The sequence below is a fragment of the Pseudoalteromonas sp. Z9A6 genome (genome assembly GCF_011378805.1).
In the GTDB taxonomy this organism is placed as follows: domain Bacteria; phylum Pseudomonadota; class Gammaproteobacteria; order Enterobacterales; family Alteromonadaceae; genus Pseudoalteromonas; species Pseudoalteromonas distincta.
The window spans coordinates 57,672-101,100 of the sequence record NZ_WTKZ01000011.1; the positions used below are offsets into that span (position 1 = coordinate 57,672).

General features: G+C 39.5%; 40 protein-coding genes and 1 pseudogene (1 of these 41 running past the window's edge). 18 read left to right on the top strand and 23 right to left on the bottom strand.

The window, feature by feature from the left end; genetic code table 11:
• Positions 1 to 928: the 3' portion of a bifunctional GNAT family N-acetyltransferase/carbon-nitrogen hydrolase family protein gene (locus tag GQR53_RS06605; RefSeq protein ID WP_024595458.1), read on the top strand. It extends 605 nt beyond the left edge of the window; the window shows 928 of its 1,533 coding nt (coding positions 606-1,533); its start codon lies beyond the left edge, outside the window; its stop codon occupies positions 926 to 928.
• The gene (locus tag GQR53_RS06610; RefSeq protein ID WP_002962354.1) at positions 928 to 1,245 is read left to right on the top strand and encodes a multidrug efflux SMR transporter; all 318 of its coding nucleotides are present in this window, start codon (positions 928 to 930) and stop codon (positions 1,243 to 1,245) included. The genes GQR53_RS06605 and GQR53_RS06610 overlap by 1 nt, the downstream gene beginning before the upstream one ends.
• Before the next feature lie 66 nt (positions 1,246 to 1,311).
• On the opposite strand, the gene GQR53_RS06615 is transcribed toward GQR53_RS06610, so the two are convergent.
• Positions 1,312 to 2,199, bottom strand: coding sequence for a DMT family transporter (locus GQR53_RS06615; protein ID WP_197098934.1), 888 nt, complete (start codon positions 2,197 to 2,199; stop codon positions 1,312 to 1,314).
• Between the two features lie 230 nt (positions 2,200 to 2,429).
• On the opposite strand from GQR53_RS06615, the gene GQR53_RS06620 reads away from it, so the two are divergent.
• Positions 2,430 to 2,813 (top strand): MAPEG family protein, encoded by a 384-nt coding sequence (locus GQR53_RS06620; protein ID WP_165743255.1) that lies wholly within the window; start codon positions 2,430 to 2,432, stop codon positions 2,811 to 2,813.
• 73 nt (positions 2,814 to 2,886) lie between these two features.
• Here the strand turns inward: GQR53_RS06620 and GQR53_RS06625 are convergent, their stop codons facing one another.
• The 3 genes from GQR53_RS06625 to GQR53_RS06635 all read right to left on the bottom strand — a co-directional run bounded on the left by GQR53_RS06625 (position 2,887) and on the right by GQR53_RS06635 (position 5,273).
• Positions 2,887 to 4,095 (bottom strand): TonB family protein, encoded by a 1,209-nt coding sequence (locus tag GQR53_RS06625; protein ID WP_165743256.1) that lies wholly within the window; start codon positions 4,093 to 4,095, stop codon positions 2,887 to 2,889.
• Positions 4,096 to 4,104: 9 nt separating this feature from the next.
• Entirely contained in the window at positions 4,105 to 4,479 is a 375-nt protein-coding gene (locus GQR53_RS06630; protein ID WP_007580531.1) for a BlaI/MecI/CopY family transcriptional regulator, read from the bottom strand.
• Positions 4,480 to 4,580: 101 nt separating this feature from the next.
• Complete coding sequence (locus tag GQR53_RS06635) at positions 4,581 to 5,273, bottom strand: pseudouridine synthase (protein WP_165743257.1); 693 nt, start codon at positions 5,271 to 5,273, stop codon at positions 4,581 to 4,583.
• A gap of 89 nt (positions 5,274 to 5,362) precedes the next feature.
• On the opposite strand from GQR53_RS06635, the gene GQR53_RS06640 reads away from it, so the two are divergent.
• Both GQR53_RS06640 and GQR53_RS06645 read left to right on the top strand, forming a co-directional pair.
• Complete coding sequence (locus GQR53_RS06640; protein ID WP_002961002.1) at positions 5,363 to 5,668, top strand: DUF6482 family protein; 306 nt, start codon at positions 5,363 to 5,365, stop codon at positions 5,666 to 5,668.
• Positions 5,669 to 5,708: 40 nt separating this feature from the next.
• A complete protein-coding gene (locus GQR53_RS06645; RefSeq protein WP_165743258.1) occupies positions 5,709 to 6,116 on the top strand; it encodes a GNAT family N-acetyltransferase in 408 nt (135 codons plus the stop codon).
• Positions 6,117 to 6,126: 10 nt separating this feature from the next.
• On the opposite strand, the gene GQR53_RS06650 is transcribed toward GQR53_RS06645, so the two are convergent.
• From GQR53_RS06650 to GQR53_RS06685, 8 genes are all read right to left on the bottom strand, one after another.
• Positions 6,127 to 6,483: a HopJ type III effector protein gene (locus GQR53_RS06650; RefSeq protein ID WP_002960998.1), complete on the bottom strand. Its 357-nt coding sequence runs from the start codon at positions 6,481 to 6,483 to the stop codon at positions 6,127 to 6,129.
• A 21-nt stretch (positions 6,484 to 6,504) separates the two neighbouring features.
• Entirely contained in the window at positions 6,505 to 7,608 is a 1,104-nt protein-coding gene (locus GQR53_RS06655; protein WP_165743259.1) for a retroviral-like aspartic protease family protein, read from the bottom strand.
• A gap of 28 nt (positions 7,609 to 7,636) precedes the next feature.
• On the bottom strand, positions 7,637 to 8,344 hold the full coding sequence (locus tag GQR53_RS06660) for an HAD-IA family hydrolase (RefSeq protein ID WP_165743260.1): 708 nt from the start codon (positions 8,342 to 8,344) through the stop codon (positions 7,637 to 7,639).
• Between the two features lie 10 nt (positions 8,345 to 8,354).
• Positions 8,355 to 9,299, bottom strand: coding sequence for a tyrosine recombinase XerC (locus tag GQR53_RS06665; RefSeq protein WP_024594613.1), 945 nt, complete (start codon positions 9,297 to 9,299; stop codon positions 8,355 to 8,357).
• On the bottom strand, positions 9,296 to 9,907 hold the full coding sequence (locus GQR53_RS06670; protein ID WP_149594657.1) for a DUF484 family protein: 612 nt from the start codon (positions 9,905 to 9,907) through the stop codon (positions 9,296 to 9,298). The genes GQR53_RS06665 and GQR53_RS06670 overlap by 4 nt, the downstream gene beginning before the upstream one ends.
• Positions 9,904 to 10,734, bottom strand: coding sequence for a diaminopimelate epimerase (dapF, locus tag GQR53_RS06675; RefSeq protein ID WP_165743261.1), 831 nt, complete (start codon positions 10,732 to 10,734; stop codon positions 9,904 to 9,906). The genes GQR53_RS06670 and dapF overlap by 4 nt, the downstream gene beginning before the upstream one ends.
• Positions 10,735 to 10,798: 64 nt before the next feature.
• Positions 10,799 to 12,052, bottom strand: coding sequence for a diaminopimelate decarboxylase (lysA, locus tag GQR53_RS06680; RefSeq protein ID WP_165743262.1), 1,254 nt, complete (start codon positions 12,050 to 12,052; stop codon positions 10,799 to 10,801).
• The gene (locus tag GQR53_RS06685; RefSeq protein WP_165743263.1) at positions 12,053 to 12,247 is read right to left on the bottom strand and encodes a lipoprotein; all 195 of its coding nucleotides are present in this window, start codon (positions 12,245 to 12,247) and stop codon (positions 12,053 to 12,055) included.
• 341 nt (positions 12,248 to 12,588) lie between these two features.
• Between GQR53_RS06685 and cyaY the strand changes: the two genes are divergently transcribed.
• The 8 genes from cyaY (at position 12,589) to add (ending at position 22,355) form a co-directional block, all read left to right on the top strand.
• A complete protein-coding gene (gene cyaY, locus GQR53_RS06690) occupies positions 12,589 to 12,912 on the top strand; it encodes an iron donor protein CyaY (RefSeq protein WP_002960979.1) in 324 nt (107 codons plus the stop codon).
• The gene (locus GQR53_RS06695) at positions 12,909 to 13,565 is read left to right on the top strand and encodes an alpha/beta fold hydrolase (RefSeq protein WP_002960978.1); all 657 of its coding nucleotides are present in this window, start codon (positions 12,909 to 12,911) and stop codon (positions 13,563 to 13,565) included. The genes cyaY and GQR53_RS06695 overlap by 4 nt, the downstream gene beginning before the upstream one ends.
• A 22-nt stretch (positions 13,566 to 13,587) precedes the next feature.
• Positions 13,588 to 14,565, top strand: a complete 978-nt coding sequence (locus tag GQR53_RS06700) for a DUF2914 domain-containing protein (RefSeq protein ID WP_165743264.1) — start codon at positions 13,588 to 13,590, stop codon at positions 14,563 to 14,565.
• 35 nt (positions 14,566 to 14,600) lie between these two features.
• On the top strand, positions 14,601 to 15,539 hold the full coding sequence (gene hemC, locus GQR53_RS06705; protein ID WP_024605933.1) for a hydroxymethylbilane synthase: 939 nt from the start codon (positions 14,601 to 14,603) through the stop codon (positions 15,537 to 15,539).
• Entirely contained in the window at positions 15,540 to 17,381 is a 1,842-nt protein-coding gene (locus GQR53_RS06710) for a uroporphyrinogen-III synthase (RefSeq protein ID WP_165743265.1), read from the top strand.
• Positions 17,378 to 18,487: a heme biosynthesis protein HemY gene (locus GQR53_RS06715; RefSeq protein ID WP_165743266.1), complete on the top strand. Its 1,110-nt coding sequence runs from the start codon at positions 17,378 to 17,380 to the stop codon at positions 18,485 to 18,487. Before GQR53_RS06710 ends, GQR53_RS06715 begins: the two co-directional genes overlap by 4 nt.
• A gap of 51 nt (positions 18,488 to 18,538) precedes the next feature.
• Positions 18,539 to 21,226, top strand: coding sequence for a CHASE domain-containing protein (locus GQR53_RS06720; protein ID WP_165743267.1), 2,688 nt, complete (start codon positions 18,539 to 18,541; stop codon positions 21,224 to 21,226).
• A 127-nt stretch (positions 21,227 to 21,353) separates the two neighbouring features.
• A complete protein-coding gene (gene add / locus GQR53_RS06725) occupies positions 21,354 to 22,355 on the top strand; it encodes an adenosine deaminase (RefSeq protein WP_165743268.1) in 1,002 nt (333 codons plus the stop codon).
• Between the two features lie 54 nt (positions 22,356 to 22,409).
• Here add and GQR53_RS06730 read toward each other — a convergent pair whose 3' ends face one another.
• The 5 genes from GQR53_RS06730 to GQR53_RS06750 all read right to left on the bottom strand — a co-directional run bounded on the left by GQR53_RS06730 (position 22,410) and on the right by GQR53_RS06750 (position 27,727).
• Positions 22,410 to 22,820, bottom strand: coding sequence for a CBS domain-containing protein (locus GQR53_RS06730; protein WP_165743269.1), 411 nt, complete (start codon positions 22,818 to 22,820; stop codon positions 22,410 to 22,412).
• A 167-nt stretch (positions 22,821 to 22,987) separates the two neighbouring features.
• On the bottom strand, positions 22,988 to 23,701 hold the full coding sequence (gene fre, locus GQR53_RS06735) for an NAD(P)H-flavin reductase (RefSeq protein ID WP_149594663.1): 714 nt from the start codon (positions 23,699 to 23,701) through the stop codon (positions 22,988 to 22,990).
• Between the two features lie 109 nt (positions 23,702 to 23,810).
• On the bottom strand, positions 23,811 to 25,277 hold the full coding sequence (ubiD, locus tag GQR53_RS06740) for a 4-hydroxy-3-polyprenylbenzoate decarboxylase (RefSeq protein ID WP_002960958.1): 1,467 nt from the start codon (positions 25,275 to 25,277) through the stop codon (positions 23,811 to 23,813).
• Positions 25,278 to 25,348: 71 nt separating this feature from the next.
• Complete coding sequence (locus tag GQR53_RS06745; protein ID WP_165743270.1) at positions 25,349 to 27,379, bottom strand: methyl-accepting chemotaxis protein; 2,031 nt, start codon at positions 27,377 to 27,379, stop codon at positions 25,349 to 25,351.
• A gap of 66 nt (positions 27,380 to 27,445) precedes the next feature.
• Positions 27,446 to 27,727, bottom strand: a complete 282-nt coding sequence (locus GQR53_RS06750) for an MliC family protein (protein ID WP_024605925.1) — start codon at positions 27,725 to 27,727, stop codon at positions 27,446 to 27,448.
• 145 nt (positions 27,728 to 27,872) lie between these two features.
• On the opposite strand from GQR53_RS06750, the gene GQR53_RS06755 reads away from it, so the two are divergent.
• Complete coding sequence (locus GQR53_RS06755) at positions 27,873 to 28,778, top strand: DUF808 domain-containing protein (protein ID WP_024605924.1); 906 nt, start codon at positions 27,873 to 27,875, stop codon at positions 28,776 to 28,778.
• Between the two features lie 44 nt (positions 28,779 to 28,822).
• On the opposite strand, the pseudogene GQR53_RS06760 reads toward GQR53_RS06755, so the two are convergent.
• From GQR53_RS06760 to GQR53_RS06770, 3 genes and pseudogenes are all read right to left on the bottom strand, one after another.
• Positions 28,823 to 29,764, bottom strand: a pseudogene (locus GQR53_RS06760) (sel1 repeat family protein).
• Positions 29,765 to 29,850: 86 nt separating this feature from the next.
• The gene (locus tag GQR53_RS06765) at positions 29,851 to 31,251 is read right to left on the bottom strand and encodes a M20/M25/M40 family metallo-hydrolase (protein WP_165743271.1); all 1,401 of its coding nucleotides are present in this window, start codon (positions 31,249 to 31,251) and stop codon (positions 29,851 to 29,853) included.
• A gap of 179 nt (positions 31,252 to 31,430) precedes the next feature.
• Positions 31,431 to 33,509 carry a TonB-dependent receptor gene (locus tag GQR53_RS06770; RefSeq protein ID WP_165743272.1) on the bottom strand — a complete coding sequence of 693 codons (2,079 nt, stop codon included), beginning with the start codon at positions 33,507 to 33,509 and terminating at the stop codon, positions 31,431 to 31,433.
• 189 nt (positions 33,510 to 33,698) lie between these two features.
• Here GQR53_RS06770 and dbpA point away from each other — a divergent pair, with 189 nt between their 5' ends.
• Positions 33,699 to 35,087: an ATP-dependent RNA helicase DbpA gene (gene dbpA / locus GQR53_RS06775; RefSeq protein WP_165743273.1), complete on the top strand. Its 1,389-nt coding sequence runs from the start codon at positions 33,699 to 33,701 to the stop codon at positions 35,085 to 35,087.
• Between the two features lie 22 nt (positions 35,088 to 35,109).
• On the opposite strand, the gene GQR53_RS06780 is transcribed toward dbpA, so the two are convergent.
• Complete coding sequence (locus GQR53_RS06780) at positions 35,110 to 35,682, bottom strand: DNA-J related domain-containing protein (RefSeq protein WP_165743274.1); 573 nt, start codon at positions 35,680 to 35,682, stop codon at positions 35,110 to 35,112.
• A 76-nt stretch (positions 35,683 to 35,758) separates the two neighbouring features.
• Between GQR53_RS06780 and GQR53_RS06785 the strand changes: the two genes are divergently transcribed.
• Positions 35,759 to 38,578, top strand: coding sequence for an ATP-binding protein (locus GQR53_RS06785; protein ID WP_165743275.1), 2,820 nt, complete (start codon positions 35,759 to 35,761; stop codon positions 38,576 to 38,578).
• A 63-nt stretch (positions 38,579 to 38,641) separates the two neighbouring features.
• Here the strand turns inward: GQR53_RS06785 and rho are convergent, their stop codons facing one another.
• Together rho and trxA are read right to left on the bottom strand one after the other, a co-directional pair.
• Entirely contained in the window at positions 38,642 to 39,901 is a 1,260-nt protein-coding gene (gene rho, locus GQR53_RS06790) for a transcription termination factor Rho (RefSeq protein WP_165743276.1), read from the bottom strand.
• A gap of 186 nt (positions 39,902 to 40,087) precedes the next feature.
• Positions 40,088 to 40,414 (bottom strand): thioredoxin TrxA, encoded by a 327-nt coding sequence (trxA, locus tag GQR53_RS06795; protein WP_002960942.1) that lies wholly within the window; start codon positions 40,412 to 40,414, stop codon positions 40,088 to 40,090.
• A gap of 91 nt (positions 40,415 to 40,505) precedes the next feature.
• Between trxA and rhlB the strand changes: the two genes are divergently transcribed.
• Both rhlB and gppA read left to right on the top strand, forming a co-directional pair.
• Complete coding sequence (gene rhlB / locus GQR53_RS06800) at positions 40,506 to 41,783, top strand: ATP-dependent RNA helicase RhlB (protein ID WP_002960940.1); 1,278 nt, start codon at positions 40,506 to 40,508, stop codon at positions 41,781 to 41,783.
• 43 nt (positions 41,784 to 41,826) lie between these two features.
• Positions 41,827 to 43,320: a guanosine-5'-triphosphate,3'-diphosphate diphosphatase gene (gene gppA, locus GQR53_RS06805; protein WP_165743277.1), complete on the top strand. Its 1,494-nt coding sequence runs from the start codon at positions 41,827 to 41,829 to the stop codon at positions 43,318 to 43,320.
• Positions 43,321 to 43,429: the final 109 nt, after the last annotated feature.

Genomic DNA, 43,429 nt, shown 5'->3' on the forward strand with positions numbered 1-43,429 from the left:
TGAGTGGAATAACATTATGTATGAGCCAACCGACACGGTACTTGAGTCAACTAAATCAATCGTGCGTGTAGGTGCTGTGCAATGGCAAATGCGTTGTGTTGAATCGGTTGAAGAAATGCTAAAGCAGGTTGAATACTTTGTAGATACCGTATCTGACTACAAAAGTGACTTTATACTATTCCCTGAGTTTTTTAATGCGCCACTAATGGGGCTAGGGAATCAAAGTAATCAAACAGAAGCGATTCGCTATCTAGCGGAATATACCGAAACGTTTAAAAACGCGATGTCGCGCATGGCAATAGAATACAACGCTAATATTATTACCGGCTCTATGCCACTTGCCGAAGATGATAAAATTTATAACGTAAGTTACCTGTGCCATCGTAGCGGTAAAATAGACGAGCAACGTAAAATACACATAACCCCGCATGAGCAAAACGATTGGGTTATTCAAGGCGGCGATAAAATTGCCGTGTTTGATACCGATGCCGGTCGTGTAGGTATTCAAATTTGTTACGATGTAGAGTTTCCAGAGCTTTCACGCATATTGGCCAAACAAGGGTTAGATATTCTGTTTGTGCCATTTTGGACTGATACTAAAAACAGTTATTTACGTGTGCGCCACTGTGCACAAGCGCGTGCAATAGAAAACGAATGTTATGTGGTTATTGCAGGCTCAGTAGGTAATTTACCAGAGGTAGAAAGCCTTGATGTGCAGTACTCACAATCGGCGGTATTAACGCCATCGGACTTTTCGTTCCCGCACGATGCAACACTTAACGAAGCCACACCAAACACCGAAATGCTGCTATTTAGTGACCTTGATATGGATAAGCTTAAAATACTTCACAGCGAAGGCACAGTGCGTAATTTAAAAGATCGCCGCGAAGATTTATACGAAGTGATTGTTAAAAAGAGAGACGTTTAATGGCGTGGGTGTACTTAATTATTGCTGGGTTACTTGAAATTGGCTGGCCGATTGGCTTAAAAATTTCGCAAAACGCTGATACACGCTGGCAAGGCATAGCAATAGCGGTGGTATTTTTAGTCGCTAGTGGTTTTATGTTGTGGCTTGCACAAAGGCAAATATCAATGGGTACCTCATACGCCGTATGGACAGGTATTGGCGCCGCCGGTACGTTTTTAGTGGGTATATTGTTTTATAACGATGCCGCTACGTTTGGTCGTATTGCGGGAGTACTGATGATTATTAGCGGTGTGATAACACTAAAAATAAGCTCTTAGAATCAGCTCTTAAAGCTATAAAAACTATAACAGCGCAGGTATAAAAGCCTGCGCTTTTTTATGCCCTTAATTCGGCAACATAACCAAAACAGCGGCAATGGCTATGAGTATTAAGCCTGCTGTATCTTGTTTCTTAAGTGGCTGCTTTAACCAAAGAACGGCAATTAGCATGGTAAAAAACACTTCAACCTGTCCAAGTGTTTTAACGTAAGCAACGTGGTGTAAGCTCATTGCACTAAACCAGCCAATAGAACCGACACAACTAAAAACACTAATTGCGGCTGTAGTACCTTTGTATTGCCACAGTTTACTAAGTGTTTGCGGCTCTTTTAATAATAAATAGCCCAGTAGTATTAGTGTTTGTAAGCTAATTACAAACAGCAAAACCCAAGCTGCTGAGTGAGGAAATAATAATCCTGAATTTAAGCTCGCTTCTCGTACCCACAGCGATGTAAGTGCAAAGCAAGTACCACAAGCCAGTCCTAGTAATGCTGTTTTAGCATTAAAGTGTTTAACGCTTGTTATGCCGCTGAGTAGCAATACGGCAATAGCGCCAAAAAACACACCAAGCCAACCGAGCAAAGAAAGTGCCGAGCCAAAAAATAATACACCTAAAATAGCAGCTACTAACGCCTCGCTTTTGGCAAGACCAGCACCTACAGCGTAATTATTCATTTTAAATAACTTAACCATTAAACCAGTGGCAAGTATTTGCATCACACTTGCGCCTACAATAAATCCCCAAAAGGCATTATTAAACGTAGGCATGGCGGTATCTTGATATTGATACAAACCATATAAATACACGCCAGCAATAGGGCTTGCAATAATAAAGCGAGAGAGTGTTACGCCAGCAACACTCACATCGTTACTTAATTTACTTTGCAGGGCATTACGCCATGCTTGCATGAAGGCGGCTAAAAAAGTGAAAAATATCCAGGTCATGGTCGTCATCGTTAAAATGTAAGGCAGTAAAGTTAACAAGCTTTGTGAAGTAAAGCGATGCATTAACTATGATGTTGAATATTCATCATCTGCGACATTATGTCGCATGGGTTTGAGGATAAATTTAGCTATAGTAGGTCTGATGTTATTGTTAGCCGCCAGAGTTTGTCATAAAACGTATCTGGCGGCTTTTTTATTACGCTTATGCTAAATTATCCGAAACATCAAAAGGGTAAATTATGACAACATTAGTTGTATGTGCATTACTTGCGGTATTAATGCCTTACTTTGCAAAAGTGCCGGTTGCTATAGCAATGGCAAAATTGGGTCGATACGACAATAAACACCCAAGGGCGCAACAAACAAAATTAACCGGCTTTGGTGCACGGGCGCTCGCTGCTCATCAAAACTGTTTTGAATCGCTTGCTGTTTTTGCTGTCGCTATTGCAGTTGTACTGGGCACTAACTCTGTAGGTGCAGTGACCGAAACGCTAGCGGTTACGCATATTGTGTCGCGTATTTTGTATTGCGTATTTTACTATATGAACCTAGATATAATTCGCTCATTAGTGTGGTTTATTGGTTTGGGTACAGCCATTGCCATGATTGTGCTGAGTTTGTAGGTTTATAGCGTAAAACCACAAAGCAAGCAGCCTAAAAGGGCGCTTGCTTTGTAGTCTTGAACAACTCGTGGCGTTAATGCGATACTTTAATTCGCTCAATTAAATCGGTAGGCGCCACTTCACTGTTAATCGCAAAATCTAGTTGTACAAGTACATCTTCAAAACCTGAATCTGATGCTTTATATTTCCATTTTGCTAGCGCTTCTTTCGCTGATTTATCAAAAGTATTTTTAGGTTTAGATTGAATAACACTAATGTTTTTTGTTTTACCGTTTGCTGCAATATCGTATTTTAATACAACAGAGCCGCTGATCCCTTGTTGAGCTGCTTGTATTGGGTAAGCAGGTTCAATGCGTATTGTTGGTGAAATGTGATCCTCTTTAGTCATTGCCTCTGGTTGCTTTGCAATCGCTAATCCGCTTAGCATACTTGCTGCTACAAGCAATAAGCCACCTTTAGCAAACTTTGAACGCTCCCCGCTGTGTTTTATATTAGTAAGTCGTTGTAACATGGTTTTTTTATCTCCGTAGTGTGAATAAGCCATAAGCCCTGTGGGCGCATTTGCCGCGCAGTTTATTAAGGCTTTGCTATATAAAATATGTTGTTGTGTGGTTTTATTGGCAAGTACCCGTTCATCACAAGTTAGCTCTTGTAGTCGGCGCATGCTTGCGTAACAAACCCAAGCTAGTGGGTTAAACCAAAGTAAAATAGTAGGTAGTAATATAAGTGTGTTTGTTAGGTTGTCTTTGCGTTTTATGTGTACGTTTTCGTGCTCTAAAATAAGCGCTAATGTGGCTTTATCAAACTGGGTATTGTAGTTACTCGGTAACACCAGCTTGCTGTTTAAAATACCGACCACCATTGGCGTGGCTACATGTTGGCTGGTATAGGCATTAACACCAGTGGCAAGAGTACCTTCAAATTGTGTTAACTCAGTTAACTGCAGGCTTTTAACAAAACGGGTATGTGTAATAAAACTAGCTATTAATAACCCTGCGGTAATAAGTACATACATGAGCGCCCAGCTAATACCCATTTCATGTGTAAAAGGCTGGTTAGGGGTGATTAAGTAACGGCTAATATTGCTATTTTGCAGTGGTTTAATCGCATTTGGTAAATTAGCAATCACCAATGCCGCAGGTAATAGCCATGCTAATTTATATACAAACCGCGAGCCAAGGGCTTTTAAAGCAAATCGCTCAAGTAAAATAAATCCACAAAACAAAATACTTAATAGTAATTGCTGCTCAATCAACCAATTAAAACCAGTTTGAATAACCATGTTAATCCCTTACTTTTGGTTTTTTTCCCAGTCATCTATAACTTTTTTAAGCTCGTTTATATCTTGCTGAGAAAGCTGCTCCGATTTAGCAAAACCGCTTACAAGTGGCGCAATACGTCCACTAAAAAAGCGCTCAATAAAGTTTTGGCTTTCTTTTAGGGTGTAGTCGGCGCGCTCCATACACGGCATATAAATATACTGGCGACCTTCTTTTTCAAATGTAAGTGCGCCTTTTTTTACTAGTCGGCCTAGTAGGGTTTTAATGGTTTTTTCGTGCCATTGCTTATCGTCGCTTAAGCGCTCAATTATTTGGCTCGCGGTGGCGGGGTAGTTAATCCAAAGTGCGTCGAGCACGTCAAACTCTGCTTTTGATAACTCAATCATGCTATTGCCTACAAATGTAATCTTTAATTTAAGACTACACCTGTAATCTATTTTTGCAAGTTTATTTTTAACTTTTTGAGATATAGTTAAGTGACTTGGTATTAGATTTTTGAAATATCGTTTTTATTAATTTGTATATATTGGTTTTCAGGTAGGTTTAGCTTTGAAAGGGTGAGGTCACTAAATTGCACTCTAAATAAGTCAATTACTTTGTATCCGCAGTAATGCGCCATTTTACGTATTTGTCTGTTTAGCCCTTGTTTTAAAACAATACTAAACTGATTACTGGCTATTTTATTTACCTCACAAGGCAGGGTTATGTGTTTATCAACGGGTACGCCTGCTGCCATTTTTTTACAAAAATCATCGTCTAAAGGCTTATTTACGATGACTAAATAATGTTTAGGCTGGTGGAAGTCAGGATGTATTAGTTGATTACAAAAATCCCCATCGTTGGTCAAAATAAGCAAACCGCGAGAGTCTTTATCTAATCGACCAATAGGGTAAACACGGGTGAGTGTGGGCAAATGGTGAATAAGGCTGGCAGGGTCATCAATATTTAATTTACAGTCAATACCTACTGGTTTGTGGTACGCAAAATAAACTAAATCGGCAGCACCTTTAATTTCTCTTTCGTTCACTATTATTGTGTCTTGCTCATCAACGTGATCTATATGATTTGCTGGGCGATTATTTACAGTCACCACACCTTCATCAATTAAACGCGATGCCTGTTTACGAGAGCAAATACCTGCATGGGCAATATATTTAGCGAGTCGAATTTTTGTGATCATAACGTGTGACGCCAGCGGCTAATAAAAATTTGATCGCGATTATAGCAAAGCTGCGTATCGATAATGCTAAATATAAAAAGGTAAACATGATGGGTATTAAATTTTCACAGTTAAAAAAGCACGAACCGCTACAAAAAGTTATTGTTCACTCGTTAGATATGGCGCTTTATCAAGTATCAGTGATGATTAATAACGTTGAATATTATGTAACAGAAGACAGCGGTGAGTTTTTAAGAGCACTCAGCCCACTGCATGTACAAAAACGTTTTGAAAAAATAGCGTACGCACAGATGATGTTAAGGCAAACAAGCGCTTACGACGAAATGTGCGGCCAGCCGGATAAAACCAGCAGCAATATGCTTGAAGTACCTTATGGTAAAAATAATCTTTATTGATTGAGCTAATTTGCTAGTATCTGCTTTTTAAGGGCGATAAATGTATCAATTAAAAGTAGATAATACCGATGCGTTAAACTCAGCGCTTCGCGCACAAATGGTTGAATTTAACGCCGAGCATTTTGATGTGCAAAGAGTGCCATTAGGCTATAAATTTACTGATGAGCAGGGCGAGCTTGTTGCCGGTATTAGTGGGTGTGTGTTTGGAAACTGGCTGATGATTAGTTGGCTTTGGTGTAGCGATAGTGCGCGAGGTAAAGGGCTTGCAGATAAACTGCTAACGGCACTTGAACCAGCAGCTATTGAGCTAGGTGCTACAACTGCTCAGCTTGATACACTTGATTTTCAAGCAAAACCCTTTTATGAAAAGCGCGGTTATAGTGTTAAGTATCAACTTAATAATTACCCACGCTCAGGTACGCGTTACTTTATGGAAAAAGCACTTTAATTTTTGCTGGCTATTTCGCTTTTAGTGGCTCGCCTTCAAAGGTAATACCTAAAAAAGGTGTTGCCTCTGGTGCTAACATAAACGTGCGAATGTTCATATGATCATCCCCTTTAGGGTTTTGCAGCACGTCTTCTCGGTAAAACTTACCAAAACAATCCAACGTATTTTGTTTACTTAAATCGTTTAATTTAGCAAACGCAAAAATTTTACACGAGCCGTTGTTCTCACTCGCAGCGCTAAGTAATCCATGGTTATTAAAGCCACATGCAGTAAAGTCGTAATTTGCTTCTATCACGGCCATTGTATCGGTAAATTGAATGCTTTTTGGGTTTTCAGCAAGTGCTTTTAAATAGTTATTTAGTGTCATGTGTTACCTTTGGGTTTTTAATTATTTAGCGCTCAACTCTAGCTCATCTGTTTGCTGATTTATATTGAATTTAAATCGCGATAAAAAGTTCATTCCTAGCAAACCTTGCCCACGGGTGTTTTCAATGCTTAGCACTTCAAAGCCGTAAATAATTTGCGAGCCCACTTTAAACGATTCAATTTGATAACGCTTTACAACAATTTGACCATTCGCTGTATTTACCGTTACATCGCCTAAATATAAAGGCTGTGGCGAAATTTTCTCAATAATATTTGTAGGTAGTGAGGTTACGCTTGCGCCTGTATCAATCATTAGTTCGGTTGATAGGTTATTATTTATTTCGGTGTTTATTAAGTAGTGCGCGCCGTAAGGCGTTAAAGCAACAAAGTCGTCTTGCGATTGTGCTTTATTGATCATCGCTTGCAGTGTTTGCACTTGGCTTTTTAGATTGTGCTGGTTTGGCATTCGATCAAGGGTTGCTTGTGCGCTAATTAAATCGCCTTGCTGATAGTAGGCATACGCAAGCGGATATAAAAACTGCGCGTTATCGCTTTTATAATCAAGCCAAATTTGTGTTTGCTCAATAATAGCTTGCCAATTTTGTTGCTCAGTTAATGTGTGTAATTCGTTTTGAGTGAGCGTATTTAAACGCGTATTTACATTACTTTGCTGATCAGCAGGTTGTAATGAATTAAGCTCAAATAAAGCAATAATGGCATTTTGTGTTTGCTCGCTATTTATTAAATACTCAACCTGTAAATTAAGTAACTCTACGTTATAAGGGCTGTTATTTAATAGCGCATTGAGAAATGATTCGCTGAGTAATAAATTGCTATTTAGCCATGTTTTAAGCTGCACTAGCCACGATGAATAAAGGTTTTTTGCGATTTCTGGATTGCTGTTTTTGAGTTGTTGATAGCTACTAAGTGCGGCTTCAAATTGGTGTTTTTTAAACTGCTGCTTTGCCGTATTTAATAGCGTATTTTGTTGTTTAGGCGATATGCTTTTTTCAGCACCTTGCGTTTTTTGTACTTTGGTTGGCGCGGGCTGCGGCCACAATAAATAAGCGTTAAGGCTAAGTGAGCCAATTAATAGCAAGGTAATTAGCTTGGTATAGTGGCTCATTGTGACCTCTTATTTAATGCAATTGGTATTATTTAATAAAGTGCGTTAAGGCATGAATATTGGCTATTTCAATATCAGCCAGCCCTTTATAAGCATAATTGGCGCCTTGATCGTTTAACCATACCGATTGGCAACCAGCATTATTTGCGCCTTGTACGTCGGTATCTAGGCTATCGCCAATGTGTAAAATTTCACTTTTAGCAACGTTTAAGTGCTCGGCGGCTTTATCAAATAAGGTGCTGTGAGGTTTTGCTTTACCGTGCATACCGGCTTGTAATACAAGCTCAAATTTATCGTGTAAGTTAAAGCGTTCAATTTCAACATTACCATTAGTTATAGCAACCAGCGTAAAGTGCTGGGCTAAGTTATCTAGCAGCTTTAGTACGTCGTCGGTTACCACTATTTTACTGCGCGCATTGGCAAAGGCGTTGTAGGCAGCATCGGCATGATGCTCTACCTCTTGCTCGTTCAAATCTAGTTTAGAGAGGGCTAAGCGCAGTGTATGTTGGCGCCATTTAGTGACGTTATCAGCAAGTTCAGGTAACTTTAATACGGCCTCATTGCGGCATTGTTGCCAGTATTTGGGGCCTTGGGCTAAGTAGCTAGGGAGCGTGTTTAAATAATCTTGCTGCGCTTTAACCGCTGCTTTTATAATGGGGTGATTGTTGTAAAGAGTGTCGTCTAAATCAAAGCTCATGACAGAAAATGGCTTAATAGCACGATTAAATCGGATCATTTTTATTTACCTAATCAGTTCGTTTTTTTGCACGAGGGTGAGTGTTGTCGTACACTTTGGCTAAATGTTGAAAATCTAAATGTGTATACACTTGTGTAGCCGACAAACTGCTGTGCCCTAGTAACTCTTGCACGGCGCGTAAATCACCAGATGATTCTAAAATATGTGACGCAAACGAGTGGCGTAGCTTATGCGGATGAACCTGCGAGCTAATGCCTTGTTTTATTCCCCACTCTTGCATGCGTAGGCGCACTTGGCGAATCGAAATACGGTTTTTTTGGCTACTTAAAAATACTGCTATTTCATCGGGCTTTGCAAACTGAGGGCGTATTGTGAGCCATTTTTTTAATGCGTCTAACGCTTTTTTGCCCACCGGAATTAATCGCTCTTTATTACCTTTACCACGCACTAAAATTTCACCATTGGCAGCGCTAATATCTTGCATATTAGCGCCAACTAACTCGCTTATACGCAGCCCTGATGAATACATTAACTCCATCATTGCTTTATCTCTAATTGCGAGAGGTTCGTCGTCGGGTATTTCGAGCAAGCGTGCCATTTGATCTACATCGAGATTTTTAGGTAGGGGCTTTGCAAACTTAGGGCCTTTTATACCTATAGCCGGATTATGGTAATGCGATTGCTCGGCAATATTTTTTGCTTTTAAAAACTTATACAAGCTGCGAATACAACTGAGCTTTAAGCTAATTGTACGGCCACTTAATTGCTTTGATCGCAGTGCCATACTGTAGCGGCGAATATGCTCTCCTTGTACGCCAAACCAGTCATCACATAGTTTACTAAAATATAGGGCTGCAAAGCCAAGTTGGCTTACGTATTGATTAACTGTGTGCGCTGAATATTGTTTTTCAAACTTTAAATAATCGCTAAATAGCGTTATGGGTGTACGCCAGTGGTCGCTTAGCGCGGTAATATTAGGCGCATCGTCACTCATGCTAGTTTTTGTAACCGCAGGTGTAATGCGTTTATAAAGTCGAGCACAAACAGGTTATCTTGCGCGGGCTCAAAATGGTTTACGTTATTGCTACCAAACGCCAAAATAGCGATAGGGTGCTTGGTGTCGCCAATTAAATAAATAGCGACGGATTGTGTATCTTCACTAAATAATTGTTCGCGCTCTTGTTTATTAATTCGCCCTAAATAATGCCCAGAATGGGTAAGGCGATGCGCAATAAGCTCGTCGTACTCGGGATTGTATTTTACTAATTTGCAGTCGTTAACATCTTCACTTGAGCAGATTATATTGCGTAGATTATTTGCAAGAGTGTCAAAATCGTCATGATTCCAAAGCTGGCGATGACATTGGCTAAACAAACGATATACGAGCTCGTTTTGAGTTGCATGCTTGCTCATAGCATCTATTTGGCTTTTTAAAAGCGTGTTGTGCTCGCGTAATTGACGTTGCTGAATATGTACTAGTGACGTTGCACCTTGAGCTTGCTGTTGCAGCTCAAGTTGTGCGAGTAGCTCAGGGTGATGAACTAAAAAGTCAGGATGTTGCTGTAAGTAATTAATAACCTGCTCTGTACTTAGCTCGCTCATAGTGCTACTTGTCCGTCGAAAACATGCTCTGCGGGACCAGTCATGCGCACCGGGTGACCTTCACCACTCCAGCGCACTTGCAAACTACCGCCCGGCAAATCTACTTGAACGGTTGTTGATAATTTATTTTGCATATGACCAATCACCATTGCTGCACACGCACCTGTGCCACAGGCTAGGGTTTCGTTAACGCCGCGCTCCCACACTCTTAGCTTAATGTGTTCTTGCGATACAACCTGCATAAAGCCAATGTTCGCTTTTTGCGGAAAGCGTTCGTGGTTTTCAAGTAATGGACCCAATATATCAACTTGCGCGGTGGTTACGTCGTCAACTTCTAGCACGCAATGTGGGTTACCCATAGATACCGCGCCACTAAATACAGTGTGTTCTTGCGTTCTAATAATATAAGTAAGCTCGCGTTTGCTGGCTTTTAACGGAATTTTACTTGGCTCAAAATTAGGATGGCCCATGTTAACAGTTACTTGACCGTCTTTTTCTATGTAGAGCGTTAAGTTGCCCGACTTAGTCGATACACTAATTTTGTGCTTGTTAGTAAGGCCTTTCATGCGTACAAAGCGGGCAAAACAGCGTGCGCCGTTACCGCATTGTTCTACTTCGGTACCATCGGCATTAAAAATTCGATAATGAAAGTCGAGATCAGGTGAATATGGTGCTTCAACCATCAGCAATTGGTCAAAGCCAATGCCAAAGTGGCGATCTGCCAGTTTTTTGATTTGGTCTCGCGACAAAAAAACATTTTGTGTAATGTTATCAATCACAACAAAGTCGTTACCTAAGCCGTGCATTTTGGAAAAATTAACTAACATAGCGCTCTAATTCGGTTTTGCTCTGTGCTAATCATGCCACAGAGCAGCTAGTAGACAAAAACGTTTATGGTAAAACTTTCTCACCTTGATAAAGGCTTTCAATAGTTTCGCGTTCACGAATAAGGTGATGCTGCTGACCATCTACCATAATTTCTGCAACACGCGGGCGCGAGTTGTAGTTTGAGCTCATGGTAAAGCCATATGCCCCCGCACTTCGTTGTGCAAGTAAATCGCCTTGTTTAAGTGCTAGTTCGCGGTCTTTTCCTAAAAAGTCGCCGGTTTCGCACACCGGACCCACAATATCAAAGTTGTGAGTAGGTGTTTCGTCGTCGCGAACGGATACCGGAATAATTTTTTGCCACGCTTGATAAAGCGCAGGGCGAAGCATATCGTTCATACCAGCATCGACAATGGCAAAAAATTTGTCTTGGTTTTGTTTGATAAATTCAACTTGAGTAACCAAAATACCTGCGTTAGCTGCAATAGCGCGCCCTGGTTCAAAAATTAGTTCAAGATGTTTGTAGTTAGCTAAGCGTTCGGTAACTTGCGCTGCATATTCACTTGGGTGTGGTGGTTGCTCGTTGTTATATGGCACGCCTAAACCGCCGCCGATATCTAAATGAGTTAGCTCAATACCGTTAGTTTTTAGCTCATCAATAAGCACCATTAATTTATCAAGGGCTTCTAAAAAAGGTCTAACTTGCGTTAATTGAGAGCCAATATGGCAATCGACACCAATTACTTTTAAACCAGGTAAAGCCGCTGCTTGTTGATAAACACTCACTGCTGTTTGAATATCAATACCAAATTTATTTTCTTTTAAACCGGTAGAAATATACGGATGTGTTTTTGCATCTATGTCTGGGTTTACGCGAATAGAAATAGGCGCTTCTAGGTTAAGCTCGCAAGCCACTTCAGAAATACGCTCAAGCTCAGACGCCGACTCTACATTAAAACATTTAATGCCCAGTTTTAATGCGTAAGCTATTTCGTCAGTCGTTTTAGCCACGCCTGAAAAAACCACTTTAGAAGCATCGCCTCCCGCTTTAATTACACGCGCTAGTTCGCCTTTAGATACAATATCGAAACCCGATCCTAAGCGCGCTAATATATTAAGTACGGCTATATTTGAATTTGCTTTAACGGCGTAACACACCAAGCTTTTATGATTTTTAGTGGCGTTAGCAAATGCTAAGTAATGGCGCTCAAATGTAGCACGCGAGTATACGTAACACGGCGTACCGTATTGCTGCGCTATGCTTGCAACACTTACGTCTTCGGCAAATAATTGGTTGTTTTTGTAGTTAAAATAATCCATTTATTGCTCCTGGCTTTGCGGTGTTTTGGCTTGCTCAGCGGTAGTGGCTGGTTTAGCTGTATTTTGAGGTTGGTTTTGCTCTGTTTGTTGTTCTGGTAAATATAACGGACCGCTTTGTCCGCAGCCAGCTAAGGCGCTTAACAGTACAGTGCTTATTAATAGTCTTTTTAATTGTAAGGTATGTGTCGCTTTCATTAGATTAATACGGTTGCTGGCTTTATAATCGCAGAGTAACAGAATATCTAAAAAATGCAGCTATTCGCGGATGATTTTATTCCTGTTACACTAAGGCTTGTTTATCTCTCGAGGTTGAATTTGCGCTGCCCGTTGGGTTCGTCCTAGGAACGATTTGCTCTTTGTTGCTCGGTTTTAACTTAGTCCACTAGGTTACAAACCTGGCGCCGCGATTAAATCGCCCCTAGATAGAACAAATTTCAATCCTGAAAGGTTAACAGGCCCTAGCTGCACATTTTTAAAGCTAACTTAAAGCTAAAACGTACCCAATATTAGGCGGCTCGCCTGCAAAGGAAATAACAATGACTGAACACGAATATCACCAATTAGCCGAAGCTCTTATGTTCACTATTGAAGAGCAGGTTGATGATTGCGAAGCTGATTTAGATTATGAATCGGCACAAGGTATTTTAGAAATTATTTTTCCTGATAAAAGTAAAATAGTGATCAATAAGCAAGCACCTCTTCATCAAGTATGGGTTGCGACTAAGTTTAACGGACATCATTTTGAAATGCGTGATGGGTTATGGATTGATAACCGCTCTGGCGCTGAATTTTGGGCGTTTATAAATGAAGCCTCAACTCGCCAAGCAGGCCAAGAAGTTAAGTGGCAATCATCACTATGAGTTTAGAATTTGTAGAATATGCAGCCCAAAGTGAACACAAAGCAACAGTTATTTGGTTACATGGTTTAGGTGACTCTGGGGATGGTTTTGCGCCAGTAGCCCCGCAGCTAAATTTACCAAGCGAGCTTGGTATACGGTTTATTTTTCCGCATGCGCCAGTGCAACCGGTCACCATAAATGGTGGCATGGAAATGCGCTCTTGGTACGATATTAAGTCTATAGAATTAGATAAGCGTGCCGATGAACAAGGCGTAAGGGATTCTGCTGCAAAGGTAGAAGAGTTAATTAATAAAGAAATTGCTAATGGCATTCCTGCTAATAAAATAATTTTAGCTGGTTTTTCTCAAGGTGGTGTTGTGTCTTTGCATTTAGCGCCGCGCTTTGAGCAAAAGCTTGGGGGTGTTATGGCGCTTTCTACTTATATGTGTGTGCCACACAAATTTGCTGATGAAGCAAAACATACTGATTTAAACGTATTTATGGCTCATGGTAGCCAAGATAACGTTGTACCGCACAGTGCGGGTAGAAATGCGTTTGAAGTATTAACAGCACATAACATGGATGTAAGCTGGCAAGAATATCCAATGGCTCATCAAGTTTGCGCAGAAGAATTGCAAGCTATTCGCCAATGGTTAATTGCTCGTTTAAGCTAATTTTGGAACCGCTGAGGTCAATATGAGTCAAAAAATAGTTATAAAAGCAAATGTTAAACGCGAATTACAACAGAGCGTACCAACGGTAAGCTACGAGTGGAATTGGCGTCGTATTGTGAGTATTGCTATGTTGGTATTAATGACCTCTGCAGCAGTTGTTTATGGCTTAACCACCTCTGTTAATGCAGAGCAAGGTGAGCACCCAAATGAGCAGGAACAATTCTTAAATTTCAGCAGTAACGCTGAAAACCAAACAAGCGATGAGGTAATGGATGTTGAGCCTCAATCATCAGTAAACAATACCCCTGCTGAGTCTGTAGAGGTAACTCAAGCGAGTATTGAACCTTTGTTAGCTGAGCAAAATGAGGCTCAACTAAGCATTTCAAGTAATACATCTGATGAAGCTGAGCTTGTAAATAATCCCCCTGTTTTATTGGCTAACAACGATAGTGTTACTGAACAAAGCGAAAGCATTAATACAGAGTTAAACTCAAACCTTGATAATGATGTGCAAGAAGAAACCGCAGAAGCTCAAAACGTGATTGAGCCTGCTAGTCAAAGTGACTTAGTTTTAGAGTTAGAAAGTGATGATGGCGCATTGAGTGGCACTGAAGGTTTTTCCTCTACAGCACATGTGGCAAGTGTGGCATTGGGGGCGCAAATAGACACGGGTAAAATTAGTCGCGCGGTACTTACTCGTAAAGTAAGTAAGCGTGAGCCTACTAATGTGTTTGCTGCTGATATTAGGTTAAGCCAGTTTGAGGAAGGGTTATCGTTTTTTAGCGAGATTAAAAACCTTCAAGGCCAGCAAGTTAAGCATGTTTGGTCGTTTGAAGGTGAAACGATGGCTGAAATTACACTTAATGTTACTTCGCCTCGTTACAGAACGTACTCAACAAAAAATATAATGAACACACAAACAGGTCATTGGCGTGTTGATGTAGTTGATGAGCAAGGTAATTTAATTGCCCAAAAAGAATTTAGAATTTTAGCTGACTAAAACTGGCTAAACGCAGTAATTAATTGGATACCCCTATGACAGAAAAAACAAAATTAGTACGCATCGCAACGCGCAAAAGCGCTCTAGCACTTTGGCAGGCCGAATTTGTAAAAGCAGAGCTTGAGCGTTTTCATGCAGATGTGCGCGTAGAATTAGTCCCAATGTCGACACAAGGGGATATAATTTTAGATACGCCATTGGCCAAAATTGGCGGTAAAGGCTTATTTGTTAAAGAACTAGAGCAAGCCATGCTAGATGGCCGAGCTGACATTGCCGTACATTCTATGAAAGATGTGCCAGTAGAGTTTCCTCAAGGGCTAGCACTGCATACTATTTGTGAGCGTGAGGATCCACGCGATGCGTTTGTATCAAACAATTTTGCAAATTTAAGTGCCCTACCACAAGGCTCTATTGTTGGTACTTCGAGCCTACGCCGCCAGTGCCAAATTAAGGCACTTCGCCCTGATTTAGATATTCGTGATTTACGCGGCAATGTAAATACGCGTTTAGGTAAATTAGATGACGGCCAATATGATGCTATTATTTTAGCGGCTGCAGGGCTTATTCGTTTAGAAATGGAGTCGCGTATTGCTGACTACATTGAGCCAGAAGTGTCATTACCAGCAAATGGTCAAGGCGCTGTAGGTATTGAATGTCGTATTGATGATGAAGTAACCAAAGCATTACTTGCACCACTTGAGCATACACAAACACGTATTCGCGTAAACGCAGAGCGTTCGATGAATCGCTATTTAGAAGGTGGTTGCCAAGTTCCTATTGGTGCTTATGCATTGGTTGATGGCGAACAAGTGCATTTACGTGGTTTAGTTGGTGCTGTTGATGGCAGCGAAATTTTACGTGACGAAGTAACAGGCCATGTAAATGACGCAGAAAAACTAGGTATTGAGCTTGCTAAAAAATTACTAGCTCAAGGTGCAGACAAAATATTAGCTGAAGTTTATAGAGACGCATAAATGACACATATTCTGATAACTCGGCCCGAAGGAAAAGGCGCAGCCCTTGCACAGCAACTTGAGCAAGCGGGTTATCAGGCGTCTTTATTTCCGGTATTAAAAATAACGCATTTAACACCCTCCAGCACTGAGCTTAGTTCGCTATTAAATGCAGATAAAATAATATTTATCTCGCAAGATGCAGTCAGTGCACTTTCGCAATTGAAACCAGATATAAATACCAAAGCGCAGTTTTATGCGGTTGGACAACAAACAGCCGGTGTTATATATGAGCAATTTGGTGTGCGCGCAGCAGTACCAAAGCAGTATGATTCAGAAGGGTTACTTGCGCTTAAATCACTCGCCGAGGTGGATGGCTGTAATATAGTATTAGTTAAGGGCCAAGGTGGCCGCCCTGAGTTAGCTAAAACGCTCAAAGAGCGCGGTGCTTTTTTAAATAATTGTGTTGTGTACAAACGTGAACCGACAGAGAGTATCACCTCTAACTGGACAGACCACTGGAAAAGCCAGAATGTACACGGTATAGTCATAACAAGTAATGCAGCAGTTGATGCTATATTTAAAAGCCTTACTGCACACCAACTACAATGGTTACAACAGTGCCGATTTTATGTTGCTAGCGAGCGTATAGCCGCTTATTTAAAGCTGCAACAGGTAAGTTCGGCTAATATACACATTGCAGCAGGGGCTAGCGATAATGCTATGTTTACCTGCATAAATCAGCAAGGTAGCAACATGAGCGAACAGTCAAAGCCAGTAACGGCAGAAAAAGCCACACCAACAATAGCTAACACGACCTCTGCTAAATCAACTAAGCAAGAGCCTACAGCTACAAAAAATACGGCAGACAAAAGTAAACAAAAAATAAGTAAGGTTGCAGTACTTGCGCTTCTTATTTCGTTAATTGTGGCCTCTGGTGTTGGATACGAGTTTTATCAAAAATTAAATGCTGGTAAGGCGCAAAACCTAGCCGTTAATGAGTTAAGCGAGCAAAATAAGTTACTCACCCAGGAGCTGCAAGCACTTAAATCGGCGCAATCTAATTTGCAACAAGCGCTGTTTAATAGTGAGGAAAAAGTTGCCGCAGCCCTAAATGAAAGTGCAGTTCAAAATCAGCAAGAATTGAAAGCCGCTTTGCAAAAGGCGCAGCAACAAGGCTCATCTTTAAACCCACAAGAAGTAACCAGCTTACAACGTATGGCTGAGTTTAAACTATGGGCTGAAAAAGATTACCAAGGCGCTAGTGCTGTTTTAAAACGCTTAGATGGGTTACTTAGTGAGCACCCAGGAACAGTTGAAGTTCGCCAAGCTATTATGCAAGACATACAAACACTTGATAGCCTTAAACCTGTTGCAACAGAGGCTATTTATTTACAGCTAAACAGTGTACTAAGCAGTATTGATGACTTAGTTTTTAATGCAGTTAATTTACCAGAAGAAGCAGCTACAATAGATGAAAATGCTTTAAGTGGTGACGTGAGTGATTGGCAGCAAAACTTGAGTAATAGCTGGAATAAAATTGTGGATAGCTTTATTACTATTCGCCAGCATGAAGGTGTTTCCATTGAGCCATTACTGACGGATCAAGAGCGCCATTTAATAAATCAACGAATCAAGCTTAATATAACTCAGGCACAAGATGCACTTATGAGTAAGCAGGCGAGTATTTTCTTTAGCGCCTTAAGTGAAGCAAAACGCTTAGTTGGTGAGTATTTCAAGCAAGACGATGATACAACTAAAACGGTCCTTAAAGCGTTGTCTAAACTCGAAAAAGAGCAGCTTAACTTTAATCCAAAAGTAACCTTAAACAGTACACAAAAGGTTAAGGAGTGGGCGCAATGATAGGGCTAATTATTTTAATTGTAGCTATTGTTGTTGTACTAGCGGTTACTCCATTTGTGCTAGATGAAAAAGGTTATGTACTTATTTCATTTAACAATACGACGATAGAAGGCACGATAGTCTCGTTTTGTATAATGGCAGTCATTACCGCTGTTGTTTTATATTTAACATATAAATTAATCCGCTACTTATTATCGATTTATCATAATACCAAGCATGGCTTTTTTGCACGTAGCCAAGAGCGCAAACAAGCAGCTATTGAACAGGCGTTGTGGAGTGCTATTAATGATGATTATGAGCATGTAGAGCAGGCTCTATCGGGTAATAGCGTACCAGATAAGTTTGAAGATATTCGCTTAGCATTACTTGCAAAAGCAGCGCTTGCTAATAATCAAACAGATAAAGCACTTGAGCGTTTATTTGAAATAAGCCCAGAGCATCAATTAAAAGTGGCAAAACTTTGGCTCGCAAGTGGTGATAGTAGTGCAATTGAATCGCAAATGCGCGCAAGTGCTGAAGCTAAAAAAGCCACCGCACTTGAGTTAAAACTTTATGCAGAAGTATTAGTACAGCAACAACACTTTAGTGCGCTGGAAGATTTTTTGCCGCGTTTATTACGCAAAAAAGCACTTACTGATGCACAGTGGACGCAGTTATTTAGTGCCTACTTTAATGCGTTAGATGCAGACAAACTGAGTGAAAAATATAAACAGCTACCGAAAAAGCTGCAAGCTCATGCCCACACCGCATATTTAATGCAAATGGCGCAAGCAGGTCAATTGGCTGCTATTGAAAGTGACTTAATTAAAATGGTTAAGCACAATGAGCAACACTTAGAGCTTGCCAATATATTAAGTAAAGCAACAGCAGCCGATGCGCCTAAGTTGCAAATAAACATACAAGAACGCCTTAAAAAGGATGATTCAAATAATTCACTATTACTTGCGCTGGCTTGCCTTGCTAATGCTAAAGGTGATTATGACTTAGCAGCTAGAATTTTTGATAAAGCACTGAATAGCGACAATAAAAAACAGTTCTCTGAACAAGCTGTGTTGAGTTATAAAAATAGTGCACAAGCAGAAAAGGCGCTCGTTTTATATCAATAAATGACTACACTATAACTACTTAGCATTTTTTGTAGTTCAGGAGCACAAGCATTGAGAAAGTTTTTAATATTAACCCTTAGCTTGGCTTGTGCTTACTTTTTTACTGGGTATTTTAGCAACTCACTTCTTTCTGTAGATGGCTATGCGGTTGCCTCTTGGCCGCCCTCAGGAATTGCTTTAGCGAGCTTTTTAATTTGGGGACGTAAGTCATTTATTGGCCTTATTATTGGTGCTTTTTGTACTAACTTAATTCATCTTGATAACACCGTAGATATTCTTCATTTTAATGTGCTTTTACAAGCTATTTGCGTCACTTTAGCCTCTGTTTTACAGGCTTGGATTGGTCGTCAAATTATAGTAAATGTTATAAAGACTCCACTAGATTTATCTTCTTTAAAACACAGTGTGCAGAGCTTAATAGTAGCAGGACCAATATGTTGTGTTATTGCTGCAGGTGTAGGAACAAGTTTATTAGCATTGAATAATGTGATTCCGACCAATGCTATTTTTGATAACTTTATAGCATGGTGGATTGGCGACAGTATTGGCGTACTTATATTTACACCTTTAGTACTCGCCGCTTTTAATTACACACAAGTACGCCACCGTATGCTGGTAATTTTACCCTCGCTATTAATTTACATACTGATCAGCGCTAGTTTTTATGGCGCTGCTAGTGTTAAAAAAGAAAAAGATATTCAAAAGCAAGAAGCCAAAATACTTACTGTGCAAAATGCTATAAGCCAAAAGCTTGATGGTATTACTGCTCATTTAGGCTTATTAGCTACATATTTTGCTAGTAGTAGTGACGTGGATTTTAAAGAGTTTAAACAATTTACTTCAAAGCAGTTGGACTACAGCCAAGAAATTCTAGCTTTCGAATGGATACCTTATATACCAGCAAATAAACTCGCAGATTTTGAGACACATGAAAATCCAGCCACAGGCAAACCTCTATACATAAAAGAAAAGTCACTAGATGGAGCTTGGCAACCAGCAGGTACGCGTAGTAATTACTTTCCAGTAAAGTACGTATATCCCTTAAAAGGTAATGAAGATGTTTTAGGGTTTGATTTAGCTTCTAGTAAAGTAAGAGGTGCAGCGCTTAGCAAAGCGAAAGAGCTTAATGAACTTGCACTAAGTGAGCCAATTAACTTGGTCCAAAATACAGCCGAACACGGTGTGCTTTTTTTATATCCTGTTTTTAGAGAGTCCTCTACCGAAGATGATTTTCAAGGCTTTGTGGCAGCGATTGTCAGCCTGAAACGCTTATCGCAAACATTATTATTTGATCACAACAACTCAATTTCAGCTAGCTTTTTTGATACAACGATACCAAGGAAAAAGCAGGCAATTTATATTGCAGATACCGCTAATTCGCAAGCGCTATTTAAAGAATATCAATTGTTGATTGGAAAGCGTATGTGGCAGGTTGAGTTATATGAGCCAATAGTTAGAACGTCTTGGTTAGTATATTGGCTTGCACAAATAGTAGGTATGTTGTTTGTGTGGTTACTGATTACATTTTTGATTTCAGTTACTGGTACAAACATACAAATTCGCGAACAAGTGGCCAAGCAAACACATACACTACGCAAAGAAAAACAAAAAGCAGATGAAGCGAGTCATATAAAGGGGCAGTTTTTAGCAAACATGAGCCACGAAGTCCGCACCCCTATTAACGGTATAAAAGGGCTGCATTATTTAGCGCTCCAGCAAAACGATTGGCAACAAGCTAGAAGTTACATAGAGCAAGCAGATGGGGCACTTGGTGTTTTACTGAGGGTATTAAACGATGTGCTCGACTTTTCAAAAATGGAAGCAGGCAAGCTAGACTTAATGCAAGAGCCTATTAATGTAGCGAGTTTAGCGGATGAAATGCTTAATTTACTTCAGTTTGAGGCTGACATTAAATCAATAAAGTTAAGTCTCGATTTTGATAAAACATCAAATTTGGTCATTAATACCGATCCAATCCGCTTAAAACAAGTGCTGCTGAACCTGCTCAATAATGCGGTTAAATTTACAGGGGAAGGTGAAATCACTCTGAAAATTTGGCAATCGAAAAAAATGACTTATTTTAGTATTAACGATACGGGTATTGGTATTAGTAGCGAAGCACAAAAACAATTGTTTAAACCGTTTTCGCAAGCCGATAGCTCAACCTCACGCCAATATGGTGGTACAGGCTTAGGATTAAGTATTTGCAGAAAACTAGTTGAGTTAATGGGTGGTGCAATTGATTTAGTTAGTTATGAAGGTAAAGGCTCTACATTTACATTTAGTTTGCCGCTAATATCGCCTTTACCAAAGGCAGAGCAAATTCAGCAGCAATACAACGAAATAGACGTAAGTACATTATCATTTACAGGCTATAAATTACTTTTAGTAGAAGATAATCCACTTAATCAGCATGTTGCTAATGCTATTTTAAAAACGAAAGGCTGTATTGCCGACATTGCTAACGATGGTTTTGAAGCCATAGAAAAGCTAGCCGAAAATAGCTACGACATTGTGCTTATGGATATTCAAATGCCAAAAATGGATGGACTCAAAGCAACAAAAGTAATTCGTCGTGATTTAGAGTTAATTGATTTACCCATAATAGGGCTATCGGCGAACGCCCATGACGATGACGTTAAAAAGGCACTAGCCTGTGGAATGAATGGCTATATTACCAAACCTATTGATGCAAATACGCTTTTTAAAACTCTTTGGCATCACTTATCAGGAAAATAGGCTATATCATTTTTTTGCACAAAAAGCAGACATATGACCGCTAAAACTTACCGCAAATCATATAGACTTGAAAAATAACTGTATCTGCGTATCATGCGCGCAAATTTAACTAAACTGGGTTGCTATTATGATCAATAGAAAATTACCTTTGCTAGATATTCACCGCCATTTAGACGGTAATGTACGTGCGCAAACCATATTAGAACTTGGTCGACAGTTTAATATAGAGCTACCTGCAGATAACGTTGAAGCATTAATCCCTCATGTTCAAGTTATTGATCCTGAACCAAACCTCATGGCTTTTTTACAAAAGTTAGATTGGGGAGTTACTGTGCTTGGCGACTACGATGCGTGTAGACGTATCGCAATTGAAAACATTGAAGATGCACAAGCACAAGGTCTTGATTATGTGGAGCTTCGATTTAGCCCTTACTACATGGCACAAAGCCAAGGTTTACACCCAGAAGGCGTTGTAGAGGCAGTTGTTGATGGTATTAAATCAGCAACAAAGGGCGCAAATATAAAAGCTAACTTGATTGGTATTTTATCGCGTACTTATGGCGTAAAAACGTGTCAAAAAGAGCTTGATGCATTACTCGCATTTAAAAAGGATTTAGTCGCTGTTGATTTAGCCGGTGACGAAATTGGCTTCCCGGGTGAGTTGTTTGTAGAGCACTTTAAACAAGTACGAAATGCGTATTTAGCTTCGACTATTCATGCTGGAGAAGCACTTGGTGCTCCAAGTATTTGGCAAGCAATTAATGAGTTGGGTGCGAGCCGAATAGGGCATGGCGTTAAAGCAATTGAAGATCCAAAACTAATGGATTATTTACGCGATAACCGTATTGGTATTGAGTCATGCTTAACAAGTAATATTCAAACCAGTACAGTAAACGATTTAACTAAGCACCCACTTAAACAGTTTTTAGATTATGGTATTTTAGCGTGTATTAATACTGATGATCCTGCGGTTGAAGGTATTGAAATTGAGTATGAATATACCGTTGCTGCACCTAAAGCTGGCTTATCTCAAGCTGATATGGAAAAAGCTCAAAAAAATGCGTTAGAAATAGCATTTTTAAGCGATGGCGATAAAAAAGAACTTTTAGCACTCGTTAGCGCACGTTAATTTAAGAGCATTAAAAATGCCGCTTTATATAAGCGGCATTTTTGTATCTGCAATTTAGTGTGTTTGGCAGCTTATGTAATTATCGTAAAGTGCTTTAAGTACATCTGCTCGGCTGATCATACCGATTACTTTAATGCCCTCTACAACAGGGTAGTTTTTTGGTTTACCAGGCTGCATCTGCTGTGCAAGCTCAATAATGTTGGTATCGCCGCTAACGGTCACTACCTCTGTTTGCATAAGCTGCGATACTTTAACCATCCCATCACAAAAATAACTGCTTTGAGTAAGTGGTTGTAACAGCTCTTGCTCTGATATAAATCCAACTAAGTATTTATCTTTATCAAATACTGGTGCGCCAAGTAGTTTAAATTTTTGTAGTTCTGCTATGGCTGTCGTCATTTCTGTATCTGGTGTGATATTTGGCAACTTGCGTTGCATAAAATCTTTTACTTTTGTATTTAGCATTTGGGTCTCTCCCGCTGATGTTCTATACAAAGTATGGTTTATAGATAGGGATTTAGGAAATTGTTTATATTGATGGAGTTGATAGGTTTTAACTATTAAATATTTGTTGTTATAAAAATAAAGGCACCGATTAGGTGCCTTTATTTATAACTGAAAGTAAATTTCAATTATTTGATAAATGCGAATGCATCTGCGTACATGTTTTCACGAATTGCACCATGAGTAATAAAGTCATCACGGACAATACCTATCATGTCAAAACGACCTGCCATATAAATATCGTATGGTTCTAGTGACACAATATCTTGCATTACTGCTTTGTGTACATAGCCAGTGTGTCCTTGCCAATTAGCAGATGGATTTTCTACTACAGGAATAAACTTAAAATTCTCATGGCTATCTGCCCATGCTTGCATTTCTGTGTGTGCGTATAAAGCAGATTCTTCTTTTACGCCCCAGTAAAACAATACAGGACGGTCGCATTTTATTTCAGCTAAATGATCAGCCATTGATTTTGCGTATGAAAAACCAGTACCACCGGCGAGTAAAATAATAGGGCGCTCACATTGCAGGCGCAACTGTGAAATACCCAAGCCAGCTTCAATGTCTACTAACTGCCCTGTGGTATGGGCGTTTCGTAAATGCTCTAACGATTGCATTGCATACGAATCGGCACCTGAGGCGCCAATATGCAGTTCTATTGCATCGCACTGTGAAGGGCGACTAGCTATAGAAAAAGCACGTTTGTCTTTTTCGCCTAATACGAGTTGCATGTATTGGCCAGCTTCAAAGGTCACAGGTTGTTGTGGCTTTAAAATTACTTTATGAACAAATTCTGTAAGTGGGCTGATAGCTACAACTTCAGCTTTTAATGTTTGCATTTTTTACCTTTTAGCAGCGCTTGTAACAGCAGATACGCAATCGAATAGCTCGATTCTAGCATATCTGCAGGGTTATTTTATAGCCTGATATGTACTTACATATAAACACTTAAACAATATTAAGGCTTTCCCAAATATCATCTACACGGTCTTTGGTGTCTTTATCCATAACAATAGGCTCGCCCCATTCGCGGGTGGTTTCGCCAGGCCATTTATTGGTAGCATCCATCCCCATTTTTGAACCAAGACCTGAGACTGGCGATGCAAAATCGAGATAATCAATAGGTGTGTTCTCTATTAATGTTGTATCACGCGCTGGATCCATTCGGGTTGTTATAGCCCAAATAACATCTTCCCAATCGCGGGCGTTAACATCGTCATCGCAGACGATTACAAATTTGGTGTACATAAACTGACGTAAGAACGACCAAACTCCCATCATCACGCGCTTAGCATGGCCTGGATATTGTTTTTTCATTGTTACAATCGCCATACGATATGAGCACCCTTCAGGCGGAAGGTAAAAGTCGACAATTTCAGGGAATTGCTTTTGTAGTATCGGCACAAACACTTCATTAAGTGCCACACCTAAAATAGCAGGCTCATCAGGCGGACGGCCGGTAAATGTGCTGTGATAAATAGGATCTTTACGATGCGTTAAATGAGTGACCGTCATTACTGGAAAGTCATCGACTTCATTATAGTAACCGGTATGGTCACCATAAGGGCCTTCTGGCGCCATTTCACCAGGCATTATGTAACCTTCAAGTACTATTTCTGCACTGGCAGGGACTTGTAGGTCATTTGAAATAGATTTTACAACTTCGGTTCTGCTGCCACGTAATAACCCAGCGAATGCATATTCGCTTAGAGTGTCAGGTACAGGCGTTACGGCACCTAATATAGTGGCAGGATCGGCACCTAATGCTACCGATACAGGGTAGGGTTGCCCTGGGTTTTCTTTACACCATTCTTGAAAATCAAGCGCGCCACCACGATGTGACAACCAGCGCATAATTATTTTATTTTTGCCTAATAATTGCTGGCGATAAATACCTAAATTTTGGCGCTTTTTATAAGGCCCTTTAGTAACTGTAAGGCCCCAAGTAATTAATGGCGCTGCATCACCTGGCCAGCAATGTTGAATAGGTAATTTAGTTAAATCTACATCATCACCTTCTAAAACTACTTGCTGGCAAGGTGCTTTTTTAACTTCTTTTGCAGGCATATTAAGCACTTGCTTAAAAATAGGTATAGCGCCTAGTGCTTCTTTAATACCCTTTGGTGGATCAGGTTCTTTTAAAAAAGCGAGTAGCTTACCCACTTCGCGAAGCTCGCTAACATCTGTTTGGCCCATGCCCATTGCTACGCGTTTTGGTGTACCAAATAAGTTGGTAAGTACCGGCATATCGTAGCCTTTTGGGTTTTCAAATAATAACGCAGGGCCTTTTGCACGCAATGTGCGATCAGATATTTCGGTCATTTCAAGATACGGGTCGATTTCTTGGGTGATACGTTTAAGTTCGCCTTTTTTTTCAAGCAAATCGATAAAATCACGTAGATCTTTATATTTCATTGTGGGCCGCTATTAAGCAAAAGAGTTAAAGTATTATACCCATTTCATGCAAGGCAAGTCATTACTTGCACTTAAAACTTAAAGCGCTCTACGGCACTCGTTAAAGAGTGTGCAAGTTGGTTTACGTCTTCACTTTCGCTTGCTAGGGTTGTCGCATTTTGGGCATTCAAGGTTGCTTGCTCTGTCACCTTTGCCATTATTTGTTGAATGTCGCCACTGTTAGTCAATTGCTCATGTGATGCATGAGCAATTTGCTCACTCATCTGATTAACAGACAACAATGTGCTTTTAATACGCTCTACGGCTTTATTTAGTTCAATGCTGTTTTTAACACATTGCTTGGCTTGGTATTGGCCATCAGTAATGTGTTCTTGAGTTGTTTTAGTGTGTTGTTGCAATGTTTGGATCATGGTGTTTATTTCGCTAGTCGAGGTTTGTGTACGAGCAGCTAATGATCGAACCTCATCAGCAACTACAGCAAACCCGCGTCCGTTTTCACCCGCTCGCGCTGCTTCAATTGCAGCATTAAGTGCTAGTAAGTTAGTTTGCTCGGCAATGCTACTAATTGTTTCAACAATGGCTTCAATAAGCTGGGTGTACTGTGCGAGTACTTCTGTGCTGCCTACTGCTTTATCAAGGCGCTGCAATAAAGTTTCTATACTTAGACTATTTTGATTAGCAATCTCGTTTACATCATTTGCAAATTGCGATGCATTGGTTATTTCACTTGATGTTTTATCAGCTTGCTCATAAACCGCTTGTGAGTTGGTTAGCATATTTTGTGCAAGCGATGTTGCCTGCGCGCTTCGCTCTAACTGCTGTTGTGCAACAACCGTCATTTGCTGACCTTTTTCACTGGTTTTAATAGCGCTGCGGTCTAGTTTGTGGGCGTCGCTACTAATTGCACCAATTAGGTTAGTAAGGTCTTCACTGAGTTTATTTATGTTATTTAGCAAAGTACCAAATTCATCTTTACTACGTGGGTGGCTTCGCTTTGATAAATCACCTGAGGCGATTCGGGCTAAATCGCGGTTTACTTTTTTAAGCGGTTTTAGCATTGCGCGAGTTGTAAAAATAGAGATTGCGATAATCAATATAATTAAAACAATCGTAATAATTACTACAGAACTAATCCCTGTATTTATGGCGGCCTTTGCATTAGTTTGTAAGGCATTAAAGCGCTCATCAGCCAATTTATTAAGTTCAATAAGCTGACCTTCTGTTGTTATAAATTGCTGTTGAAAGTGTTCAAAATTTTGAGCCGCAGCAATAGCACTTTTGAGTACTTTATTTTGTTGGGCGTAAATTCCTGTATCGTTGTTAAGTAACTCTCTTAATTGATTAAACTTAGCCGTTAAATTTTTAGCATTAAACGCATTATCAAAAGGTAGCGCTTGTTGCTCTAAATAGGTGAAATTAGGTTGGATGTTATCTAGTAGAAATAGAGTATCTTGCTGATGACTATTTAAATCATTGATACTTGCAGTTTGAGTAATGCTTTTTATATTATTGCTTAAGTTAAACAATAAATCATCTATACGGGTCGCTGTTCCAAACATAGCATTAAGTAACGCCTGCTGTTTTACAGGCACTTCTAAAAGTTCTATATCAAGTAAGTTAGAACTTAAATTGTAAAGTTGCTCGTTAAACGTTGCTGATAATTCTATGGTGGAATTTTGCGCTACAAACTTACGCTCTTTAGCGCTAAACATTGCGATACTTACTTCAGTCAGTTGCTCGAAACCTGCGTTGGTACTGGTGAGTAAATTTTGCATTGTTATTTGTTGATTTAGTTGAGTGCTTAACAAATTGAGCATATCGCTAAATTGTTGTTGCTCAACTTGCGCCTGTTTTTTATTTTGTTGAAGTAAATCAAGGTTTGCTTGGCTGTAAGCTAAGGCGTTAAATTTGGTAATAGACAGTAATGATAGCCTTAAATCTTTGCTGAACTGTTGTACCGGAACCGCTAATTTTTCGGTTCGGGTATTGTTAACGCTAATTTTGTTTAATGACCAATAAAAAAATACACTACTTGTTAGCACCAATATGCCAATGGCTGTAAAGGCTAAAATTATTTTATGTTTGATCGCAATTGAACGCATAACTTCATCACAATAATGGGTCTTTAATTATTGTAGCATTATTGTGATTTATTGGTTGTTTTTATGTTAAACCTTGGTGCACTGTCTTTTTTTACCTGCAATGATTAACATGGCTTCCTTACCCTTACCCCAAAACAGTACCTCTTCACTTATATATTTATTCCCAGATGCACTTTTTTCGTGATTAAGTACATGCACTTTATTGTTAAAGATAAGTTCGGCTTCAGAATTATTAATAATATTGAGTTTTACGCTCTCATCATCGCATTGGTAAGCAGTACTGGTTTTTAAATCACTACATGCGGTTAAGCTTAGTAAAATAGCGATTAATGCTAAATATACTTTCATTTTTCCTCCCATCTTCTTTAAACGTTAGTTAAAACACAGGGCAAAATTTTAATCTAATGTAAGAATAACAAAGCAAAATTAACCGTTGGTGAAAGTAGCGCTTTAAGTTATGTTTATAGCAATATTTTTTGAGCTCGGAAGCTTTATGGCAGGCACTAACCTTTTAACGTTATTAGATGATATAACCACTTTACTTGATGACATTGCGACAATGAGTAAGGTTGCAACAAAAAAAACAGCGGGTGTATTAGGCGATGACTTAGCGCTCAATGCACAGCAGGTTACAGGTGTAGCAGCAGAGCGTGAATTACCGGTTGTTTGGGCTGTGGCAAAGGGCTCATTTTTAAATAAAGCGATACTCGTACCCGCTGCTTTATTAATAAGCGTATGGCTGCCTTGGTTAATAACACCGCTTTTAATGATGGGTGGTTTGTTTTTATGTTTTGAGGGAGCTGAAAAAGTATTTGCTAAGTTTTTGCCTCATAACAGTGAAGCGGTAGACGAGGGTGAGAAATTAGATTTAGTTGAGTACGAAAAACAAAAAATAAAAGGGGCAATAAGAACCGACTTTATTCTTTCTGCCGAAATTATTGTGATTACTTTAGGTACTGTGGCAGGTGCTACATTGCTTAATCAAGCTTTAGTGCTTTGTGTTATCGCAATTATAATGACTATTGGTGTTTATGGCTTAGTGGCAGGTATTGTAAAACTGGATGATGCCGGGCTTTATTTACTCAACCAATCAAAGGTAACAGCTAATAAATTTAAAGAATTACTTGGGAAAGGCTTACTCGCAGCAGCGCCTAGGTTGATGCAGTTTTTAGCATTTGCGGGCACCATCGCGATGTTTTTAGTCGGTGGCGGGATTTTAGTACATGGTGTTGAGTTACTGCATCATACTCAAGTCGATGTAACAAACTATGCCCAATCTGTTGCTGGCGGTACAGGAGAGGTATTAGCTCCTCTATTGTTTGATGGTTTGCTAGGCGTGATTGCTGGCTTAGTTGTTGTGCTTATACATGTAGGTTATACAAAGTTATTTAAAAAATAATTCCAAGCTGGCGTACTTGTTGCGCCAGCTATATTGAAATTCACTCATTCACAGTTAGCTATTTTACAAAGAGATTCCAATTCAAATTGTGCTTTAGTATTTTTTTGCTCAATGGCCTTTTTGTACCAATAAATAGCCTGCTGTTGATCCTGATCTATTCCCTGACCATCACGATACATTTGCGCTAAATTTAATTGCCCCCATTGAGAGCCCGCTTCAGCAGCTTGTTTAAAGCTATTAAATGCTTCAACAAACAAACCATCTTTAAAATAAATAATGCCTTGTTGATTGTTTTTATCGAGCTTTAAGCCTTTATATAGTGGCTTAGGTTTGGGAGGATGCATCACAAACCCACCATAAAGGATGTTGGCATAGGGGCGCAGCACGTCGTAAATAGCTTCGTCGTTGTAAAGGCGTGCTACTTCATCACGAGGGAGGGTGATTGTTTTAGTGGAAAAGTAATTGTCTTAAATTAGCTGGCTAGTACGCATTGCCAAAGTAATACTATTATTACGTTTATAGCTGTAGTTGCTTATCTGAAAGGTAATAAATTGTTCGTCAAAATTTAAAACTTGAGCAATTCTTAAATTGGTTAGGGTCCAGGGCTCGTGTGTAAATTTGTCGGCGTGTACTAAGTAAGTATCATATATTTTAGGCGTATTTAAATAGCCTTCCTTTCGAGACTCGCTATTAAGGTGCTGTTGATAAAAAAATAAAACAATCCAAAGTAATAAAAATACACCAATAAAGTATTTAGGTAGGCTTAGTTTTTCTATTAACGGTAGTTGCGTTATTTTTACAGGTTCGCTTTTTCCGCATTGATAGCACTCGCGTTTATAACTTAATTTTAAGGCAAGCATAGGTAAAATACTAAACCGTAAATAGCGGCTTTTATTTACTAAATGGTAGGCGTCGCTTTGACAATGAGGGCAGCGTGTTGTTTGTGCAAAATGTGGAAATGATTCACTCGTGTTGAAAAGTAACATAAAGCACGCTCCTTGTTTAATTACCTAAAGGTAAAACAAGAAGCGTGTTAGTTAAAGCCACAAACTGTAAGTAAGTATGTCAGTTATTACTTATTTTGAGCTTTAGGCTTAATTGTTGTTTTTGCATCAGCAGCCATTAGAGCAAATACAGCGTATGCAGCGGTATTTTGACGCAGCTTAGCAGGTGTTACTTTATCAAGCGTATCGTCAGCTGTATGATGGTAATCAAAGTAATCTGTTCCATCTTGAGCAAGTTCAAAAATAGGTGCTGAGGTTGCTGCTTTAAGTGGAATTAGATCAGGGCCACCATTCGCTTGGTTTTTACCAATATGCTCAATATTTAACGGCGCAAGTTCTTTTGCAATAGCACGCACTACAGGAAGTGACTCTGCGCTTACGTTCGATTCAAAAGCATATACAACATCAGCGCCAAAATCAGACTCAGCTGCTGCAACAATATTGCTTAGCTCGTTTTTATGCTCTGTAAAATAAGCTTTTGCACCCCAAAGACCTAGCTCTTCAGCTGCAAAAAGTACCACACGAATACTTCGCTTAGGACGCTTTACATCGCTAATATGTTTAGCGGCTGCCATTGTTAGTGCAACGCCTGCGCCGTCATCTAGTGCGCCAGTTCCTAAGTCCCAAGAATCTAAATGCCCGCCAATTAATACATATTGCTCAGGGTTTTCGGTACCATTAAATTGGCCAATAACGTTATAACCTGTGCCTTCACCAAGGCTTTCGGTTTGCACATTAATATTTACAGAAACGTCTTTATCTAAAGCAATGAGTCGTGCTATTTGATCGGCATCTGGGTTAGCAATGGTTACATTAGGTATTTTTGTAACACCTTCTTTGTAGTAACTACCGCCAGTGTGTGCAAAACGATGATGACCAGTACTTACCGAGCGCATCATGTAGGCAACAGCCCCTTTTTTAGATGCTTCTATCGCGCCTGTGCCACGTGCTTTTACAGCAGGTCCGTAACCATTCCCGTCTATATCGCGGTTCATGCGGTAATTAATATACGCAATTTTACCTTTTAGGCTGTTCGCCGGTGCGGCTTTTAATTCATCAAGTGTTTCAAATAAGACTACTGGTGCTGTGATCCCATCTTTAGGCGTGCTTATACTGTTACCTAATGCAGTTAAATGTAGAGGTTGCTCGCTTGGTGTTAGTATTTTTCCGCTTTCGCTATAACGGCGCCATTCAGGAAAAGTCGCTTCTTCAAGCCATACTTTATCAAAACCAAGCTCATTAAATTTAGCTTTAGCCCATGCCACTGCTTTTTTATCATTTTCAGTACCAGGTAAGCGAGGTCCTACTTCAGTTGTTAATGACTCTAGTAATTTATAGCTTAAATCACTATTTAGAGCAGAGGTGCGCACTTCATTGACTTGTTGTAATTGCTTTTGGGTAAATTCGGCGTTGTTAGCGTTTGCAGCCATACTGCTAGTAAGCAGCAGTGCGGTAATTAATTTTTTCATTTGGGTAAGCCTTTTTAATAATTAGCGCTATTAGAACATGTAACAAACATGATAAAAAATAGATGAGATGAATAGGCTTTGTAATAGGTTTAATGCTGTTAGGTATAAACGTTTAGATATAAAAAAGCCCGCGTAAATGTACGCGGGCTATATTTTAAAGCTGTTATTTAAGCATTTAATTAAAAGCTAAATTGCGCTGCTAAACGAAGATTTGTGCCCTCGCCAACAGTTACATTACTCGTGCCGCCACCACCTAAATAGCTTTTATCAAATAAGTTTTCGATGTTAAGGCGTAAGTTAATATCGGTATTGCTTAAGTTAAACTTATAAGTGGCGCCTACATCAACACGTGTATAGGCATCTTTAGTAATTGTATTATCGCTATCTGCAAAGCGCTCGCCTTCATAAAAAGCGCCAGCGTTAATGGCAATGGCGTCGTTTAATTCATAACGGGTCCAAAGTGATGCCGACCATTTAGGTGCATCAACAGGGCGTTTGCCTTCCAATACTTCATCGCGTTCAAAGTTAGCATCTAGGTACATAGTTGATGCCATTACAAATAAACGGTCAGTAGCGGCACCTTGAGCGCTTACTTCAACACCTTTATGGCGTTGTTCACCCACTTGGTTTGTTTCACTTGTGAATGAGCCAATAGGCGTCTCAAGCTGTTCGCTAACAAGTGTGCCTTCTTTACTAATATCAAAAATTGCACCTGTTAGTAGTAAACGGTCATCAAATAATTGCCATTTAATACCAATCTCTCTTTGCTCTGAGGTAATGGCATCTAGCTTCATGCCATTATTTACATCGGTTTCATCAATCAGAGTTTCACTACCTTGAGGCTCGAAACCTTCTGAGTAACTAGCGTATATAGTTGCAGAAGCATTTGGGTGATAAAGCACACCTACCTTTGGTACAAATGATTCGTTATCTGCACCTTCTCGTGTTTGTTTATCGTAACGGCCACCTAGCGATAATTGCCACTCTGGTGAGAACGAAATTAAGTCCTGAACGTAAATACCGTAATAGTCGTATTCAGTTTCGCTTACTGTATCATCTGTTTTATAACTTACAGAAGGGCGTGATGGTTCTGCTTGTCCTGCAGAAAAATCAAAGTATTCAGCGGAAGTACGGCGTTGCCCGTAGTAGTAATCTAGCGAGTTTGCGCCAATTAAAAACTGATGCTGTAAGCTGCCTGTTTTAAATTCACCAATAAAATCAATAAATGCAGTTTTAAATTGCCAATCGTCAAAACGGTCGTAAGGGCGAGATTCATAGCTGTCACCTTCAGTAAAGTCGCTAGGCATACGAGGTGCTGACTCAAAGCGTTGGCGCTCAAACGTTTGTTCGTTATAGCCAAGTTTTACTTGCCAGTTATCGGTTAAAAATACTTCAAGGTCTACACCTACGTTTTCTACGGTAATATCGGTAAACGCCCAAGACATATCACGGATTGTTTTATCGCTACCAATTACATTGGCATTATCGTCTATCCATGCGCCCGTATCCAAACCGGCTTCGTCATCTGTGCGGTCGTAATGCACACGTACTAATGCGTTATCGCTAATATCGTAATCTACAACTAAAGCACCTAAAAAGCGGTCACGCTCACGATTTTCACCATTTTGGTACTCACGCCAGTAGTCAACGTCTTGCTTAACTAAAATACCACGAGCACGTAAATCTTCTGATTCAGTTAATGCGCCTGCAGCATCTACCATAAAGCGAGTTGAACCATGCTGATCTACATCGGCACTGGCATTAAATAATGTTTGTGCTGTAGGCTTTTTAGTTACCATGTTAACCAAGCCACCCGGGCCTGACTGACCATATAAAATACTTGATGGGCCTTTAATTACTTCAACTTGTTGCAAAATTTCGATTGGTTGTTGATAGTGTGACCAATGCTGATGACCGTCGCGTAAATAACCTGTCGATGAGCTCAACTCAAAGCCGCGTAAGTTAAATACTTCGCGATTTCGTTGTTGTGAGCCTGCAGTTAAGCTTGCGTCATTTGTGAGTACTTCACCAAGTGTAGTGGCAAGCTGTTCGCTAATAATAGTGTCGGTTATTACAGTGACAGATTGTGCGGTTTCAAGTAATGAAGCTGATGTTCTCATTGCGCCATTAGCGTTATCTACTTTGTAATCGTTAAAGTAGCTACCCTTTACTTCTATGCGCTCAAGGTCGGTAGTGTTTGCATATGTGCTTGTTGAAATGCTTGCTAATAGTGCTATGTAAATAGAATTCAGTTTCATTAATTGCTTCCAGCGTAGATATGTAAAAAACAATCGCGATCTTAATGCAAACCACTATCATTTTCAACATCTTTCATTAACATGTTTTATAATGTGTTTGTTAATGGTTGCCAATTACGAATTCTGCTATTATAAGCTGCATATTAGTGGGGCTTTCTCCCATGTTATTTTATTGCTATGGAACTTACTGTGACTTCAACTGCTTTTTCATCTTTGGCTTTACCGGCTGGACTCGTTGATAACTTATCAACACTTGGTTATGCCCACATGACACCTGTACAAGCGCAAAGTTTGCCGCCTGTACTTGCTGGTAAAGACATCATTGCTCAGGCAAAAACCGGTTCAGGTAAAACTGCTGCGTTTAGCTTGGGTGTGTTAGCTAAATTAAACGTAAAACGCTTCCGTATTCAATCTTTAGTTTTGTGTCCGACTCGTGAACTTGCCGAGCAGGTTGCGGTTGAAATGCGTAAATTAGCACGTGGTATTCATAATATTAAAATATTGACGTTATGTGGTGGTGTATCAATTGGTCCGCAAATAGGCTCGCTCGAACATGGTGCGCATATTATTGTTGGCACGCCAGGGCGTGTTGATGACCATATTCGTAAAGGTACTTTACGTTTAGATGATGTTGAAACATTGGTGCTTGATGAAGCCGATCAAATGCTTGATATGGGTTTTCAAGACACACTTGATGCAATTATTGAGCGTATTCCACAAAATCGTCAAACATTGTTATTTAGCGCTACATTCCCAAGAGCTATTGAAGCAATTGCTAAGCGTGTACTTAAAAATCCAGAAATGGTTAAAGTAGAAGAAGAGCAAGCCAAAAGCACAATTAAGCAGTATTTCTATAAAATGGATAACAATAAGCAGCGCTATCCAACGCTTAAGTTATTACTTCTTAAATTTACACCACAAAGCTGTGTTGTATTTTGTAATACCAAAGTAGAAACTCAACAAGTGTGTGATGATTTAGCTGACGAAGGCTTCAGTGCTGTTGCATTGCACGGTGATTTAGAGCAACGCGATCGTGAACGTACGCTAATTCACTTTTCAAATAAAAGTGCTTCAATACTTGTTGCAACCGATGTTGCTGCACGAGGTTTAGATATTGATGACATGGATATGGTTATTAACTACCATTTAGCACATGACACGCAAACACATGTTCACCGTGTTGGCCGAACTGGACGTGCCGGTAAAAAGGGCATTGCTTGTTCTATTTATGGTGAAGCTGAAGCGTTTAAAATTGCACAAATTGGGGAGCATTACGAGCGTGATATTACTCCAGAGCAAATGCCGCCGTTTAATTTATTAGATAAACCGCCGTACCGACCTGAAATGGTTACTTTGATGATTGATTCAGGTAAAAAGCAAAAAGTACGTGCAGGTGATATCCTTGGTGCTCTAACAGGTAAGGATGGAGTTGCAGGTCGTCAAGTAGGTAAAATTAACGTACTTGATAACGTAGCATTTGTTGCTGTTGAGCGTAATTCATCAAAACCAGCACTTCGCAAACTAACCGAAGGCAACATTAAAGGGCGTAAAATACGCGCTCGTCGCCTTACTCGTTAATTTAAACGGCTAAATTAACAAATTAGCGAGCAGCTACCTTTAGCTGCTCGTATTGTAATTTTATTTTTTTAAACTTAACTTCACAACCATTTGGTTTATCTGGGTGCATTTGTAATGCAAGTTGTCTCCAGCGCTTTTGAACGTTTTTAAGAGTGAAGTTTTCAGGTAACTTCCATTCTAAAGCCAACGCTTTAAATTCATTTTCATTTAATGCTTGTTGTGGTGATGTCGTTTTGAACTGATGCCAAAAACTATTCAAAAGCTCATCAATTTGATCTTCATCCGTATCGTAATTATACCAATCTAAATAATAATCTCGCAAATTTTCGTTTGTTGTCACTAAGCTATTACCTTCTTTTTCTAAAAGCTCGATATGCAGAGTTGAAATGAGTAAACTCTGAGGGCGTAATTGTGCCTGCAGTTGGTACAATGCATTCATAATTAAAAAGTTGCGTTTAAATAAATCACGTTCAGGGCTTTTATCGAGTGTTGTTATTGCGCTGCGGTTTGTCAGTTCTGCTGCTAAAGTATGAACTTGCCAAACCTGCCTTGTTAATATCAGCTCAAAAATCTCATCAATCAGTGGGTTAAGCATTGTTTAGGCCCTAGTAGTTAGTGTATCTTCAATAAAGATTACACTGATATAAGTAACGGTTTGAAGGATTAAAATTATGCTGGGCAAGTTTAAATGCCTCTTATTTACTATATGCTGTGTACTAATAGCTCCTAGCTTTGCCAAAAATAGTGATTCGTTATTTGAGCAATTCAAAAACGAAGTGCAGTGGGAGCCTAAATTACAATTAGCAAATACGTTACTTGCTAATAAAAACGTTTCTAAAAAAGAGCGTGTCGCTGTTTATTCGGCATTAGGTAATAGTGCGTTATCGGCTGATAATTTTAAAGAATCTTTACACTATTTTAAATTATTAGAAAAAAACACTTCAGATACTTTCTTTCCTGACGAGCACTTTCGTGCAATAAAAATGCAAGGTGTAGCACTTTTTTATCAAGGCCTATTTCAAAAGGCCATAAGTGAATATACCCGCACCCTAGTATTAGCTGAAAAAAATGAACAACTACTTGAACAAGCAAATTTACTAAATAATATTGGTTTGGCTTATTTTAATATGAATAAGCTAGGCGATACCCTAGAGTTTTACTTAAAGGCAAAAGCTATTTACGAAGCGCACGGTAGTGAGCAAGATCAAACCGACATATTACTTAATATAGCAGGCGTTTATATACGCTTATCACGCTACGATAGTGCATTTAGTCTTTATCAAGATGTACTTAAAGTTTATCAGCGGTTAGATGATAAAAGTGGTATTGCGCAGGTATACAACAATATGGGTGTTGCTCATATGGAGAGTAATCAATTTGACTTAGCACTTCATTATTACCAGCTAGCGCTGCGTTATTATATTTCAGCCAATGATTACAATAAGTTATCTACGCAATATACTAACTTGGCAAATACTAATTTAGTGTTAAAAAAAGTAGATGAAGCGTACGAGCAAGCTAAATTAGGTGAGTACTATGCGCTTAAAATAGGTAACCATAATTTAGAGCTTAATGCGCTACATGCGCTTGGTAAAATTCAATTCGTTAAAGGCAACTTAGAAGACGCGAAAATAAGTTTAGATAGAGCTATTTCACTTGCTCATGAATATGGCAGTGAACGAATAATTAGGGAGGGTTTAGGGACTAAAGCACTACTTGAAGCCAGTAAAGGCGATTATTCAAGCGCAATGGCCTTGCAACAAGAATATATTAGTGAGCTACGAAAGCTCAGAAGTACAGCAATTATAAATGCACTAGCGGTACTTCAGCATCAATTTAAAGCAACACAATTAAACCAAGAGATAGAAAAACTTAAACAAGATCGACGTGTGCAAGAGCTAAAAATGTCGCAGCGTTCTCAGCTTACTTTATTCTCTTTTTTACTATTACTTTTAGTTGTTATAACTGGTATTGCGCTTTATCGCCGTGGTGCAGAAAAACGCGCTAAGCAGCAGTTAACAGAGCAAGTTATGCAACGTACTGCAGAATTGCAGGCGATAGCACAAGAGCTAAGAGAAGCTAACGATGTTAAAAGCCAGTTTTTGGCCAATATTAGTCACGAAATTCGCACTCCACTAACGGCTATTTTAGGGCAAACAGATGCTTTAATTAACGAATTATATGAGCCGGAGTCACTTAAAGACGAATTAAGAGTAATTCAGCGCCATAGCGACCATTTAAAAAGTTTAATAAACGACGTACTCGATTTAAGTAAAATCGAAGCTAATAGGTTAGAGTTAAATATTTCGTGCTTTGATATTGTTGAGCTTGTAAATGACGTACATGCAATGTTTATCACTCAAGCAAAAGCAAAAAATCTACGCCTTATTTTAGATAATCAAGTGGGTAATGAGTTTTACACTAAGCTGGATTTAATACGTGTAAAACAGATTCTTATAAACTTATGTGCTAATGCTATTAAGTTTACTCACGCTGGCCAAATTATTATTGCTTTAAATAAGAGTGAGCAAGGGCTAGTGATTATTGTAAAAGATACCGGTATTGGTATGAGCTCTAAACAGTTAAAGCTTATTTTTGAATGCTTTAGCCAAGCTGATAACAGCATTAGCCGTCGCTTTGGGGGGACAGGATTAGGCCTTAGCTTATCGCAACAATTAGCCGCGATGATGGGCGGTTATATCAGTGTACAAAGTGAATACAGAAAGGGCAGTCAGTTCTCGTTCTTTTTACCGTGCGCAGAAGTAAATAAATCGCAAAGCCTGATTGAAACTCAAAGTGCTCCTAAGGTAAATAAGCAATTGGCAGGGCGTGTTGTACTTGCAGAAGATCATCCTGATAATCGAAGGTTAATAAGCCGCTATTTACGTTCAATGGGGCTCGAGGTTATTGCCGTTGAAAACGGTGAGCAAGCGGTAGAGCAGTGCTTAAAAGAGTATCCTGATTTAGTGCTACTCGATATTCAAATGCCTGTAATGGACGGGCGTTCTGCTTTTCAGCTATTAAAACAGTGTGGTTTTGAGCGGCCTATTTTTGCTTTAACTGCAAATGCTATGAGTCATGAAGTGGATGGCTATTTAGAGTTAGGGTTTAGTGGTTACTTAGGTAAACCGATAGATAAAGATTCATTTTATAAAGCGCTTTCTAATCACCTACATAGTGCAGAAGATCAGCCAATTGCACAGCAAAATGAAGTTGATATGAGCGATCTTGTCATTAGTTTTAAGCAAAGCTTTGCTTTGGAGAGTGAAACGATTACACAGCATTTTATAAGTGAAGATTTAGCTGCGCTACAAAAAGATAGCCATCGTATTTTAGGCGCGGCGCAAATGTTTGGTTTAGATGAAATAGCGCAATCAGCTCAAAGTTTAGATAGAGCACTTTTACGCAGGACCCAAAAAAGTAGTGCGAATGACTTTAAAGCGCTCGTTGATACGCTGCAGAGTGTACTTAAAAAGTATAACGAAAGTTAAACTGTGTTTAATCCAGATATAAAAAAAGCGCCTTAGGCGCTTTTTTTATTCAGCTAAAACGCTTTATTGGCGTCTCATCGAATCAAAAAATTCATCATTGGTTTTGCTCATCGATAGTTTATCGATTAAGAATTCCATCGCATCAATTTCTGACATGTCATGAACAATTTTACGTAAAATCCAAAGCTTTTGAAGCTCATCTGATTTTGTTAGTAATTCTTCACGACGAGTGCCTGAACGATTAAAGTCGATAGCAGGGAATACACGTCTTTCCGCAATTTTACGGTTAAGGTGAAGTTCCATGTTACCAGTACCTTTAAACTCTTCGTAGATAACTTCATCCATTTTAGAGCCGGTATCGATAAGAGCTGTAGCTATGATTGTTAAGCTACCACCTTCCTCAACGTTACGTGCAGCACCAAAGAAGCGCTTAGGCTTGTGTAATGCGTTAGCGTCAACACCACCAGTAAGTACTTTACCTGATGAAGGAATAACGGTGTTATAAGCACGTGCTAAACGAGTGATTGAGTCCAATAAGATAACAACATCTTTTTTATGTTCAACTAAACGTTTTGCTTTTTCGATAACCATTTCGGCAACTTGTACGTGACGAGAAGCTGGCTCATCGAACGTTGATGCAATAACTTCACCTTTAACTAGGCGTTGCATCTCTGTTACTTCTTCCGGACGTTCATCAATAAGTAAAACCATTAATGTTACATCAGGGTGATTATGCGTAATTGATTGTGCAATGTTTTGAAGTAGCATTGTTTTACCCGCTTTTGGCGGAGCTACTAACAAGCCACGTTGGCCGCGGCCAATAGGAGATGCTAAATCAAGTACACGGGCTGTAATATCTTCTTTACTGCCGTTACCACGTTCCATGCGAAAACGTTCGTTTGCATGTAGTGGAGTAAGGTTTTCAAAAAGAATTTTAGTTCGAGAGTTTTCAGGTTTATCAAAGTTAACTTCATTTACTTTGAGTAAAGCAAAGTAACGTTCACCGTCTTTAGGTGGACGAATAAGGCCTGAAATTGAATCGCCAGTACGCATGCTGAAACGGCGAATTTGGCTAGGTGAAACATAAATGTCATCTGGCCCAGCTAAGTAAGAGGCTTCTGATGATCTTAAGAAGCCGAAACCATCTTGTAAAATCTCTAATACACCGCCGCCGAAGATATTCTCTCCGCCTTTGGCATGGGATTTAAGAATGGCAAAAATGATATCTTGCTTTCTTAAGCGGGCTACGTTTTCGAGCCCCATGGACTCAGCTAAGTCTACAAGCTCTTTAATCGACTTGTCTTTTAATTCGCGTAAATGCATATTGGTGGGTTCTTTATTACAGTTGTCATACTCAAAATCGCTTTGATCGTTGAGTGAGGTTTGTTGAATATAACTAAGGATTAGTTGGCTTTATAAACTAGCAGTTCACTGGCAAAGCGTCCAGTCTTTATACAAAATAAATTTAAAAAAGGGCAAAAAAGCCCTTTCTATTGTTCTAGCTTACCGTTAGATGTTGTTTTCTAAAAACTCGATAAGTTGAGTTTTTGAAAGAGCACCTACTTTCGTTGCAGCTACTTGGCCATCTTTAAAAAGAAGTAAAGTAGGGATACCACGAATACCAAACTTTGGCGGTGTGCCAGCATTTTGGTCAATATTTAATTTAGCAACAGTCACACGGCTGTCGTATTCATCAGCAACTTCGTGAAGAATAGGGGCGATCATTTTACAAGGTCCACACCATTCAGCCCAGAAATCTACTAGTACTGGTTTGTCTGATTGTAATACGTCAGCTTCAAAGCTATCGTCAGTAATTTGGATTATTTTCTCGCTCATTGCGCTCTCCGATTTAGTTAGGCGAAATATTTAGTGCGTATTTAAACACTCTTGTTTCTTATTGCAAGTTTAAACGTTATGCTTAAACGCTATGACTAAGACACATTTAACCGATAAAAAGTTTTCAGACTTTGCTATCGCACCGGAAGTGGTTGCCGGTTTAACCGAGAATGGGTTTGAATATTGCACACCTATTCAAGCAAAATGCCTACCTTTTATTTGTGATGGACGCGATATCGCGGGCCAAGCTCAAACGGGTACAGGCAAAACGTTGGCGTTTTTAACTGCCACGTGCCATCGGTTATTACAATCTAGCAAAGCACCTAGTAAACATCCAAGAGCCCTGATCATGGCCCCTACTCGGGAGCTTGCGATTCAGATACACAAAGATGCTAAAATTTTAGCGCCGCACTGTAATCTTAACTTAGGTTTAGTATATGGTGGCGAAGATTACGAAAAACAACGTGCACAACTAGAAAAAGGCGTTGATATTTTAATTGGTACTACAGGTCGCCTAATTGATCTGTATAAGCAAGGCTGTTACACCCTTAATGAAATTGAGGTAGTCGTGCTGGACGAAGCCGATCGTATGTTCGATTTAGGTTTTATCAAAGATATTCGCTATATGTTCGATCGCATGCCAGATACATCAAAGCGTTTAAACTTATTATTTTCTGCCACATTATCGTACCGCGTACAAGAATTAGCTTTTGAGCACATGACAAACCCAGAGCATGTTCAAATTGAACCTGACGTTAAAACGGGTAAACGTATTCAAGAAGAGCTATTTCATCCTTCGCAAGAAGATAAAATTAAGCTGTTGTTAACCTTAATTGAAGAAGAATGGCCAGAGAAAGCAATCGTGTTTGCAAATACCAAGCATAGTTGTGAAACAGTATATGCTTGGCTTAAATCAGACGGTCATCGTGTAGGTATGCTTACTGGTGATGTTAACCAGAAAAAACGCCAAACTATATTAGCGCAATTTAGCAAAGGTGATTTAGACTTTTTAGTTGCGACCGATGTTGCAGCGCGTGGTCTTCATATTCCAGAAGTAAGTCATGTGTTTAACTTTGATTTACCTGACGATTGTGAAGATTATGTTCACCGTATTGGCCGTACTGGCCGCGCTGGTGCATCAGGCCACGCAATTAGTTTTGCATGTGAGCAATATGCATACAACCTGCATGAAATTGAAGAATATATAGAGCACAGCATTCCTTTATCACATTATGATAAAACAGCATTGCTAGATGATTTAACTCAGCCTATTATTCAAAGAAAGCGCAACTATTCAACAGGTCCACGTAACCGTAGTAATAACAGCGGACGTCGCCCAAATAATAGTTACCAAAAAGGACGGTCGTAAGCGACCGTTTGTATAAGTAGTAGTAACTAGAGGTTTTTGAACGGTGGGGCAACTTAAACCGCAAAAAAATGTGTACGCAGTTATTGATTTGGGCTCAAATAGCTTTCATATGCTTATTGCCAAATCAATTGCTGGCGGTCTACAAACAATTGGACGTGTTAAACGCAAAGTCCGATTAGCCGCAGGGCTTGATAAAGGAAACGTATTAAGCACTGAAGCAATGCAGCGAGGCTGGGAATGCCTTGCCCTTTTTGCTGAGCGTCTACAAGATATCCCAGACAAAAACATCACCATAGTAGCAACAGCTACCTTACGCTTAGCAACTAACGCCGACGTATTTAAAAATCATGCCGAAAAAATTCTAGGTCATAACATTAATGTTATTAGCGGAGAATTAGAAGCGCGCACAATTTATAAAGGTGTTGCCCATACTTCATCTTGTACTGGCAAACAGCTTGTTATTGATATTGGTGGTGCAAGTACAGAAGTTGTAATTGGTAAAGCATTTGATGCCCTACATTACAAAAGCCTCAATATGGGCTGTGTTACCTATCTTGAACGCTATTTTAAAGATTGCCAACTAAGTAAAAGTAACTTTAACGCAGCAATAAAAGCGGCTCGTACAGTCATTGATGAAATTTCTCCAGAGTATAAAGCAGCTGGATGGCAAACTGCATCTGGAGCTTCTGGTACAGTACAAGCAATTCAAGAAATTATGGTCGCGCAAAATCTTGACGACTTACTTACACTTGAAAAGCTCAACACTATAAAAGATCAAGCAATTGCATTTAGCACTATTGCAGCGCTAGACCTTCCTGGATTAAGTGAAGACCGTCGACTGGTATTTGTATCAGGACTCGCAATCTTAATCGCACTATTTGAATCTCTTGAAATAGAAAAAATGGGATTGGCGGGCGGAGCACTGCGTGAAGGTGTTTTATATAGCATGGTTCCGGAGTTTCATAATAACGATATTCGCAAACGCACAGTTGATGGGTTTATGAGTCGTTATCACGTTGATCAAAAACAAGCGTGTCGAGTTTCAAGCTTAGCTATGCAGTTAGCGGTAAATATTGATAAAGATTGGCCAATTGAAAGTTTAAATGGGTTACCACTATTAAAAGCGGTAGCGCAGCTTCATGAGATTGGATTACTAATAGAGTATAAGCAGTACCATAAACATACCGCTTATATTTTGGAAAATACCGATATGCCTGGTTTTTCACAGTCAGAGCATAAATTAATAGTAGCGGTAGCAGATGCACATCGATCTGATTTTCCAAAAGGCTGTTTTAATTCACTCGGGGTAAATAGTCTATTAGCGCAATATATAGTGAGATTACTACGAATATCAGTCATCTTATCAATGCGAAGACAAGATGATGTACTGCCTAAGTTTGAGTTAACTGCTAAAAATGAAGTGTTAGACCTTAAGTTTGAAAGTAACTGGTTAAAAGATCATCCATTAATGGCCAGCGAGCTACAACAAGAGTCTAAACAGCAAGGTAAACTTGGCTGGAAGCTCATAGTAAACTAACCAAAAAGGCCCATCAGGGCCTTTTTAGTGTTTAAAGTAACCATTTCGATGTAAATATGTGCGAACAGCACATTATTTCAAGTTTTCTTCAAAAAAGGGTTGATCTGTT

Excerpts from the sequence above, each read along its gene's own strand:
- GQR53_RS06610 (WP_002962354.1), top strand. The coding sequence starts at position 928 with ATGGCGTGGGTGTACTTAATTATTGCTGGGTTACTTGAAATTGGCTGG.
- GQR53_RS06615 (WP_197098934.1), bottom strand. The coding sequence starts at position 2,199 with ATGACGACCATGACCTGGATATTTTTCACTTTTTTAGCCGCCTTCATG.
- GQR53_RS06620 (WP_165743255.1), top strand. The coding sequence starts at position 2,430 with ATGACAACATTAGTTGTATGTGCATTACTTGCGGTATTAATGCCTTAC.
- GQR53_RS06625 (WP_165743256.1), bottom strand. The coding sequence starts at position 4,095 with ATGGTTATTCAAACTGGTTTTAATTGGTTGATTGAGCAGCAATTACTA.
- GQR53_RS06630 (WP_007580531.1), bottom strand. The coding sequence starts at position 4,479 with ATGATTGAGTTATCAAAAGCAGAGTTTGACGTGCTCGACGCACTTTGG.
- GQR53_RS06635 (WP_165743257.1), bottom strand. The coding sequence starts at position 5,273 with ATGATCACAAAAATTCGACTCGCTAAATATATTGCCCATGCAGGTATT.
- GQR53_RS06640 (WP_002961002.1), top strand. The coding sequence starts at position 5,363 with ATGGGTATTAAATTTTCACAGTTAAAAAAGCACGAACCGCTACAAAAA.
- GQR53_RS06645 (WP_165743258.1), top strand. The coding sequence starts at position 5,709 with ATGTATCAATTAAAAGTAGATAATACCGATGCGTTAAACTCAGCGCTT.
- GQR53_RS06650 (WP_002960998.1), bottom strand. The coding sequence starts at position 6,483 with ATGACACTAAATAACTATTTAAAAGCACTTGCTGAAAACCCAAAAAGC.
- GQR53_RS06655 (WP_165743259.1), bottom strand. The coding sequence starts at position 7,608 with ATGAGCCACTATACCAAGCTAATTACCTTGCTATTAATTGGCTCACTT.
- GQR53_RS06660 (WP_165743260.1), bottom strand. The coding sequence starts at position 8,344 with ATGATCCGATTTAATCGTGCTATTAAGCCATTTTCTGTCATGAGCTTT.
- GQR53_RS06665 (WP_024594613.1), bottom strand. The coding sequence starts at position 9,299 with ATGAGTGACGATGCGCCTAATATTACCGCGCTAAGCGACCACTGGCGT.
- GQR53_RS06670 (WP_149594657.1), bottom strand. The coding sequence starts at position 9,907 with ATGAGCGAGCTAAGTACAGAGCAGGTTATTAATTACTTACAGCAACAT.
- dapF (WP_165743261.1), bottom strand. The coding sequence starts at position 10,734 with ATGTTAGTTAATTTTTCCAAAATGCACGGCTTAGGTAACGACTTTGTT.
- lysA (WP_165743262.1), bottom strand. The coding sequence starts at position 12,052 with ATGGATTATTTTAACTACAAAAACAACCAATTATTTGCCGAAGACGTA.
- GQR53_RS06685 (WP_165743263.1), bottom strand. The coding sequence starts at position 12,247 with ATGAAAGCGACACATACCTTACAATTAAAAAGACTATTAATAAGCACT.
- cyaY (WP_002960979.1), top strand. The coding sequence starts at position 12,589 with ATGACTGAACACGAATATCACCAATTAGCCGAAGCTCTTATGTTCACT.
- GQR53_RS06695 (WP_002960978.1), top strand. The coding sequence starts at position 12,909 with ATGAGTTTAGAATTTGTAGAATATGCAGCCCAAAGTGAACACAAAGCA.
- GQR53_RS06700 (WP_165743264.1), top strand. The coding sequence starts at position 13,588 with ATGAGTCAAAAAATAGTTATAAAAGCAAATGTTAAACGCGAATTACAA.
- hemC (WP_024605933.1), top strand. The coding sequence starts at position 14,601 with ATGACAGAAAAAACAAAATTAGTACGCATCGCAACGCGCAAAAGCGCT.
- GQR53_RS06710 (WP_165743265.1), top strand. The coding sequence starts at position 15,540 with ATGACACATATTCTGATAACTCGGCCCGAAGGAAAAGGCGCAGCCCTT.
- GQR53_RS06715 (WP_165743266.1), top strand. The coding sequence starts at position 17,378 with ATGATAGGGCTAATTATTTTAATTGTAGCTATTGTTGTTGTACTAGCG.
- add (WP_165743268.1), top strand. The coding sequence starts at position 21,354 with ATGATCAATAGAAAATTACCTTTGCTAGATATTCACCGCCATTTAGAC.
- GQR53_RS06730 (WP_165743269.1), bottom strand. The coding sequence starts at position 22,820 with ATGCTAAATACAAAAGTAAAAGATTTTATGCAACGCAAGTTGCCAAAT.
- fre (WP_149594663.1), bottom strand. The coding sequence starts at position 23,701 with ATGCAAACATTAAAAGCTGAAGTTGTAGCTATCAGCCCACTTACAGAA.
- ubiD (WP_002960958.1), bottom strand. The coding sequence starts at position 25,277 with ATGAAATATAAAGATCTACGTGATTTTATCGATTTGCTTGAAAAAAAA.
- GQR53_RS06745 (WP_165743270.1), bottom strand. The coding sequence starts at position 27,379 with ATGCGTTCAATTGCGATCAAACATAAAATAATTTTAGCCTTTACAGCC.
- GQR53_RS06750 (WP_024605925.1), bottom strand. The coding sequence starts at position 27,727 with ATGAAAGTATATTTAGCATTAATCGCTATTTTACTAAGCTTAACCGCA.
- GQR53_RS06755 (WP_024605924.1), top strand. The coding sequence starts at position 27,873 with ATGGCAGGCACTAACCTTTTAACGTTATTAGATGATATAACCACTTTA.
- GQR53_RS06765 (WP_165743271.1), bottom strand. The coding sequence starts at position 31,251 with ATGAAAAAATTAATTACCGCACTGCTGCTTACTAGCAGTATGGCTGCA.
- GQR53_RS06770 (WP_165743272.1), bottom strand. The coding sequence starts at position 33,509 with ATGAAACTGAATTCTATTTACATAGCACTATTAGCAAGCATTTCAACA.
- GQR53_RS06780 (WP_165743274.1), bottom strand. The coding sequence starts at position 35,682 with ATGCTTAACCCACTGATTGATGAGATTTTTGAGCTGATATTAACAAGG.
- GQR53_RS06785 (WP_165743275.1), top strand. The coding sequence starts at position 35,759 with ATGCTGGGCAAGTTTAAATGCCTCTTATTTACTATATGCTGTGTACTA.
- rho (WP_165743276.1), bottom strand. The coding sequence starts at position 39,901 with ATGCATTTACGCGAATTAAAAGACAAGTCGATTAAAGAGCTTGTAGAC.
- trxA (WP_002960942.1), bottom strand. The coding sequence starts at position 40,414 with ATGAGCGAGAAAATAATCCAAATTACTGACGATAGCTTTGAAGCTGAC.
- rhlB (WP_002960940.1), top strand. The coding sequence starts at position 40,506 with ATGACTAAGACACATTTAACCGATAAAAAGTTTTCAGACTTTGCTATC.